Here is a 48,709-nt window from a genome sequence, read left to right as displayed (position 1 = left end):
ATCAGCCCATTGCGCGTCGCTCAGCATCGTCCCTCCTCCATCAGAGAGACGAAAACGCAAGCCCAGCCAATCTGTTCAGGCGACGACAGGCCCTAGAGATCCTACACTTTTATAGGATTTGATGGTCCAACTCATATTATCAATCCATAGTATAATATAGCAAAATTTGGCCTTTATATTTTGAGTTTAATTCGAGATATAGATCTAAAAATTAATAGGAGCCATATCGTTACGCAATGCATTCCAATAAAAATTCCTTCTAAACATAACCAATGATTTCTGATTAGAATCATCGTCATGAAATCCAGTTAAAACAAATCCTAGCTTAAATAGTATGAGGAATCCATTTCTTTCATATATTTGCCCATTGCAATTTTGCAAAAATCTAAGAAGTAAATCAGGCTCTTGCGAAAAAATGCATTCTCCGTGATACGTTGCTCCACCATCAATCTGCGGAAGTAGCGATATCTCTACAATGTTCTCTTTCTCAAACACAATGGCTGGCTTTCGCTCTGAGAACTGCAGTCGACGTCGACCAGTTGGTGTTGTTTTATCACGGACAGGTTTACCTAATATTTGAATTATATCATCTATTGAGCATTCAAATTTGATTTCATTTAGTCCAACGTAAGAATTTATTTCCCAGCTCATCTTTCAACGCCCTTTTTTTCTAGGTATTAGTCCATGCTTTTCAAGACATCTACGATATGCAGCCGACTCAAGCATAGCTCTGTTATACTTTCTAGGATCCCCTTCATTTCTTGCTATGTTCCTGACGTCACGAAGATCTTTTGCCACCGCATCTCGATAATGACCAGACTCCATTAAATCACGCTGTTGCTGACGATATATATCTCCATCTGCACCTTGCCATCCATGGCTTGATGTTTCACGATGATCATCCCTGTCCATTTGTATGGAGGGCATTCGGTTTATGCCGCCGACTTTATCAGCCAACTCGTCTGGATACGCGCTCTTGGCTGGAGTATGATGAGACTCTATTTCATTCTCCAGTGATCCAGGCGCACCGCGATAAGATCCGCCTCGATAAGAACCTTCACCTTCCCGATCTCCCTTCGCCAGATGCGCGCAGGGATTGCGGGTCTGCTTTTTCCGCGTACTGCGTGCGCCGCCCTCGCCAGACTCGCTCGCCTCCTTCCTGAGCTGCTCGGCCTCCTTGCGCAGCTTGGCCGCCTTCTCGTAATCCCCCGCCGCCTCCAGAGCCTTTGCCCCGCGCTCCAGCATTTTGAGCTTCTTGAGCGGGTTGGCGATCTCCAGACCGACGCCCGCTACGGCCCCCGCCGCGCCCAGCACTCCGTGATCGGCGTAGCCCCGCTCCACGCCCCGACCGCCTGGTCCTTGGCCCAGCCGCCCGCCGTCTGCGTGCTGCCCACCGGATCGCGCACCACCTCCCCCGCGACGTGCGCCACGCCTCCGGCGATGTTCTTCGTACCCTCCCAGATCTCGGAGCCTGTTGGGATGCTCTCGTAGGCCGAACGCGCGTCCCGCCCGTTCTGCGAGGGGTCGCTCCAATACTGCGACGCCTTGTCGAGAAGGCCCTCGCCCGTCGCCACCGTGCCCGATGTCGCCTTGGCGCCCGCCAGAAAGTCGCCGGCTCCGCCCTTCACCCCGTCCCACGCCTTCTTGTACCAGGGCATCTGGTCCCGGCCGTCGGGCGCGTCGTGCGTCGCGGTGGATTTGACGTGCACGTACTCGCCCGGGCCGTTGCCGTGGTTGAGCGTGCACCGGTCGCCGTGGCGCTGGACCGGGATGCCGTTGGCCCGCACGACCTTCGAGGACGTGACGGGCGAAAATACTTAAAAACAACTCCTTAGCAGCAATTTTACTATACAATTATTCTGAGTTTTGCACACACACGAATGCACCGAATTGGATAAGGTCCGCATATGCAAATATGTAAATCTCATTACCAACAAAGATCTTGTAGTTGTCAGTATTCCTATCTGAAACTCCTGTGGAACTGAAATAATCGATCTGCCGTTGAGGCGAGGATGTAGGATGGCGTTCAAATAGATAATTCTCTGAAATCTGGAAAACAAACGTAGGCAGCCGTGTTGAAGGTGGCGGTGTCTCGTCGCCAAGCAACCAAACAGGCGATCTATTTAACCGCCCAAATCGGTCGCCGGGTTCAGATTTTTCTACAAGACTCATGTTTTTTCTAACCAGCGGAGATACAATCTGTGGATCTACAATTAGATCTTGCGCCGAGAAAATAAAAATAGAATGATACCGTTGTTGTTTTTCTAAAACTCCACGATCTACGATTTTTGGGTAATTATCTGGTGTGGACATATCCGGAATAACGTGATGTTCATCAATATTGTTTGGATCAAAAAAGAATAGCAAGCAATTTCCTGAAAGGTCATGCCATTCAGGAAAAAACAACTGAAACATAAACCTTTGTTCAATGCCATTAATACCACTTCGTGGCGGAGAAAAACCTTTTGGAACAAGGGGGTGGCCACCAAGGAAGCCGACAGATGCGCTGCCATCTTGTATAGACAGGACAATATCAGACATTGTGCGCCCTAAGGATTCGGGAAATTCTTGGAAATCGTTCGGCCACCCACTGTTACGTCATAATTTAACGAAGATGGCCGTGTCGAGGCTCCTTCGTAAGTGGGTGTGAGGCTTATAGTGGCCGGCTGGCCAGTAGATTGGACTTGATGTGCGATATTACCCTCGAAGACACGGAACTGTCCACGGTTCACGCTGGGGGCTTGAGGAAAAATGTTGTCCTCGTTGGTGCCACTTCCACCCAGCTTAGCTCCTCTAGCATGTCCGGCGTCGTCAGTCGAATTACCCAAGGATCTTGCATAATTACGCGTTGATGGACTGGTGGGGGTGCCCGTGCCAATATCCTCGGGATTGATAGTGTCCTCCCAGCGAGTAATGCGACCGTACATATCTCGCGTGACCTTTGGCACCTTTGCCATCACACGCGTGCTTCGCGCGCCTTCCACACCGCTTTCGACGGCTTTGACTTCGGCCGTAGCCGCCTTCCCGGCCCGCGAGGCGGCCGCCACCGCACTGCCCGCACCGCCCGCGGCACCCTGCACCGCACCCGCCACGGTCTCCACCGTCTGCGCCGTCTCCGGCGAGGCCCCCAGCGCCTGTGCCACCCCGCCCGCCGCGCGCTGCACCGCCGTCGTCTGGCCCTCGCCCGTCCAGAGCTGGCGCAGACCCGTGGCGACGTTGTCGTAGCCGCTGCCGATCAGCAATCCGCCGCCGACCATCGCCGGAACGCCGGGCACCGCACCGATGCCCGTGGTCGACGCCGCCCCGCCGACCCCGGCAAGGCTGGCGCCACCCACCACCTCGCCCGCCCCGCCGGCCGCCTGCAACGCACCCAAACCGCGCGTCACCACCCGCCCGTGCCCGTCGTCGAACGCGCCGATCGCCCGGCCCGCCTGCCCGAGCTTCTCCCCCGTCCAGTTCAACGCCTTCCTGTACCAGGGCATCTGGTCCCGGCCGTCGGGCGCGTCGTGCGTCGCGGTGGATTTGACGTGCACGTATTCGCCTGGACAGTTGCCGTGGTTGAGCGTGCACCGGTCGCCGTGGCGCTGGACCGGGATGCCGTTGGCCCGCACGACCTTCGAGGACGTCACCGGCTCGACCGTGCTGCCGACCGTGTTCGACCTCACCCCCTTGCCCACCCCCGGCTCGTCGCCGTAGGTCGTGGTGAAGCGCGAGTCGCGGCGCTTGATCACGCACCCGTTCGAGCGCACGTCCGGCGAATAGTTCTGCTTGTCGTCCGCCTTGCCCCACACCGCGTACGGCACCGGGGCCGACGGCGACCGGCACACGTCCGGCGACGTCGACACCGCGATCGCCTCGTGCGTGTCGGGGATCAGCTCGGGCGGAGGAGGCTTGGGCGCGCTCGGCGATGGCGGGGCCCAATTCTCGTCCTTCCTGGCGTCCTTGTCGAAGTAGGCGCGGCGGTAATCCTGGCTCGCGAGGTCGTCCCCGGGCAGCTTGTAGTCCGCATAGCCCTGGCCGCGCTCAGGCGACTGGAACAGCGCGTTCGACGGCAGCCCCAACTCTTGGGCGAGGGCCGGGTCGGCGGCCGGCGCCGCGCCGTAGACCGAGAGCGGCTCCAGCGTGACCGAGGACGATCCGCCGCTCATCGCCCGGCCTCACGCTGCCCGGTGACCATCTCGAGGATCGGTCGGGAAAGCCGCTCCGCCCAGGGAAAGCCCGCCCGCCACGTCAGGAACACTCGGCCGACGCCAGGGCGGAGGTCGAAATGCACCCCGTCGAGCACGAGCGGCACGGCCATCCAGCCGTCGGGCTGCTCCACGCGTGCGCTCAGCCGCAGGCCCGGCAGACGCCCGACGAGTTCGGGATATCCCCGCACCAGGTTGTCGAGCCTGAAGGTCTCGTCGCCCGACAGCCACGGCTCGGCGATCAGGTCCGAATGGGCGCATTGCCAGAAGCGGAAGTCGAAGTCCCATGGGAGCAGGGGATGGCGTGTGTCGAGCCAGTCGTCGTCGTAGGTGCCAGCCCGGCTCTGCCGTTGTCGCCAGAACGGTGCGATGGGGCCAAAGCCCTCCGCCGTCCAGTCGCCGTCCGGGGTAGCGATTGCTGCGCCGTCGGCCTCGATCTGCGGCGCCGGCCATTGCGTCACCTCGGGGAAGCGGGCGGCATCGACGATCCCGCAACCGACCGGATTTGCGGAGTGCACGCCGTCCGGCGCGTNCGATCTGCGGCGCCGGCCATTGCGTCACCTCGGGGAAGCGGGCGGCATCGACGATCCCGCAACCGACCGGATTTGCGGAGTGCACGCCGTCCGGCGCGAACGACGCGCCGACGAAGGTCACGTCCGTGCCGGGCTTGAACAGGACGAGGTCGTTGACGGGAAGGAGTGGCGTGCGATGCGGATCGCCTACCCAAAATGTTATTAAGGCATGAATCCCCCGCGCGGGACGATCCGCCAGCCCCAAGTGCGACCTCGGTAGTCGTATCGCTCTGCGCCTGCGACTATCATGGAGCAGACAGTCGGGATGAATTGAGCCGATGACGCCCAGTATGACGGTGACAGAGGGAGACGATCCCGAGCTTCGCTCGATCCTGATGCAGGGGCTTTCTCCTATGCTTCATCCGCAGCACTCCTCCCGGCCCGCAAGTTGGCTCTGCGTCGCCCTACAGGACGAGCAAAAATCCTCAGTCGGCGGGATGATCGGACTTATGGTTGGAGCATGGCTGTCGGTCGATCTTCTTTGGCTGCCGACGTACCTGCGAAAGCGCGGCCACGGCACGGCTTTGCTCAGAGAGGCTGAGCGACGCGCGTTAAAAGAAGGATGCATCGATGCCTACGTCGGAACATCCAGCAGCGATGCGTGCGGATTTTATGAGAAGAATGGTTACGTCGCTCGTCTATTATTATACAATCCGTACGCTGGTTTGACACAGACAACACTGCAGAAGCATTTTTAAGCGAATTTTATTTCATATCAATGCTTAGGGTATTCATTTTATATTAATAAGCCTGCTTAATATTGAGATTATCGACGAAAATAGCTTTAAATTACAACGATACCTCTTTTATAGCCCTTAGGTAAACCTGCCCATCAGAGATAGCACTTTCAACGCGCACGCGGGTCCCGGGCCGGAACTCCCACTCTTCGTATACTGGGACCTTTTGATTCGATAATATTTCATAAATATCTTCCTGTATCTTCATAGCTAGAACCGGCCTCCAGACAGGCACTATTTCGTCGGTTAGGAGAACATATACTTCTACAAAATTTCCCATTTCTAGCTCTATAATTCTAGCTTATATTAATAATAAGGCTATTCGTAAGAAGATTTTATTATTCTTGACAAATTTAATAGAAATTTTTTACGCCTTTAGTTTCAGAATATGGCGACCCGCTACCTGTAAAGAAGATTGCCTAACCCGCAGATGAGTTTCAGTGCTCGCGATGAAATTACGCATTGCAATTTTATATTATATTGTTATAATATAAATATAATACTATAGCTCGAATATATTAGATATCATGGATTCTATAGCCGTGCAATTCCTCTGGCCATGGCTCACCATCGTAGCTAAATCCCTCAAGCCACTCTATTCTTCCGTGCTTTATCATGATGACAAATCCGAAAGGATTTGATTTGCCATCCAACGTTGCTTCACACGGCGATATATCTTCGTTGCATAAATTTGGCAGAATATGAAGTATTGGCTCGTCACGAAATACCGTCATAAATCCAGATCCACCAATATGTCTTGATAAGACAAGCGCGCTGTACGACTCGATTAAACTAATTCCTGACAATATCCCTCGATTGACGAAAAATTTAGTTATTATTTCGAATTCCATCTTTTCCTGTACAGTCATCCATTCCCTCCCCTGAAATTCAAGGCACGACACAAGTTTTTGATCAAAACCATAATAAAAACATTCAACGTATGAACGCCGTGCCAATTTTAGCTTGACCGTTCACCAACGCACCTCTGATTGTCACATTGTAACCGTTGATGTTAGCTACGCCTGAAAATCGCCCACTGCTTTCTTGTCCGATTTTATCTGCGGCGCCCTGCAAAGCATCTAACAGGGTGTTGAAGAAGTCCGTGGCGTGCCAGGGGTTGGCATGATTCACTGCTGCCTGGCTGTAAGCGGGGAAGGCAGATGCGGGGCTCGGATCGGCGTTCCGGGGCGTTGTCCTCGTATGTGGACCTGGAGACTCGGGTTCGGTCCGATCATCCTCTGCGGGCCATCCGACAACTGACGGTCGAGGCGCTGGCGGCCCTGAGCGGGTCTTTCTCGGCGCTCTATGCGACCCGGATGGGTCGTCCGTCGATCCCGCCCGAGATGCTGCTGCGGGCCATGCTCCTGCAGGCGTTCGACTCGATCCGCTCGGAGCGGCAGCTGATGGAGCGGCTGGAGTTCGACCTGTTGTTCCGCTGGTTCGTAGGCCTGGGCATCGACGATCAGGCCTGGGATCATTCGAGCTTCACCCGGAACCGGGACCGGCACCTGGCCGGTGAGATCGCGGCCCAGTTCCTCGCCGCCATGCTGGCCCGGCCCCGGGTCAGGCGCTTCTGTCCAGCAATCACTTCGCTTCGCGGTCCTTCGGTTCAGCGTCGACGGTACGCTGATCGAGGCCTGGGCGTCGATCAAAAGCTTCAAGCCCAAGGATCAGGGCGGCAACGATCAAGGGAAAGATCCGCCGCCGTCCGCCGGTAGGCGCAACGTCGAGGTCGACTTCAGGGGGCAGACGCGCTCGAACGAGACCCACGAAAGCACCACGGACCGAGAAGCCCGCCTCTACCGCAAGGGTCCGGGGATGGAGGCCAAGCTCTGCTTCATCGGCCATACCCTGATGGAGAACCGCTCGGGCCTGATCGTGGACACCCGCCTGACCTCGGCGAACGGTCACGCCGAGCGGATCGCAGCGTTGTCGATGATCGAGTCGAGTGCGGATCGACCCGGGGCGATCTCGGTGGGTGCCGACAAGGCTTATGACGCCGAGGACTTCGTCAACGAGCTCAGGTCGATGAACGTGCGCGCGCACGTGGCTCGGAACATCAACGGCCGCCGCTCCTCCATCGACGGACGAACCACCCGCCACGCCGGCTACGGCAGGAGCCAGAAGATCCGCAAGCGCATCGAGGAGGGCTTTGGCTGGATCAAGACCGTCGGCGGACTGCGCAAGACCCGCTTCATAGGCCGGGACAAGGTCGGATGGGCCTTCACTCTGACGGATGCGGCCTACAACCTCGTCCGCCTGCCAAAGCTGATCGGAGCTCTGGCGTGAGCGTCCTGGGCAAGTGGCGGATCGTTGAGCTGCCCGGCTACGAGGAAGCCTACGCCGACATGGTCGAGCCGGCCTACATCCTCTTCGAGGACGGCCGCGGTGAGTTCGCCTCAGGGTGTGTCACCGGAGCTTCCGCTGGCGAAGCCGCCCGCGGGAGCGATCGCGCCGCCATCGTGTTCGACGGGATTGGCAATGACGAGATGGATGCGGTCTGCGGCTCCGGATCGGCCGAGGTCCAGGCCGACGGCTCGCTTCGCGGCAAAATCCGCGTCCACCGCGGCGACGAAATCCGCTTCATTGCCCGCCGTTGGCTGACTTCTTCAACACCCTGTTAGGCCGTCATCGAGCCGCGAGCCAACGGAGCCGAACGGCGGTGACGGCCACGTCCCTCCGACCGCTCGACCCTTCTATGAAGTCGATCGCGACGACTCCACCCCGGCGGCCTCGCAGACGATCTGGAGGCAGCGTGAGCGGTCCTGCGGGTCCTGGATCCGGCGAAAGGCGTCGACCAAGGCCGCGCATTGCTCGATCAGGACGGCCTGTTCGGTCCTTACGGCCGCGTTTGGCCGCGCGCCGTCCATCGCGGGTTGGCCTGCCCCTGGGAGGGCGGGGGTCTCCCCCAGCTGCGCCGTGGTGATCCCGAGCGTGTCCGCGATCCGCGCCAGGTAGTGCTGCCGGATCTGGAGAGGGCCCTGTCGTCGCTCGGCGTCGGGATCCGCGAGGTTGGCCTGGAGTTCTTCGAGGGCATTCAATCTACGGCCCATCGTAGGTCTCCCGGTTGAACGAGCATCCGTCCTGGATGTGCAGCGGCGCATATGATTTTATTGCCATATCTTATCATGGATTAATATGCGAGAATTTACATTTGTTATTCGGACCTCTGTTTGGTATCTCTAGCATCGGCTATGTTGCTTAACGACAACTATCTGAGAGAGCTGCGGGGCGCAGTGGAACAACGCACATCATACGAAGACGCAGCGATGCAGATTTTATTGCAGGATGCCCTCGATGCCTCCGATGTGATCGGCCGTTGGGAGTACGACGTTCCGAACGACCGGGCGTACGCGGACGCGCTCGTGGCCCGGGTGTTCAACCTCGACCCCATCGCGGCCAAGAGCGGTGCTCCCCTGAAGGCCTTCCTGGCCGGCATTCATCCCCATGATCGCGAACGCGCGGCCCAGACCATTGCTCGCAGCGCCGAGGACGGCCTCGTATGTACCTTGGAGTATCGCGTTCGCTCCGCCGATGGGGTGACGCGCCGGGTCCTCGATCGCGGCCGCTTCGCCCATGATCGTGCAGGACGCCCGACCCGGGGCAGCGGTATCCTCGTCGACATCACCCAGACGAAGCCGGATACGGTCTTGGGCCTCTCCGCATCCGATCTGAGAACCTCCGATCTGAGAACCTCCAACCTCAGAGGATCCCTGGAACGCGCGGCCGAGCATGGCCTCGTCGTTCGCGCGGCGATCCATGAACTTCCGCCCTCCGTGCTGCACCAGATGAGCGACATGCTCCTGCTGGAGATCGGACGGCGGCTGGCGCAGATCACGGACGTCCGGCATCAGGGCGGATGAGCTGACCCTGGACGCGGCATTCCCGTTCCGAACAGCAAATTCGGTTCGAGGACAGCCCGCCCGCCGATAGGCTCGTGACCAACCGTGAACCGAATCGTTCATCCGGCCGCCGGGCCGACCCGCAATCCGCAGGGGACGGCCCCCGCCGCCACACGCCTCGTCCCGGGCCCCGCCTTGCGGCCCGGCCACCGCCCGCGTATGCGGCTGGATTGGGGTGCCGCAGGCCCCCGCCCCCTTGAATCAATAGGGATGGGACGACGATGGCGGGAGCCGCTCCGGTCGCGATCATCATGGGCAGCCAGTCCGACTGGGCGACCATGCGGCATGCAGCCGAAACCCTCGATGCCCTCGGGGTCGCCCACAGCGATCGCATCGTCTCGGCCCACCGCACCCCGGACCGCCTCGTCGCCTTCGCCAAGGGCGCCAAGGCCGAAGGCTTCCAGGTGGTGATCGCCGGGGCCGGCGGCGCCGCCCACCTCCCCGGCATGACCGCCGCCATGACCCCCCTCCCCGTGCTCGGCGTTCCGGTGGAATCGAAGGCCCTGTCGGGCCAGGACAGCCTGCTGTCCATCGTCCAGATGCCCGCCGGCATCCCCGTGGGCACCCTCGCCATCGGCCGTGCCGGCGCCGTCAACGCGGCGCTCCTCGCCGCCGCCATCCTGGCCCTGACCGACCCGGACCTCGCCGCCCGCCTCGAAGCCTGGCGCGCCGCGCAGACCGCGAGCGTCGCCGACCATCCGCAAAGCGATCTCCCTTGAGCGTGCCGTCTGTCGTGAACACCTTGCCCGAAGTCCAGCCCGGCTTGCCCGAAGTCCAGCCCGGCTCGCCCGAAGTCCAGCCTGGCTCCACCCTCGGCATCGTCGGGGGCGGCCAGCTCGGCCGCATGATCGCGCTCGCCGCCGCGAATTACGGCCTCAAGGTCCACGTCTTCGCCCCCGATGCCGACAGCCCGGCCTTCGACGTCTGCGCGCACCAGACCGTGGCGGCCTACGACGACGTGGAAGCCCTCGCGCGGTTCGCCGCCAGCGTCGACGTCGTGACCTACGAGTTCGAGAACATCCCGGCCGCCGCCGCCGAGGCGCTGGCCGCCAAGGCCCCCCTGCACCCCAATGCCGGCGCCCTCGCCACGACGCAGGACCGGCTGACGGAAAAGAGCTTCATCAACGGCCTCGGCATCGAGACCGCCCCGTATCGGGCCGTCGACACCGCCGAGGACCTCGTGCGGGCGCTCGAAGAGATCGGCCGCCCGGCGATCCTGAAGACCCGGCGCTTCGGCTACGACGGCAAGGGGCAGCGCATGATCCGCGCCGAGGGCGCGATCGACGCCGCCGCGATCCTGGGCGAATTCGACGGCGCGCCCTGCATCCTCGAAGGCTTCGTGCCCTTCGAGACCGAGGTGTCCGTGGTGGCCGCACGCGGCCCCGACGGGGCGTTCGCCGCCTACGAGCCCTGCGCCAACGAGCACCGCGACCACATCCTCGCGGTCACCCGCGTGCCAGCCCCCGGCATCGCGCCCCAGACCGAGGCCGCCGCCATCGCCATGGCCCGCCGCATCGCCGAGGCGCTGGACTATGTCGGCATCCTCGCCGTCGAGATGTTCCTGGTGCCCCAGGCCGACGGCCCCGCCCGGGTGGTGGTCAACGAGATCGCCCCGCGGGTCCACAATTCCGGCCACTGGACCATCGAGGGCGCGACCACCTCGCAATTCGCCCAGCATGTGCGGGCCGTCTGCGGCTGGCCTCTCGGAGACCCCGCCCGCGTCGGCGGCATGGCCGTCGAGATGCACAACCTCATCGGCGACGAGGTCTCGGACTGGACCGCGCTTCTGGACCAGTCGAGCGCGCACCTGCACCTCTACGGCAAGGGCGAGGCCCGGCCCGGCCGCAAGATGGGCCACGTCACCCGGCTCCTCCCCAAACCCTGATCGTCCCGCGAGCGCCCCATGTCCGAACTCAGTCTTGCCGCCGCCCAGACCCTCGTCGCCAAGGCCCTCGAGGCCGGCCGCGCCCATGGGCTGAAGCCCCTCGTGGTGGCGGTGTTCGACGCCCGCGGCGCCCTGAAGGCCCTGGCCGCCGAAGACGGCACGTCCCTGCGCCGGGCCGAGATCGCCATGGGCAAGGCCAACGGCGCCCTCGCGCTCGGGCTGGGGTCCCGCGCCATCGCCAAGCGGGCCGAGGCCGACCCGACCTTCATCGCCGCCATGAGCCACCTCGTCGGCCCCGCCGCCCTGGTGCCGGTGCCGGGCGGCGTCCTCATCCGCCACGGCGACACGCTGCTGGGCGCCGTCGGCATCTCGGGCGACACCTCGGACAACGACGAACTCTGCGCCGTCGCCGGCATCGAGGCGGCGGGGTTTTCGGCGCAGACCGGCGCCTGAGATCGTACGACGATACGCCCTGTGCCTCGCCGTACGATCCTCATCGAGCGGCCTGGAATTCGCATTCCTAACCTGTCGCGGCGAGCGCCGGGCTTCTTTCCTGTCAGGGAGGGCGATCGTCGATGCGGGTGGCGGTCTGTCTTCGTCAGAGGTGCAGTGTCGAAGACGCGAAGCGCCCGTTGCGCATCCCCGCCCCGCCTGCGGGGAGAGGGGGATGCGCCCAAGCGCTCCGCGCGACGGGCCGAGGGCTGATGCAGGCGCGATCCTCCGTCTGTACCGGCATTGCCTGGAAGGATTGGAGGCCCGGCGCGCTCCACGCCATCGGTTCGGCGAAGGCGGCATGAGACCCGCCCCGCACCGCCGCCAGTGCCTCGCGGGACTCGCCGCCGCCGCCCTCGCGCGCCCGGCCGAGGCCGCGCCGGCCGGTCTCTACCGGCGCGGGAACGACGCCGATCCCGGCACCCTCGATCCGCACAAATCCTCGACGGTGGCCGAGGCACACATCCTGCGCGACCTCTACGAGGGCCTGCTCACCTACGACAACCACGGCCGCATCATCCCCGGATGCGCCGAGGCCTGCACCGTGTCGGGCGATGGCCTCACCTACACCTTCACCCTGCGGGAGCGCGCGCGCTGGTCGAACGGCGATCCGGTGGTGGCGAACGATTTCGTGTTCAGCCTGCGCCGCATCCTCGATCCGGCCCTGGCGGCGAAATACGCCGAGGTGCTGTTTCCCATCCGGGGCGCGGCGGCCGTCAATCGCGGTGCGGCAGCGCCCGAGTCGATCGGGGTCGATGCGCCGTCGGCCCGGACCCTCGTCCTTACCCTCGAGCGGCCGACGCCGTACGTCCTCGAACTCCTCACCCATTCCACCGCCCTGCCGGTCCATCCGGCCACGGTGACGCGCTTCGGCGCGGCGTTCACCCGGCCGGAGAACCTCGTCTCCAACGGGGCCTACGCGTTGCGCGAGGCGGCACCGAACGACCGGGTCATCCTCGTCCGCAACCCGCATTTCCACGCGGCGGCCGATGTCGCGATCCCCAGCGTGGCGTTCCTGCCGACGCCGGACCTCGCCAGCGCCGTGCGGCGCTACGCCGGCGGCGAGATCGATTCCCTGGCCGACCTCCCCGCCGATCAGATGGCCTCCCTCCGGGCGCGGTTCGGCGGGCAGGTGGTGCTCGGACCATCGCTCGGGCTCTACGCCCTCGCCCTCGACACCCGCCGGGCGCCCTTCGACGACGTCCGGGTGCGCCGCGCCCTGTCCCTCGTCATCGACCGCGAGTTCCTGGCCCAGCGCCTGTGGGGCGAGACCATGGACCCGGCTTATTCCCTGTGTCCGCCCGGCCTCGACCATTACCGGGCGCCGCCGGAACTCGCCGGCCGCGACGCCCTGCCCATCGACCGCGAGGACGAGGCCCGGGCCCTCCTCGCGGCCGCCGGCTTCGGACCGGGCCGCCCCCTCGCCCTCGAGTATCGCTTCAACGCGAGCGACAACAACCGCAACACCGCGGTGGCCCTGGCGGAGATGTGGCGCGGCATCGGCGTCGCCACGCGCTTCACCTACACGGACGCCAAGACCCACTTCGCCTATCTGCGCGAGGGCCGGCCCTTCGACGTGGCGCGGGTCTCGTGGATCGCGGATTATTCCGACCCGCAGAACTTCCTCTTCCTGCTCCAGAGCGGCAACGACACCCTCAACCCCGGCCATTACGCCGACGCCGCCTACGACGGCCTGATGCGGGACGCCGCCGGGGAGACCGACCTCGCCCGCCGGGCCGACCTGCTGTTCCGGGCTGAGACCATCGTGGTGACGGATCTGCCCTGGATCCCCGTGATGCACACCCGTTCGAAGGCCCTGATCAGCCCACGCCTCTCGGGCTACCATCCGAACCTCCGCAACGCCGCGCCGACCCGCTTCCTGAGGCTCGAGGCGTGATCGGCTTCGTCCTGCGCCGCCTGCTCCAGGCGGTGCCGACCCTGCTCGCCGTGGTGACCGTGAGCTTCTTCCTCATCCGCCTCGCCCCCGGCGGGCCGTTCGACCTCGAACGCCCCCTGGCGCCGGCCTCCATGGCGGCGCTACAGGAGACCTACGGTCTCGATCAGCCCCTCGCCGTGCAGTACCTGCGCTACCTCGGCGCCCTGGCGCGCGGCGATTTCGGGCCGTCCTTCTCGTTTCGCGACCGCGGCGTCGCCGAACTCTTAGGCCACGGCCTGCCCGTCTCCATGACCATCGGCGGCCTCGCCCTGGGGCTGGCCCTCGCGCTCGGCATCGGCCTCGGCGCCGGGGCGGCCTTCCGTCCGGGCCGCCTCCTCGATCGCGTCGTCGGCCTCGGCGCCGGCCTCGGGGTCGCGGTGCCGACCTTCGTCGTCGCCCCCCTCCTGCAGATCGTGTTCGGCCTCGGCCTCGGCTGGCTCCCCGTCGGAAGCTGGGAGGGCGGTACCCCCGCCCACCTCGTCCTGCCGGTGCTGACCCTGGCCCTGCCCCAGGCCGGCCTCCTGGCCCGCCTCACCCGGGCGTCGCTGCGCGAGACCCTCGCCCTGCCGCACATCCGCACCCAGCGCGCCATGGGCCTGCCGCGCCGGCGCATCGCCCGCCACGCCCTGCGCGGCGCCCTCTTGCCCATCGTGGCGATCCTCGGCTCCACCGCCGCCGCGCTCCTCACCGGGTCCGTGGTGGTCGAGACCCTGTTCGGCCTGCCCGGCCTCGGCCGCACCTTCGTGGATGGCGCGCTCAACCGCGACTATACGTTGGTGATGGGCACCGTGGTGCTGGTCGGCGTGTTCGTCATCGGCCTCAACCTCGTCGCCGATATCCTCTGCGCCCTCCTCGACCCGCGCCTGCGGATCGCGCGATGAGGGGCTTCGTCCGGCGCCTGTTCCGCCACCGCTCGGCCACCGTCGCGCTCGGGTTCCTCGCGGCCGTGGCGCTGGCCTGTCTCGTGGGTCCCGAACTCACGGGCCACGACCCGGGGCGAATCTATCCCGACCTCGTCGGGACGCCGCCGGGCCTCGCGGCGCATCCCCGGCCCGGAACGGTGCGCCCGGCCCTGGAACGGCTCGCGTTCCGCATGCGCGTGACGGTGCGCGCCGTTACAATCCGGGATGGAACGGCGCACGTGACCGTGGATGCGCCGCGCTCGATCGACCCGCGCGTGCTGACCTACCTGCCCCGCTCCGACCTGTTCGGGCCTGCGACGATCCTCAAGCGGGCGGAGGACGGGCGCCGCCTCGTGGTCTCCGTCCCGGTGCTGGAACAGCGCTTTCTCCTCGGCACCGACGTCCTGGGGCGCGATCTCCTCACCCGCACCCTCGTCGCCGGCCGCGTCTCCCTCGTCATCGGCCTCGTCGCCACCGGCGTCGCCCTCCTCATCGGGCTCACCTACGGGGCGGTGGCGGGCTACGCCGGCGGGCGCGTTGATGCCGTGATGATGCGCCTCGTCGACGTGCTCTACGCCCTGCCGTTCGTGTTCTTCGTGATCATGCTGCTGGTGTTCTTCCGCGCCGGTCTCGGGCTCATCCTGGTCGCCATCGGCGCCGTCGAATGGCTCGACATGGCCCGGATGGTCCGGGCCCAGACCCTGTCGCTCCGCCAGCGAGACTTCGTCCGCGCCGCCGAGGCCCTGGGCCTGTCCTCGGCGCGGATCCTCGTCCGTCACATCGTGCCGAACACCCTCGGGCCCGTCACCGTCGCCGCTACGGTGTTGGTTCCAAAGGTCATTCTCTTGGAGAGCTTCCTGTCGTTCCTCGGCCTCGGGGTGCAGGAACCGCAGACGAGCTGGGGCGCCCTCATCGCGGAGGGCGCGCGGGCCATCGAATCCGCCCCGTGGATGCTCGCCGCCCCCGCCGCCTTCCTTGTGACGACGCTGCTGGCCCTGAACGTGCTGGGGGATGCCCTCGGCGAAGCCCTCGACCCGCGCCGCGACGCCCTCACCGCCCCGCGGTGAGCCCCGGATAGACCACCCGGACGGAGCGTCGCTCCTGCGACGGTTCGGCGACGGCAGGCTTGGCGTTGGGAGGCTTAGCATTGGCAGGCTTGGCGTTGCGCCGCTCGGGCTCCGCCGCGCCCGTCGACCCGGTCGTGATCACATCGGTCGGCCGCAGGTGCCACCACGCGAAGCCGGATCGTGCAGGATCCTCCGTAGCGACGGATCGAGAACATACGATGATCAGGAGGGCCGCGAGGCCGGCGCGGGACAGCATGGGAACGGTGCATCCGGAACGAGGATGCTATTCCACCCGACGAACGATGAAAGCTTGGCGGAACCGTTGCCGAGTCCGGCGGATTGCCCACACTTCAGTCCCAATACGCTTAACGAGGTATCGATGGCGACCAAGGCAGAGACCGCGTCCGGCCCTACGCCGGAGCGGGTGCCCATGGGCACCGTCATCGACACCGACATCGCCGCCCGCCTCGACCGCCTGCCCTGGGGACGATTCCACGTCCTCGTCATCGTGGCGCTGGGGATCACGTGGGTTCTGGACGGGCTCGAAGTGACCCTGGCCGGCTCCCTCGTCGGCGCACTCCGCGCCGCGCCCATGAGTTTTACGGAGTTCGACATCGGCTTGGCGGCGAGTTCCTACCTCGTGGGTGCCGTCGTCGGCGCCCTCGGGTTCGGCTGGCTCACGGACCGCATCGGGCGCAAGAAACTCTTCTTCATCACCCTAGCCCTCTACCTCGCGGCCACCGCCGCCACGGGCCTCTCCTGGAACATCTGGAGTTTCTGCATCTTCCGCTTCCTCACCGGGGCGGGCATCGGTGGCGAGTACACGGCCATCAACTCGACGATCCAGGAACTCGTCCCCGCCCGCGTGCGCGGCTGGACCGACCTCGTCATCAACGGGTCGTTCTGGATCGGCGCCGCCCTTGGCTCTTTCCTGTCCATCGCCGTCCTGCGCCCGGGCATGATCGACCCGGCCTGGGGCTGGCGCATCGCCTTCTTCGTCGGCGGCGGCATCGGCCTCGTGATCCTGCTCCTGCGGACCTGGATTCCCGAAAGCCCGCGCTGGCTCGCCACCCACGGCTACGTGGCCGAGGCCGACCGGGTCGTCACCGGTATCGAGAAGCGCTTCATCGACGAGGGTCTGACCCTGCCGCCCGTCGATCCGGCCAAGCGCATGAAGTTGAGGACCCGCAGCCACACCCCCTTGGGTGAAGTGTTCGGCACCATGCTGGGCGGCCACCGCAAGCAGACCCTCGTCGGCCTCGCCCTGATGGTGGCGCAGGCGTTCTTCTACAACGCTCTGTTCTTCACCTACGCCCTCGTGCTCCAGCGCTTTTACGGCGTTCCGGGCGATCATGTCGGTTGGTACCTGCTCCCCTTCGCGCTGGGCTCCTTCCTCGGCCCGCTGCTGCTGGGACGCCTGTTCGACACCTGGGGCCGCCGCCAGATGATCGCCTTCACCTACGGCATCTCGGCGGTGTTGCTGACCATCACCGGCTACCTGTTCAAGATCGAAGTGTTCGGCCCCGTCGGCCAGACGGCGGCCTGGATGGTGGTGTTCTTCTTCGCCTCCGCCGCCGCGAGCGCGGCCTACCTCACCGTGGCAGAGACCTTCCCCCTGGAGATCCGGGCGCTGGCCATCGCGGTGTTCTACGCGCTCGGCACCGGGATCGGTGGCGTTTCGGGGCCGCTCCTGTTCGGCGCCCTCGTGGAGACGGGGTCGCGGGACAATGTCCTCATCGGCTACGCCATCGGTGCAACGCTCATGGCGATCGCAGCCATCGTCGGTGGCATCTGGGGCACGGCCGCCGAAGGCAAGTCGCTGGAAGACGTCTCGAAGCCGCTTGCCGCGGCGTGAGGTTTCGTGATGCCGGGCGAGCTGCAACCGGAGCTCTCACACGGTGTTGGTGGAGTACGGATTTTCGGAACTCTGAGCAGGACCCCCATCGATGCGCAGCTTTCTCCTGACGTCCACTGCCCTCGTCTTCGCAACCTCGGCTCTCGCACAGGGTACCGGCCCCGCCGAGATCCGTCAGCCGGGGCCGCCCAGGATCACGACGCCCGGGACATCCGATACGCCGGTGGTGAAACCGGGTGGGATCGACAATGGCGGCCCGGGCTCGATCGGCTCGGTGGCCCCGGGTGCCACGGGCGCGGAGACCCGCTCGAACAATTCCGGCGCCAGCGGCAACGCCGAGCAGAACACGAAACCGATCGGCAACACCGGCGGCGGTGGCGGCGGCGGAAGCTGAGGCTACCCTTCTCCGTCGCGGCGCGCCTGGAAGAACCCCCGCAGGAGTGCGGCGGCTTCGGCCTCGCGAAACCCGCCGTACACCTCCGGTGCGTGGTGGCAGGTCGGCTGGTTGAAGACCCTCGGGCCATGCTCGACACCGCCGCCTTTCGGGTCGTAAGCCCCAAAGTACAGGCGGCGAATCCGGGCGAACGATATCGCGCCCGCACACATCGGGCAGGGCTCGAGGGTCACGTAGAGATCGCAATCCGTCAGACGTTCCGTGCCGAGCGCCGTGCAGGCGGCGCGGATCGCAAGAATCTCCGCATGCGCCGTCGGGTCCTTGAGGGCACGGGGACGATTGTGCGCCTTGGCGACCACCCGACCGTCCAGGACCACCACCGCGCCCACTGGCACCTCCCCTTCCAGCGCCGCATGACGGGCAGCGTCGAAGGCGTGTCCCAAAGGATCATCGGTGTCGAAAGGAAAGCGCACAGACATCCATCCCGTACAGTCGGGTCGACGCGACCCGAACCAATGCATCCCGTCCAGTCGGGTCGCCGCGACCCGAACAAATGTTGGCTTTTATCGCGCCCGGTGTGGTTCTGCCGAGCGTGAGATGGGAACAACAGTCGAGCTGGTACCGTTTGATGTGCAACGCGGCCGAGCCGCCCGTTTCGAAAGAGGGTCTCACGATGAGCAGCACCACCGACAAGATCAAGGGCGTCGCCAACGAGGCCATCGGCAACATCAAGCAAGGTATCGGCAACGCGACCGATAATGACAAGCTCAAGGCCGAGGGAAAAGCCCAGGAACTGAAGGGTGAGACCCAGAAGACTGTGGGCGATGCCAAGGACGGCATCAAGAATGCCGCCGACACGGTGAAGAGCAAGATCTGAACCTTGTTTTGGCGTGAGCGTCCCAGCAGAGGTTGGTGACGCAGAAATCCGGAAGGGCGGCCTTTGGGCCGCCTTTTCGCGTTCGTGCGCCTGCACGGTCGGGAAGCGGCTGTCGATCGGGATATCTCGCAACGGCGCCCCTGCTCTGTTATGGGGGCACGATGAGCGACAACATCGACGACAAGACGGGCGGGTCCGACGACACGCCCGCCACACCTTCCGTATCGACGCAGGCCGAAGCAGCCCCCTGGTCACCCGCAACCGATGCCGGCGTACCGGGCCCCTCGGCCGAGGAACAGCCGAAGGTGCGCAAGGCCGCGATGCCTTCGCGCGGCGGCGACGCGCCCCTCCGGCGCAAGCCCACGGCGCCTGCCGCGGCAAAGCCCGCCGGTAAGCCGGCTGCGGGAGAAGCCGACGAGCCGGAAGGTACGGCATCGACCCATGAGGGTGAGCGCATCGCCAAGGCCATCGCCAGGGCCGGCATCGCGTCGCGCCGGGACGTCGAGTTGATGATCGAGCAGGGCCGGGTGACCCTGAACGGCAAGATCCTGACCTCGCCAGCCATCAACGTGACCGCCGCCGACGAGATCACCGTCGATGGCGATCCGCTGCCCGAGCGCGAACGCACCCGCCTGTGGATCTACCATAAGCCGCGCGGTCTGGTGACGACGGCTCGCGATCCGGAGGGGCGCCAGACGGTGTTCGAGGCGCTGCCGGAGGATCTGCCTCGGGTCGTGGCCATCGGCCGTCTCGACATCAACACCGAGGGCCTGCTGCTCCTCACCAACGACGGTGGTCTCGCGAAGGTCATCGCTCACCCTGATACGGGTTGGCTGCGCCGCTACCGCGTCCGGGCCCACGGCGACACGACCCAGGCCGAACTCGACAAGCTGCGGAAGGGGGTGACCATCGACGGGATGGATTACGGCCCCATCGACGCGGTGCTCGACCGGGCATCCGGGGACAATCTGTGGCTGACGCTGGGCCTTCGCGAGGGAAAGAATCGCGAAGTCAAACGGATCCTCGAGCACCTCGGGCTCGCCGTGAACCGGCTGATTCGCCTCTCCTTCGGGCCGTTTCAGCTCGGAGACCTCGAAGCCGGCCTGACCGAGGAAATTCGCACCAAGGTCCTGAAGGAACAGCTTGGCCCCGGCCTGTCCGAGCAGGCGGGTGTCGATTTCGAAAGCCCGGTTCGCGAGCCCATCGCGCCGTTCGGGTCGCCAAAACAGCAATCGAAGCAGCCCGCGCGTAGCGCTTCGGCCGCCCAGCAGCGTGAACGCCGCGACTTCGACGACGGCGAGGCTCGGCCTCAGCGCGGCGCCGATCGTGGCGCATCGCGGGGGGGCGACCGCCCCATGTACAAGCCGACCGCACCCGCGCGTGTGCCCACCGGCGGCAACAGCGCAGGCCCGCGCCGCTCCGTCTGGCGCGCCGAGGATGAGGCTCCGCAGGACGATGGCCCGCGCCGGGTGAAGATTCCCCGCCGGGGCGCCGATCCGAAGGCCGAGCGGGAGGTTGCTGCCGCGCGGGGCCGCGAGCGGGTCGGCTCCATTGGCACGGGTGATCGCCGCGTGCTGGTCGAACGCCTGAAGGCCAGTCCGCAGGAGCCGGCGCCCGAGCCGCATCGCCGCGATCGCGGTGCCCGTCGCGACGATGCTGCGGCCGGTGAACGTCCGGTGCGTACGGTTCGTCAGGCCGATGCCCGTGCCGCGCGCCAGAACGAAGCCGCCGAGCGCCCACAGCGCCGCTTCGACGCCGATGCCCGGCCCCAGCGCCGGGACGACGCTCCCCGCGGCCAGGGTGCGCCCCGTCCCTTCGCCCGACCGGACAATGCCGAGCGGCGTGGTCCTCCCCGGGGTAGCGACGAACGTCCGCGCACCTTCAAGCCACGCGATGGCGGAGGATTCGCCGAGAGAGGCGAGCGCCCGGCGTTCAACCGAGGCGCGCCGCGGGGCGACAAGCCATCCGGTTTCCAAGGCGACAAGCCCGCCGGATTCCGGGGTGGCGACGATCGTCCCGGCGGGTTCCGCGCGGGTGGGGGCAAGCCTGACGGCTTCAAGCCCGGCGGCTTCAAGGCGGGTGGCTTCAAGGGGGGCGAACGCTCCGGCGGCGGGGATCGCGACATCGGTGCTGAGCGCTCCGGGGCCGATCGCGGCGGCTTCCGTCCCGGGGACAAGCCGGGTGGATTCAAGGCCGGCGGAAAACCCGGCGGTTTCGGCAAGCCTGGCGGTTTCGGCAAGCCCGGTGGCGGCAAGCCCGGCGGCAGCGGTGGCAAGCCGGGTGGGTTCAAGGCCGGCGGCGCGGGTCGCGTCGGCGGAGCCAAACCTGGTGGCTTTGGCGGTCGCGGTGGCTCGGCCGGCAAGCCCGGCGGCGGCGCGGGTCGCCCGCCGCGCGGCGGTAGCCGGTGAGGATCGTCGGCGGTGACCAGCGCGGTCGCCGCCTCGCCACCCCGAAAACCGAGGCCATCCGTCCGACATCGGACCGCCTACGGGAAGCGGTCTTCAACGTGCTGACGCACGCCTACGACGACGCGGTCGTGGGCGCGCGAGTTCTCGATCTCTTCGCCGGGACGGGGGCGCTCAGTTTCGAAGCCCTGTCACGGGGGGCCGCCTATGCGCTCCTCGTCGACGAGGGGGCGGAGGCACGCGGCTTGATCCGAGAGAATATCGAAGCGTTCGGCGCTGAGGGGCGGACCCGGCTGTTTCGCCGGGACGCGACCCGCCTCGGGCCCGTCGGCACCAGCGGCACTTTCGGGCTCGTCTTCTGCGATCCGCCGTACGGGCGTGATCTCGCTCCCGCGGCCTTGGCCTCGGCGGCCTCCGGGGGGTGGCTCGTCCCCAACGCCCTGGTGGTGGTCGAGGAGACCGCGACCGTCACCATCACTCTGCCGCCGGATTTTCGCGAGCTGGAACGCCGGGTCTATGGCGACACCGCCGTGGCTTTCGTCCGCTTCACCGGCTGACGCTTTTTCGCGGGCCTCGGCTTGTTCGAGGGTCGGCATCCCCAAGCGGTAAGCTCAACGCCGGCCGAACAACCGCTCGATGTCGGCGAGCTTCAGAGCAACGTAAGTCGGGCGACCGTGGTTGCACGTGCTCGACAGGGGCGTCGCCTCCATCTCCCGCAGGAGCGCGTTCATCTCCTCCGGACGCAGGCGCCGGCCCGCGCGGATCGAGCCGTGGCAACTCATTCGGGACAGGATGGCATCGAGGCGTCGGCTGAGGGGACCACCGCCCCCGTCGCGTCCGTCGAGGCCGCCGTCCTCCAGTCCGCTGCCCGCCAGGGCGTCGAGGATATCGATGACGAGGGTTCGGGTCGAGGCGCCGGCGAGGACCGCCGGCACTTCGCGGACGAGCACGGCTCCGGTGCCGAAGGCCTCGAGTGTGAGCCCGAGGCGCTCGAGGTCCGGCGCGGCGTCGAGGAGGCGGGCGGCATCGTCGGGCGCCATCTCGACCACATCGGGAATCAGCAGGCCTTGGCGGGCGACACCGCCACCCGCGCGCTCGCGCTTCAGCCGCTCGTAGACGAGGCGCTCATGCGCGGCGTGCTGATCGACCAGCACGAGGCCGTCCCGGGTTTGGGCGACGATGTAGGTTTCGTGAAGCTGAGCCCGCGCTGCGCCGAGCGGATGGTCGGCGGCGGCCTCCGCCTCTTCGAGATGTGCCGCGCCCTCACGGCGCAGATCGGCGCTCGGCGGGGCGAAATCGTGGGTGAAGGCAGCCTGGGGTGCCTCGTCGAAACCGGCCCGGAACGGCGTCCCGTCCCGGGCCGCCGGGAAGCGCCCCGGGGCACCGAACGACGGCAGGCCACGCGGCAGGGGCGGCGATGCGGACGGCCGCGCACCCCACCCCGTATGCGCCTGCAGCGAGCGCCCTTCGTTCGGCTCGCCGTGGGCTGCCTCGGAACCCGTCGGCAGTGGCTCCGATCGGAGGGCGTCGAGGGTGCGCGCCGTCGTCGTCGTCGCCGTACGGGCGCCGGCACGGCGCAGCGCCTCGTGGATCGCGCTGACGATGAGACCGCGCACGAGGGCCGCATCGCGAAACCGCACCTCGGTCTTGGCCGGATGGACGTTCACATCGACGAAGGCCGGGTCGCACGTGATCGACAGGGCGAGCACGGGATGGCGATCGGAACTCATGGTGTCGGCGTAGGCGCCCCGCACGGCACCGAGCAGCAGGCGGTCGCGCACGGGCCGGCCGTTCACGGTGAAATGGATCTGGTTCGCGTTGCCCCGGTGGAAGCTCGGCAGACCGACATGGCCGGAGAGCGCGAAACCCTCCCGCGCCATGTCGAGGGGGATCGCGTTAGCGCCGAACTCCGGACCGAGCACCGCCGTCAGGCGTCGCAGCACGGCGGCGGGTCCGCCTTCGCTCTCGGCTGGGAAGACGATGGGGCTGCCACCCTCCGCGCGGAGAACAAGGCGAATGCCGGGCTCGGCCACTGCGAGGCGACGCAAGCCCTCGCTGATGGCCGCCGTCTCGGCACGGTCGGATTTGAGAAACTTGAGGCGGGCCGGCGTCGCCGAGAAGAGGTCCGCGACTTCGATACGGGTCCCGCGCGGACTCGGCGCCGGTCGCACCTCACCGCGCACGCCCGCATCCACCGTGAGGCTGTGCCCAGTCTCGCCTTCCGCCGTGCGGCTCGTGAGGGTCAGCCGGGCCACGGCGCCGATGGACGGCAGCGCTTCGCCGCGAAAGCCGAGGGTGTCGATCCGGGTGAGGTCGCCGTCGGGCAGCTTCGAGGTGGCGTGGCGCTCCACCGCCAGGGCGAGATCCTGGGCATCCATGCCGGCGCCGTCGTCGACCACCCGGATGAGGCGCCGACCCCCGCCCTCGATGGTGACTTCGATGCTCCTCGCGCCCGCATCGATGGCGTTCTCCACGAGTTCCTTCACGGCGGAGGCCGGACGCTCCACCACCTCGCCCGCCGCGATGCGATCAACGAGGATGGGATCGAGGCGGCGGACCGGTGCGAGGGGGCGGGATGGCGCGAGGGGCATGGCGGGACTATACGACCGCCTGCCGACGGCCGGAAGGTGAACGGCCGACTCCCGGCGCGCTCTCCCGCATGGACCGAGAGAATGTCCTGACGGCGACGAGGCATGGGGTGACGGATACGCTGGAGCGCTGCCGTGTGGTTTGGGGGCGGACCGACCGCATCGCCGCCCCGCCGGCCCTACGCGTCGTGACCGATGCGATCTACCGTCCGGACATCGGGACAGCGCCCTGGAACCTGACCGGTCCGGATGGCGCCCTCCTCGAGGGCGCCGGCGGTTCGCAAGCGAAGGCTGAGGCTTGCGCCGACGCGGTTCCGCACCTCTATCTCGGCGCCCTCGCCGCGCATTACGGGCACTTCCTCGTCGGCACGCTCGGCCGACTCTGGCCTCTCCTCGACTGGCGCGGCCCGCCCCCGCGCTTGCTCTGCCACGCCACCGGCGATCCGGCCGCCCTACCCTTCCTGGCCCCGATCCTGGCAGCCTTCGGCCTGACCCCAGACGCTGTGATCCGTTTCGATCGGCCGACCCGCATCCCGCACCTCGTCCTGCCGGCACCGAGCCTGAAGGAACAGGCCTTCGCACACGCGGTCCATGCCGGCCTCGTCCAAGCCATCGGCCGCCCGTTCTGGCAAAATACCGTGGTGGATGGTACGGCGCGTCCCGCCTACCTGTCGAAGGCCAGGTTGGTCGTCGGTATCTCGCGCCTGCGCAACGAGGCGGCGCTGGAAGCGGCGCTCGTCCGGCGCGGTGTCGATATCGTCTATCCGGAGAGGCTCGGACTGCCCGACCTCGTGCGGCTGTTCTCGGAGCGTCGGGTGGTGATGGGCACGACGGGCTCGGCCTTCCATACGGCGGCCTTCGCCGCGCCAGGCCGGCGCATCCTCGGCCTCAACTGGGCCCCGCACCTCAATGCGAACTTTCCCCTGCTCGACGCCCTGAACCACACGCGGGGGCGGTATTACCATCCCGTCGGCACCGAATCCGGTCCGGACGAGGGGTTCCATTTCGGATGGTGGGTGCCTGACCCGGACGCGGTCGCCGAGGATCTCGTGCACCGTGCCGCCCACTTCGACGATCTCGACGCCATCGATGCGGACCAGGACGCCGCCCGCCGCCGGATCGCACAGGGCCCGCTCGCTGAACGGGTCGCGCGCTGGCTCAGACGCCGCTAGGGCATCGTCCTGCTTACCGTCTCCGCGACGACGCCCGAACCCGTCGTCGTTGTACCGGTTCCCCGGGTAGCCCGTTTCCACCCTGCGGGCCGATGCTCTCGCCGTCAGGCGACGCCGGCGCGCAGAAGGTCGTGGTAGTGGACGAGGCCCACGGGGCGACCGTCCTCGATCACCACCAGGGTGGTGATCTTCATCGATTCCTGGATCTCGAGGGCCTTCGCCAGAAGGGTTTCCGGCACCACCGTGCGCGGCGTCCCGCTCATCAGGGCTTCTACGGCGAGGCTGTCGAGGTCGCTGCGGAAGACATTGCGGCGCAGGTCGCCGTCGGTGACGATGCCGGCGAGTCGCCCTTCGTGATCGACCACGAGGACCGAGCCGAAGCCCTTGGAGTCGATTTCGCGGATGGCCGCGCGCATGGGCGTGCCGCGCGGAACCACGGGCAGGCGCTCTCCCGTGTGCATCACCTCCCGGACCTGACGCAGGGATGCGCCAAGGCGGCCGCCCGGATGGTAGATGCCGAATTCACGGGCCGAGAAGCCGCGGGCTTCGAGCAACGCGACGGCCAGCGCGTCGCCCAGTGCCAACTGCATGGCCGTCGACGTGGTGGGGGCGAGCCCATTGGGGCAGGCCTCGCGGGCTTTCGGCAGGGTCAGGCAGACATCGGCCTCCCGTCCGAGGGTTGAGCCCGGATTGGCCGTGATGGCGATGAGGCCGACACGGTAGCGACGGGCGTAGCCGATGATGTCGGCGAGTTCCGTGGTCTCGCCCGACCACGACAGCGCCACCACGACGTCCTCGGGCTGGATCATCCCGAGGTCCCCATGGCTCGCCTCCGCCGGATGAACGTAGAGGGCCGGCGTTCCGGTGGATGCGAAAGTCGCGGCGATCTTGCGTCCGATATGACCGGACTTGCCCATTCCCGTAAGGATCGCCCGGCCCTTGGCACGGCTGAGGCGAGCCACTGCCGCCGTGAACGGATCGCCGAGACCGTTGCCGATGGCCTCCATCAGGCACGCGAGCCCATCGCGCTCGGTTCCGATGGTGCGCAGGGCGGAAGCCATGGCCGGCGTCACACCGTCGATCGCACCATCAATCGCCGACGCCCCGTCCAGGGCCGTGTTCGCTGGCGGCATTCCACCCCGTCTCCTTGAACCCGAGGCCGTCCGGCGGTCCTCCATGCCGCGCCTATGGCGCGCGAATGTGGTCGCACGGCGGCCCGGGCGCCGAGGACGGCGCCCTGTCGGGAAGCGCCGTTGACGCCGCATTAACCCAGTCGGTTGTAGCGGTTTTAACCATGATCCACCCGTTTCCAACGGGGCGATCCCCCCGAGGCCGGGGCGCTCCCGGATGTGGGGACGTCCGGCTTCGCCTCGAAGGACGATGGTCCGTGATGCGTGTGCGGCCGACGGGTGAGTGGCGAAAGCGGAGCCTGCCCGGCCTCGCCCTGACGGCGGTGGCCGTCCTCGCCGGCACCGGCACCGTCGCGGCGCAGGTCTCGCGCGGCAACACGGCTCCGAGCTTCGGCACCACGGCCCAGACCGACCCCCTCGCCGACGCAACGGCAACCGACGCTGCCTCGCCACGCATCCCGCCGGCTTCCGATAGCGGTGCGGGTGTAGCGGGAAGCGGCGATGCAGCGGGGGGAGAGTCCGGAGCCGGACTGCGGATCCCGAACCGCGCGGCCGGCGGTACGCGGGTGTCCGGTGCGTCGAGCGGACCGAACAACCGTGACCTCGGCGCCGTGCTCCGTCGTCGAGCGGCGCCGGCCCGCCGTTTTGGATCGGCCACGACCCGGATCACGCGCCAGATCACTCAGATATCGCCCACCGATCTCCGGCTCACCCCGGTCATCCGGACGCCCGTGGTCGGCGTCCCCCTCCCGACCTCCCTTCCCACGCTTCTGCCGCTCGCCGGAATCCAGACCCCGGGCTTCCTTTTCGGCGGCAGCCTGCGCCAGCCGCTGGCCGTCGACCCGGCCTATGCCCCACTCGGGATCAAGCTCGGCACCTTCACGTTCCTGCCGGGCTTCGAGCAGAGCTTCGGCTACGACACCAACCCCGATCAAACCACGCGTCAGGCCGTCAGGCCGTCGGTGGCGCTGCGAACGGAAGCGGACCTCGCCTTCCGCAGCGACTGGTCGTCGAGCCAGTTGACCGGCGAGTTGCGCGGCTCGTACCTCGAGTTTCCGGACAACGACGCGGCGAGCCGGCCCAACGGCCTCGGCGTGACCCGATTGCGGATCGACGCCAACCGCGACACCCGCATCGACGTCGAAGGCCGCTTTCTCATCGAGACGCAACGCACCGGCACGCCCGACCTCAACATCGGCGCGGCGACGCGCCCCCTCGTCATGAGCTACGGAACCACGGTCGGCGTGACGGAGGTGTTCAATCGCGTCCAGGTCTCGCTGCGCGGCCTCCTCGATCGTTCGCAGTTCGAGGATGCCCGACTGACCGATGGCACGATCATCACCCAGAGCGACCGCAACCTGAACCAGTACGGCCTGCAGCTCCGGGCCGGCTACGAGATCTCGCCCAGTCTCACTCCGTTCGTCGACGTTCTCGCCGACACCCGCGTCTACGACCTGCGGGTCGATTCCACCGGCACGCGGCGCGATTCCGATGGGCTGACCCTCTCGGCGGGCAGCAGCATCGCACTGACGCGCTTCCTCGCGGGCGAGGTCTCGGCCGGGTTGCAGCACCGCACCTACAACGACCCGAACCTGCGCGACCTCACCGCTCCGGTCCTCAACGCATCCCTGCTGTGGACGGTCAGTCCCCTCACGGCGGTTCGTCTCAACGCGACGGCCGGGATCGTCGAGACGTCCGTCGCGGGCTCCAGCGGCGTGCGTACCCAGGCCGTCACACTGGAAGTCCAGCACGATCTCTTGCGCAACCTCTCGCTCATCGGCGGGCTCACCTTCGTGGCCAGCGACTACGACCGGGTGAACATCTCCGACCGTGGATTCTCCGGTACGGCGCGGATCGACTACCGCTTCAACCGGTGGCTGACCATGCGCGGCACCTACGTCTACCAGCAGGTCGACAGTTCGATCGCCACGTCGAGCTTCCACTCCAACACGTGGCTGCTCGGTCTGCGGGTGAACCCCTGACGCGCCGGCTTCAGCGCACCATCGCCAGGGACGCGCCGGACTTCGAAAGCGCCCCATCGAGGGCGCCGCCGCCCTGACGCAGGCGGGCCGTCACGGTGCCGCCGGGCTGATAGAGGTAGACCTCACCGTCGCGGTAATCCCAGGCGGTCACCTTGGACAGATCCTTGTTCGGACAGGCGGCGGCGCTGGCCTTGTAGAGATCGAGGGCCGGGGCGCTCGACAGGGACACCCTGCAGCTCGCGCCCGTCGCGTCCTTGGCGGTCCAGTTGCCAACCACGGAGGATCGCCCCGAAGCCACCACCACGGGCGGCGGAGCCGGCGGGGCGACGGACGCCACGCTCGGCTCGGGCGCGATGACGGGGGTCGCGGGTACCACGGCGACGTCCGCACCGACGGGCGGAGGGGCGTCCACGGCGGCGGCTGCCCCCGGCGGGGGTGCCAGAGGCGCGGACGTGATGGGGGCGGAGGGCATGGCCGGCACCGACATATCCAGGGCGGCCTGAGGCCCGAGCCCACGGTTGCGGGGCTGACCTTCCAGGCGCGACGAAGCGCAGGCGCCGAGGCCGGCAGTGAGCGCCAGGACGGCGACGGTCGACAGGAGCGGACGCGGCATCTTGTGGCAAATCCCGAACATCTCGGGGTCGTGGACACGGCCCCTGTGCTGGGTGCCTCACCGTCAAATGCGATGGCCGCAAGGCACGCCTATCTCGGTCGTGGGGATTCCCGTGCGGGGCGGCGAGTTTGCGCCCCGGTGTGGCCGGGACGCCTCAAGACTGTCGCCTCAGGACGGGGCGATGCCATCGATGGCGAGCCTGAGGTGTTTCGGCCCGCGCAAGGCCGAGCCGGGCCGGTATGGAGGCGGATCGGCCGGGAGGCGTGGGTTGCGGAGGCGGCGAGCCAGGGCTGTCAGAGCGGCCTCCGCCTCGAAGCGGGCGAGCGGTGCCCCGACGCAATAGTGCAGTCCCCCGCCGAAGCCGAGATGACGGACTCCGCTCCGATCGGGATCGAAGCGATCGGGCTCCGTGAACACCGCCGGATCGCGGTTGCCCGATGCGAGGAGAAGAACGATGTCAGCGCCCTCCGGGATCGTCACGCCGCCGATGGCGATATCCGTGAGGGCCCGTCGGGTTCGGAATTGCACGGGCGGATCGTAGCGCTGGACTTCCTCGATGAGGCGCGGCGCACGGGCGGGGTCGTCGCGCAGGCGCACCAACTCATCGGGGTTCCGCAGGAGCGCCAGCATGGCGTTGGTGATCAGGTTCACGGTGGTCTCGTGACCCGCCACGAGCATCAGGATCGACGTCGCGATGAGATCGTAATCCCCCATCTGCGGCACGCCCGGAACGCCCGCGACGGCAAGCCCCGACAGCATGTCGTCCTTGGGATGCCGGCGCTTCTCCTTGATCAGGCCCGTCATGTAGTCGGAGATGGTCTCGAAGGTCCGGCTGTTCTCAGAGCGGGCCTCCTTGTCCGCCATGGTGTCGGGTTCGAGCGCCGTGGCGAGTTGCGTCGCCCAGCCGTGAAACTGCGGTTCGTCCTCCGTCGGGATCCCGAGCAATTCGCAGATGATGGTCACCGGCAGCGGATAGGCGAGATCGTCGACGATATCGAAGCTCCGCGACCCGGCATGCTTGTCCAGGATCTCATCGACGAGACCGTGCGAACGGTCGCGCAGCGCCTGGACGCGCGCCTGCGTGAACTCGTGCATCACCGCCCGGCGCAGGGTGTCGTGGTCGGGCGGATCGCGGAAGATGAACGGCCGGTGCGTATCGGTGATCCGATCGCGGATCGGCTTGACGATCCAGTCGGAGATCGGATTGCCGGTCTTCGGCCGGTCGGCCGGCGGCAGGGTCTCGGAGCTGACGCGCGGATCGTGCAGCAACCGGGTGATCGCCGCATGTGTCGCGGCGACGTAGGTGCCGTCGGATTGACGCGATACGGGGGTCTCGCGCAGGCGGGCGAACAGCGGATAGGGATCGACGCGGTTGGCCTCGTCCTTGATCTGTTCGAACAGGGTCGCGTCGCTCATCGATCGTCCTCTCCGGGAAACCCCGGCGTCAGCATGGTCAGGCGACTCTGGTCCACCGCGCCCCCAGGGGGCGGAAACGGCGCCCGGGACGCCACCATCTCGGCATAGGCCGGAAGCCAGCGTACGGAATCGAAGGAGACGGCCGCGATGCAGCGACCTGCGCGGCCGTATAGGGCGAGAAACCGGCCGGTCTTCGGGTCGCCCTGGGCGATGACGAGGCCGTCCGCCCCCTCCGTCAGTCCGACGGACTTGATCGTCAGTCCGCCCTGAGAGGACCAGAAGGCCGGTACCTCGGCGTAGGCTTCGCCGGTCCCGCGTCCCACGAGCAGACGTGCGGCGTGGGCGCCTTGCGCCGCGGCATGCCCCCAATGCTCGAGGGCGACAAAGCGCCCGTCGTAGAGGGGGTGGGGAAAGCGCGCCACGTCGCCAGCGGCCGCGATCGCCCGGTCGGGGCGACCTTCCGCGTCGAGGACGTATCCGTCCGCGTCGCAATCGACTCCCCCCTCGTCGAAGGCGAGGCCCGAACCGGCGAGCCATTCGGTGTTGCGGATGGCCCCCAAGGCCACCACCACGCACCCTGTCTCCAGCGTCCGTCCGTCCGCGAAGCGCGCACGCACCACATGGCCGGTGCCGTCGTCCTCGAACGCCTCGACCTCGCTGCCGAAGCGCAGATCGACACCGCGCGCCTCGTGTAGGGCCGCGACGACGGAGCCGAGGTGGACGCCGAGGATTGCCGCCAGGACCGTCGGGCCGGTCTCCACCAGGGTGACCGGCAGATCGAGGTCACGGCAGGCGGCGGCGACCTCACAGCCGATGAATCCGCCGCCGACGACCAGGACACGCTCGGGCCGTGCCGCGAGCGCGGAGCGCAGGGCCGCCGCGTCGTCCCGCCCACGCAGGGTATGAATCCCCGCGAGGTCGCGTTGCGCTGCGTCCGGCCAGGGTCGTGGCCGGGCACCCGTGGCGATGAGAAGGCGATCGTAGGCGATGCGCTCACCGCCTTCGAGATCGATGGTCCGCCCAATCCTATCGAGGTTGGTGACGGCCGATCCGAGACGCCACTCGGCATCGAGCGGTTCGAGGATCGGAAGGGTCGTGGCACCGGGCGCCACCGAACCGCCGAGGACCTGTTTCGACAGGGGTGGACGGTCGTACGGCCGGTGGGGCTCCGCGCCGACGATGGTGAGGCGGCCGGCAAAGCCTGCCTTGCGGGCGGCTTCCGCCCCGCGCAATCCGGCCAGCGACGCACCCACGACGACGAGGTGATCCTGGTTCACGAGCGGCCGCTTCCGGCATCCTCGACGAGGATCGCCTGGACCGGGCACGCGACGCGGGCGCGCTCGATCGATTGGCGCGCCGCCGCCGACGGCGCCGGATCGTAGTGAAGCGCCTCGGCCCCGTGCAGCACGAAATGCTCAGGCGCCGCGTAGCAGCACTGAGCGTAGGCTTGGCACAGATTCAGATCGACGCTGACCCGCAGCCCGCCGGCTGCGCGCGAGGGATCGGGGCTCGGCGAGGTGCCGATGCGGTCGTGGTTCGAGTCGGGCATGCAGGCGCAATGCCCACGGTGGTTCACCGGTTCCGCACTGCACGCGCGTCACAGCGTCCGACGCATGATTCCGGCTACCGGCGCTCGTGCGGAAAGGGCCGAATCTACGATCTCGAGCCGGCATGCGGTGTCGAAAAGGACCCTGCCGCGTCGGCAGCTGATGCATCGGTGCAACAGATGGGCGACGCTCGCCGAGGGTGACCACGTTTCTCTTGTAACGTTATTCCGTTCGCGCAATGAAACAACATAACATTTATCGTGCGAGGCGTGATGCGGTCCGGTTTCTCGAAGAGCATGCTCGCAGGAACGGTCATCGCCGGTGCTGGCCTCGCGTCCTCCGGTGCCATGGCCCAGCAGGCCGAGACGACGCTGTCCGAACTCAGCGTCACATCCCCGAGCCCCATCGTCCCCCTTCGCGGCAACGGCTTGGCTACCGCGCCGCCAATCGGGATCCTGCCGGTAGCGACCAACACCTTCTCGCCCGTCACCGTGGTGACCGCCGACCAGATCGCCCGCGATCAGCCTCGGACCCTGGGCGACGCCCTCGCCGACCGGCCCGGGATCTCGGCCTCGACCTACGCGCCCGGCGCCGCGAGCCGTCCGATCATCCGCGGCCTCGACAACAACCGGGTCCGGATTCAGGAAAACGGCGTCGGCATCCAGGACGTCTCGGAACTCGGCGAGGATCACGGCGTCCCCATCAATCCGCTGGTGGCCAATCGGATCGAGGTGATCCGGGGGCCGGCGTCCCTCCGGTTCGGCTCCCAGGCCATCGGCGGGGTGGTCAGCGTCGAGAACAACCGCGTCCCGACCTTCGTCCCCGAGCGCGGCATCTCCGGGTCGGCAACCACGGGGTATTCCACCGTCGACAACGGTCGTCTCGGCGCCGTCACGGTGGATGCCGGAGCGGGCAACGTCGCGGTTCACGCCGACGGGTTCAGGACGGCGGCGGACAGCTACGCCACGCCGCTCGGCATCCAGCGCAACTCCGCCAACGAGTCCCAGGGCGGCTCCGTCGGAATGTCGTTCATCGGCGACCGTGGCTTCGTCGGCCTGTCCTACAGTCACTACGATGCGCTCTATCAGATCCCCGGCGGTTCGGCGGCGGAGAACCGCACGCGCCTCGATCCGCGGCAGGACCGCCTGCTGGCCCGCGGCGAGTTCCGCCCCCTCGACGGTCCCATCGCGGCGATCCGCTTCTGGGTCGGCGGGTCCGTCTATCGCCACGACGAAACCGGGATCGGCGAGGACGGCCGCGACGGCATCCAGGCCACCTTCAAGAACCGGGAAGCGGAGGCCCGGGTCGAGTTCCAGCACGTGCCGGTCTTCACCGCCCTCGGGACCCTGACGGGGGCGCTCGGTCTGCAAGCCGGACGCCGCACCCTCGGCACCGCCGGCGAGGCGGGTGGCCTGCTGGCGCCGACGGATTCACGCAGCAACGCCGTGTACCTCTTCGAGGAATTGGCCGTGGGCAACGGCCTGCGCTTCCAGGCCGCCGGCCGAATCGAGGGAGATCGCTCCGCGGGCACCGCCACCCAGTTTCCCGGCGACTATCGACCGATCGAGGGCGAGGACCCGCTGTCCTACGGGCGACGCCGCCGATTCGCACCGAAAAGCATCAGCTTCGGTGCGCTGCAGGATCTGCCGTACGGGTTCGTCGCCAGCCTGAATGGGAGCTTCGTCGAGCGTGCGCCGACGGCCTTCGAACTCTATTCCCGCGGGGCCCACGATGCGACGGAGACCTTCGAGATCGGCAACGCCGCCCTGAAGAAGGAACGTGCCCGAACCGTGGAAGCCAGCCTTCGCCGGGCCGAGGGGCCGCTGCGTCTCGACGCCACCGGCTACTACACCCGCTACACCGGCTTCATCTACAAGCGCGACACGGGACGCCGCTGCGGCGACGATTTCGCCTCATGCGGCAGCGACGACGAGTTGCAACAGATCGTCTATTCCCAGCGCAACGCGACCTTCTACGGCGCCGAGATCGGCGCGCAGCTCGACCTCCTGCCCGTGGGCAACGGCTGGGCCGGCCTTGACGCCCAGTACGATTTCGTCCGCGCCCGGTTCGACGACGGCACCTTCGTGCCGCGCATCCCGCCCCACCGTGTCGGCGGCGGCGTGTTCGTGCGCGCCGACGGTTGGTTCGCCCGGGTGAACCTGCTCCACGCCTTCGCTCACACGGAGGTCGCCCCCATCGAGACGATGACGCCGGGCTTCGACGACCTGCGCGCCGAGGTGAGCTACACCAAGCCCCTCGATCCCGTCCTCTACGGTGCCACCGAGGTGACCCTCGGCCTCCAGGGGCGCAACCTCCTCGACGATCGGATTCGCAACTCGGCCTCGTTCAAGAAAGACGAGATCCTGTTGCCGGGCCGCAACCTGCGGATCTTCCTGACGGCGCGCTTCTAATCGATCAGAGGAGTTGTCCCTGACCCTGGTCGGGCATCGTCGGCACCGGCGTCGGGGCTTGATGCGCCGGATCGTGTTCGGCCGGCGGGTCGGACGCATCGTCGTCCGAGGTGTATCCGCAGCGATAGACGATCTCGTCGGGCGGACCGAGGCCGGTGTGGAGCGGGATCGCCACCGTGTCGTCGGAGAAGCGCCAGTGGCGGGTGCCGCGATCCCAATAGAGCCAGATCGTCGTCGGGTGCCCTTGTACCCCGAACACCGCCGCCTTCTTCGACAGGGCCTGGACCGTGCGCGGCGCGTACATCCCCTTCTGACGATAGGCCTCCCGCAGGGCGGGGCCCTGACGGTCCATGAAGGTGTTGCGCACGACCTGAATGGTCGCGCCGGGCTCGGCGAGGAAGCGCTTGAAATCGCCGAGGGAGTGCAGGACGAGTGCCATGGCGGTCACCCTCGATGGAGCCGTGAAAGTTTCGCTCCGACACCGTGTCCGAACTCATCCGCGATGCTGCAGGGCAAGTGTTCCGTTCCTGTGACGCGACATGTCCCGCTGCATGGGGCCAGGTCCGGGTTACCCACAGAAATCGCTGGTTCTACCCATACTTCTCGGCCGGCTGTGGATGCCGCGCGCCGCCGACAATTCGTTCGACCGGAACCGAGCCTTGACCCGAACCGAGCCTTGACCCGAACCAAGCCTTGACCCGAACCAAGCCTTGCCGCGTTGTCGCGGCATGCTGCTCCAGTTCTTCACCGCCCTGCGCGAGGCCAAGGTTCCTGTCACCTTACGGGAATTCCTCACCCTCCTGGAGGCCCTCGACCGCGATCTCGCGGAGAAGCGGGTGGACGCGTTCTACCTGCTGGCCCGGACGGCCCTTGTGAAAGACGAACGCCATCTCGATCGGTTCGACCGGGTGTTCGGCACGGTCTTCCAAGGGCTGGAGACCGTAGGCGCCGCGACGGAGCCCTCCACGATTCCGGAGGAATGGCTGCGCAAGCTCGCGGAGAAATACCTCACCGACGACGAGAAAGCCGAGTTGAAGGCACTCGGCTGGGACAAGCTGTTCGAAACCCTGAAGCAGCGCCTCGCCGAGCAGAAGGAGCGTCACCAGGGCGGTTCGAAATGGATCGGCACCGGCGGGACCTCGCCGTTCGGCGCCTATGGCTACAATCCGGAAGGCATCCGCATCGGCCAGGACGGCAACCGCAACTTTCGCGCGGTCAAGGTCTGGGACAAGCGCGAATTCCGCGACCTCGACGACGGCGTCGAACTCGGCACCCGCAACATGCGGGTGGCCCTACGGCGTCTCCGGCGCTTCGCCCGCACCGGGGCGGCGGAGGAACTCGATCTCGACGGCACGATCCGGGAGACGGCCGCCAAGGGCTATCTCGATGTGAAGTTGCGGCCCGAGCGGCGCAACGCCGTGAAGGTGCTGCTCTTCCTCGACGTCGGCGGGTCGATGGATTGGCATATCGGTCTGGCCGAAGAACTGTTCTCGGCGGCCCGGTCCGAGTTCAAGCACGTGGAGCACTACTACTTCCACAATTGTCCCTACGAGCGGGTGTGGAAGGACAACCGCCGCCGCCACGACGAGACCCTGCCGCTGCTCGAAGTGCTGCGGACCTATCCGGCGGATTACCGTGTTGTGATCGTCGGCGACGCTTCCATGAGCCCCTATGAGATCGCGACGCCGGGTGGCTCCGTGGAGCACTGGAACGACGAATCCGGAGAGGTCTGGCTCGGGCGACTGCTGGACCGGTTTCCGAAGGCGGTGTGGCTGAATCCGGTGCCCGCGGAACATTGGGGCCACACTCAGTCCATCACCATGATCCGCCGGATCCTCGCCGGACGCATGTACCCGCTGAACCTTGAGGGGATCGACGCCGCCATGCGCGAACTGGTGCGTTGACCCGCGATCGCCTTCCCCACGGCGGGTTCGCCGCACTGGTCCCGGAACTCGACGTTTTCGACCTCGGGCGGAGCCTCGCATTCTGGTGCGATGCCCTCGACTTTTCCGTTGTCTATTCGAGGCCGGAGGATGGGTTCGCCTACCTGGAACGGGAGGGTGCCCAGGTCATGCTCAACCGGGTCAACGGCAACTGGTCGGTCGGCGACCTGAAGCGACCGCTCGGCCGAGGCCTCAACCTACAGATCACCGTCGCGGCCCTCGTCCCCGTGCTCGAACGGCTGGCGGCTCAGGACTGGCCGCTGTTCCGGGACGTCCATGACGCCTGGTACCGGGTCGGCGACGTCGAGGCGGGCCTCCGCCAGGTCTTGGTTCAGGACCCCGACGGTTATCTCGTGCGTCTGTGCGAAACCCTCGGGGTCCGGCCGATCGGCCCCTCGTTCAGCCCTGACGCGCCGGCGTCGTCACCGTGAGGCCGTCGAGTTCCGGCTTGATCCGGATCTGGCAGCACAGGCGCGAGGTCGTACGCACGTCCGAGGCGAAATCGAGCATGTCCTGCTCCATGTCCTCTGCCGGCCCGACGATGGCGGCCCATTCGCCGTCGACGTAGACGTGGCAGGTGGCGCACGCGCAGGCGCCGCCGCATTCCGCGTCGATCCCCGGCACGTTGTTTCGGATCGCCGCTTCCATCACGGTCGATCCCACGTCGGCTTCCACGGTCCGGGCCGTGCCGGCATGGTCGACGTAGGTGATCTTGGGCATCGATTGGGGCTCCGGGCTCGTACAACGCGTGTGTGGTCGGTTGTGCGGCGCGAGGTCTGCCTTGAAGGGGCAGGCCTCGGAATGCAAGCGTTCGCCGACACCCGGCGATCATTCCCTCGCTGGCGCCGGCGACCTTTCGCTTACGCGGGACACGCCGCGCCGTTCCATGCCGGACACTGCGGCGGGTTCGCTCGGCTCACACCTCGGCGATCGCCCGCAGGGCCGCGGCGACGGCTCCGGCCAGGGGCGCCAGTGCCGGATCGCCGTCGCTCCGCAACGCATCCTCGACCATCGCGCTCGCCGCCGCCACGGACACGGCGCCGATGCCGAGGGCCGAACCCTTCAGGGTGTGGGCGAGGTCCGCGCGCTCGGCCCGTGTGCGGGCCGGATCGCCGATCTCCGACAGGAGGCGGTGACACTGACCGGCGAACAGCATCAGGAGTTCACGGGCGAGTTCCGCGTCGCCGGACGTCTGCCGGGTGAGGTGATCGTGATCGATGGGCGGCACGGGCACCTTTCGATTCGTCTGCGGCGGCGATGGCCGGGCTTCCCTATCCACAGGCGCGGACGCGGGTTTGGTTTGCGTTTAAGCATTGCGGGCCCATGGATAAAGCCGACGGCGGGAAGCCGGCCCCGGGGCTTGGTAACCATTCCGTTAAGGTTTTTGCGGCGGACGCAGGCGGTCGGGTATCGGCCCCCGGCGCCGGTGTCTAAAGTTCGTTTGATAAATTGGTAAAAGTGTCTCCTTCGCCGGGTGCGGCCGACGCGGGAGAATACGGGTAACGAGGCGTTGCATGGCCACGGAAAAGAAGCTCAAGGATCCGGCGGAGGCAGCCCTGTCCGCGATCGAGCAGGCCCTCAACCTGGACATGCTCACGCCCGACGCGTCCGAGAACCGCGTCGAACCGCGCCTGCCCGACGTCGGTGACGGCGATCCGCTTCTCGATCCGAGTGGTCGTAACCGCCCGCCCCGCCTCGACGAGCCCCTGGCGTCCGACCTTCCGCCGCCGGACCGCGCCCGCCCGCGCCGCGAAGGTGGGCTGCTGCCCCCGGACCGCTCGCTGGTCGCCAACGACGATCGCCAGAACATCGGCATCCTGCAGCAGACCCTGCGGGTTCGGCCTTCTCCGATGCCCTACGTCGTCGCGGCCGTCGCATCGGCCGTGTGGTTCGCGAGCCTTCTCGCCCTGGCCTGGATCCAGTCCGGCGGTGATCTGAAGACCTACGCGCAGGGCCTCACGGCGCTCCAGTCGGCGGTGGCGGCCACCGCCCTCGTCGGACCCGTGGTCCTGTTCTCGATCATGGCGATGCTGGCCGTGCGGGCGCAGGAAATGCGTCTCGTCGCTCGCGCCGTGGGTGAAGTCGCCATTCGCCTGGCCGAGCCGGAGAACTTCTCGACCGACGCCGTGCTGACCATGTCGCAGACCGTTCGCCGCGAAGTGGCGGCCGTGGGCGACGGTGTCGAGCGGGCGCTTGCCCGCGCCGGCGAACTCGAGACCCTGGTGCGTGGCGAGATCGCCACCCTGGAGCGTGCGTACTCGGAGAACGAGATCCGCATACGGTCCCTGGTCGACGAGCTCGTCGCCCAGCGCGAATCCATCGTCGCCAACGCAGAGCGCGTCCGCGGAGCGATCACGGGCTCGCACCAGAACCTGACGCAGGAACTCGACGGGGCCGCAGAGCGGATCGTCGCCGCCGTCACCGGCGCCGGCGAGCGCGTCACCGGCGCCCTCGATGCGCGCGGGCACGCCATCACCACGGCACTCGGCGACCGCGGCGACGCCATCACGTCGGCGCTCGCCCTGGCCGGCGACCGCGTCGTCGGTCTCGTGACCGATCGGGGCGACGACCTCGTCCAACGCCTCGCCGCCACCAGCGAAGGCGTGCGCGGCAGCCTGACGGATGTCGGCAACACGCTGACCCAATCCCTGGAGAGCCGGGCCGAGGAAGTCACCCGCGCCTTCGAGCGCACCGGCGGGCTCCTCACCACGACGCTGGCCACCAACGCCGGCGATGTCGCACGCACCCTCGCCCAGACCGGTGCCGAGGTAATCGAAACCCTGAACCGCGAGGGCAGCGAGGTCCGCAGGACCTTCGAGGAATCCGCCCGCGGGCTCGAGAGCGCCTTCCTGGCGCGCGGCGGTGAGCTGACCGCTCAGTTCTCCACCACCGGCGGTGAGATCACCGCCCGCTTCGCCGAGACCGGCGACGCCTTGCGCGCACACTTCGCCGCCACGGGCTCGACCCTGACCCGGGACATCGCGACCATCGGCGATGGCGTGTCCGATGCCATCCTGGCGCGCGGCCGTGAGGCCGAGGAGCGTCTGGCCCAGGCGACCGGCGGCGTCATCGAGACGTTCGGAGCGCGGGCCGACGCCCTGCGCGACGGCCTGGTTCGTTCCATCGAGGAGGCGACCGCCCTCGTCGACCGCAACGGCGGCGCTCTGGCGGAGCGCATCGATACGGTCACGGGTCGGCTGCGAGAGACCCTGGCGGTCCAGGGCACCGGCATCGCGGACCTCATCGAGGCCCGCGGCCGCGATGCCCAGGCCGGGTTCGCCCTGACGGCCAGCGGCCTCATCGAAACCCTCGATTCCCGCGCCGGATCCGTGCGCGACAGCCTGGCCCGCGCGGTCGAAGGGATCACCGGCGACATCGACGCGCGCGGCGGCGCCCTCGCCGAGCGCATCGAGACGGTGACGGGACGACTGCACGAAACCCTGGCGGTCCAGGGCGTCGGCGTCGCCGAACTCATCGAGACGCGTGGTCGTGAGGCCGAAGCGAGCCTCAACCGGAGCACAGATGGCCTGATCGAGGTCTTCGATGCCCGCAGCGAGACCCTGCGCCAGCGTTTCGTCAGTTCCGTCGACGGCCTCGCGGCCGGCATCGACGCGAGCGGCGGCGCCCTGGCCTCCCGGATCGAGGCCGTGGCTGGCCGCCTGCACGACACCGTCACCGTTCAGGGTGGCAGCCTCGAGAGCGCCCTTGCCCTCGCCGGTGATCGGGCCGGCGGTCTCATCACCGAGCGGACCCACGCGGCGACGGCCGAAGTCGAGCGCCTCTTGGCCGAGCTCGGGCACGCCCTGGAGGCCCGCACCGGTCAGACGGTTTCGGCACTCCAAGCCACCGCCGCGACACTCGATGGTCAGTTCGGGGCCCAGACCCTGGAGGCGACCGAGACCCTGCGCCGCAGCGCCGAAGAGATCACCGTCGCGCTCGGCGCCTGCGCGGCCGAGGCCGCACGATCCCTGCGCCGCTCCGCCGCCGGCGCCACGGGCGAACTCGAAGCCCGCACCGTGGAGGCCGTCGAGATCTTCGAGCGCCGCCTCGCCGCCAATGCCAATGCGCTGTCGAGCCGGACCGAACAGGCCGCCGCCCTGCTCGGCCAGCTCGCCGAGGGCACCGGTGACACCGTCGCCGGCCGCACCGAAGCCTCCGTGGCGGCCCTGCGCCGGACCCTCGAGGAAATCAACGCCGAGTTGGCTGCGCGCGCCGACGAGGCCGCCGGCGTCATCGATCGCGCCGCTCAGGGAATCGGTGGCAGCCTGGAAGCCCGCGTTCGCGACGTCGAAGTCGCCTTCGGCAACCACGGCCGAACCCTCGGCGAGCTCATCGCCGCCCACACGCACGACGCCCATTCGCAGCTCACCCTGGCCGGCCGCGACATCACCCTCGCCATCACCGCCCAGAGCGCACGGGTCAGCGAGGCCCTCGGCGCATCGGGCGAGCGCTTCGACGAGACCACGAAGGCTCGGGCCGATGCCATCGAAACGGTCTTCACCGATCGCCTCGCCGCGCTTCAGGACACCATCGCGCGGGGTGACATCATTGCTGAGCGCATCGCCCGCGATACGACGTCCCTGTCGCAGAGCGTCGGCGGCCAGCTCGAGGAGATGGACCGGATCATCTCCGTGCGCGGCCAAGCCGTGGCCGAGACCATCGCCGAGCGCACCCGGGAGGCCCGCGAGGCAGTGGAGACCCAGCTCGGTGCCCTCGAGGAGCGCGGCATCAAGCGCACCGCCGAGATCGGCGAGACCTTCTCGCACCTCATCACCCATATCGACGGCCAGCTCGGCTCGCGTGCCACCGCCCTCAACGAAGCCTTGATCCTGCGCACGGCCGAGATGGCGCGGATCATGACCGAGGGTGGACGCGACCTCGTCGAGACCCTCGACGCCCGCGCCGATACCATGGCGCAGGACATCGCCGCCCGCAGCCTCAGCCTCGGTGATACCCTCGGCGCGCGCGCGACCGAGATCACCAGCCACCTCGACGTCCAGACCCGGGAACTGGTCCAGCGCCTCGATGACGGCGCGACGCGCTTCGATTCGGGCATTCTGACCCGCCTCGAAGTGATCAGCGCCACCCTGGAAGAGCGCGGCCGCCTCATCGACGAAGCCTTCGGCACCCAGGCCCTGGAGGCGATCCGCCTCATCGAGAGCCGCACCCGCGCGGTGGACGAAGACCTCGCCGCCCGCACCCGCGAACTCGTCGACATGATCGTCGAGCGCACGGGTGGAGCCAATGCGGCCCTGTCCCAGCAGGCCCAGAGCCTCCGCGACGCCTTCTCCGAGCGGACCGATCACCTCGTCAGCCTTATCGACGAGCGCACCGCCGCCATGGGCAGCGAGCTCGACGAGAAGGGCCGTGCCGTGTTCGGAGCCCTCGGGGGTCGCATCACCGAGCTCGCCCGCCTGCTCGATTCCGGCACCAACGCCCTCGGCACCCTCCTGGAGACCCGCGGCGAGACCATCCTCGCTCGCCTGCGCGAAGTCGTGGCGGAAGCAGACCGGCTTCTCGGCGAAGGCGAAAACCGTCTCGGGCGCACCCTCGACGGGCGCACCCTCGACATCAGCTCGCTCCTCGACGAGGGCGTGCGTACGGTCCACCAGCTCCTCGACGATCGCACGGGCGAGATCCGCGCGCTTCTCGACAGCCATGCCCAGGTCCTCGGCACGAGCTTCGAGGATCGCCTGGCGCCCTTGCAGGACAACCTCGACCAGCGCGGCCGCCGCCTCGTCGAGACCATCGAGGCGAGCCTCGGCAGCGCCGCGGGCGCCGTGGATGCCCGGACCCAGGCCATCGCGGCCCTTTTCGACGAGCGTATCGGCCATCTGGACGAGGTCGTGGAGCAGCGCGGCGCAGGCCTCGCCGATGCCGTCGAGGCCCGCACCCAGGCCCTCGCGACGACGTTCGACGCCCGTCTCGGCCAGCTCAACGCCATCGCGAACCAGGACGACTCGAGCCTGATCGCGGCCGTCGAGCAGCGCATCGCCGCCCTCGGCAGCCTGTTCGACAGCCGCATCGGTGAGCTCGACAGCCTGGTCGAGCGCCGCACCGGCGGCTTTGCCGAGTCGGTGGACGGCCGTGCCCGCGATCTCGCCGCGCTGTTCGATCACCGCATCGGTCTCCTCGGACAGATCGTCGAAGGACGTGGCGCCCAGGTCGCCGACGCCATCGACGCCCGTACGAAGACCATGGCCACGCTCCTGGACGAGCGTCTCAGCGGCCTTGATGCCCTGGTGGACGGACGCGGCGCGCAGGTGTCCCAGGCTCTCGACGAGCGCACCCGCGCCCTTGCGAGCCTGTTCGACGAGCACCTCGGCGGTCTCTCGGATCTCGTGGACGGTCGCGGCCGCCAGATCGGTCAGGCCCTCGATACCCGCACGGAGGCGCTCGCTGCTCTGTTCGACGGCCGGATCGAGCAGATCAACGCCCTGGTCGCACAGGATGCCGGCGGCTTCGCCACGGCACTCGAGGGGCGTGTTCAGTCCATCTCCGCCTTGTTCGACGCCCGGATCGGCGAGCTCGACACCCTCGTGGAGCGCCGCAGCGGCGGCCTCGCGGAGAGCGTGGACGGCCGGACCCGCAGCTTGGCGGCCATGTTCGATCACCGGATCGACCTCCTCGCCCAGATCGTGGACGGGCGCGGCGCACAGGTCACCGACGCGATCGACGCGCGCACCCAGACGCTGACGACGCTGTTCGACACCCGCCTCGGACATCTCGACGACCTGGTCGAGGGACGCGGCACGCGCTTGGCCGAGGCCGTCGACATCCGGACCCAGGGCCTGCGCGCCCTGTTCGACGAGATGCTCACGGCCCTCGACGGTCTCGTCGACAGCCGCGCCGAGACGCTGACCGATCGGATCGATGCCCGCACCCAGGCTCTCGTCGGACTGTTCGACGAGCGCATGAAGGCCCTCGACGGGCTGGTCGGTGAGAGTGCCGGTTCGCTCACCGATCGGGTCGAGGAGCGCACCCGCACCCTCGCGGCCCTGTTCGACGAGGGCCTCGCCCGCCTCGATGGAGTTGTGGAGAGCCGTTCCGGCGCCCTCACCCTCCAGGTGGATACCCGGACCCAGGCCCTCGCGACGGTGTTCGACGAGCGCCTCGGCGCCCTGGATTCGCTGATTTCCGGTCGTGCCGCCGGCCTGGCCCGGACCATCGAAACGCAGGGCGCGGCCCTCACCCAGGCCGTCGATGCCCGCAGCGAAGCCTTCACCAGCCGTATCGACAGCCGCATGAAGGTGTTCGCCTCCCTGGTCGCGTCGCGTGGCGACGCCCTGGCCGCTGCCTTTGACGATCGTCAGGACGCCTATGCGACCCTGGTCGACGAGCGAAGTGCCGCCATGCTGTCCGCCTTCGACGAGCGGGTCGGTCGTCATGCCGCCGCCGCCGAAGCCCATGCCGCCGCCCTTGCCTCAGCACTGGATCAGCGCAACGAGGCCGTCGCGGCCCTCATCGACGGTCGCAATGCGACGATGACGGAAGCGTTCGACCGCCGTTCCACGGCGCTCGCCGCCCTCGTCGAGGCACGGGGCCAGTCCTTGGCCCAGCGCCTCGCTGCGAGCGCCGAGACCATCACCCGCGCCATCGAGGAGCGCGGCGGCAGCCTCGTCGAGACCCTCGACGGACGCGGTTCGCACGTGATCGAGGCTCTCGCGGCACAGTCCGATCGCCTCCGCGCCGTCGTCGATGGCCCGGCCGCATCGTTGGTCGAAGCTCTGTCCGAGCGAGGCCAAGCCCTCGAGCGGGCCCTCGCCGAGACCGGCACACCCCTCGTGGAGGCGATCCGCCAGCGTACGGACGAACTCGAAGCCCGTTCGCAGGCCTCGGCCGAAGCTCTGCTGGCGACCATCGACGGGGGCGCCTCGCGCGCCATCGCCACCCTCACGCAGGCCAACGACGCCCTGCGTCACGACGTCGGCAGCGTCCTGCAGCGTGTCGAGGGCGCCAATGCGGCCCTGGCCGAACTCCTGGCGGGGGCGGGCGAAAACCTCGGCGCCATCGAGACGGGTCTCGCGGCCCGCATCGAGCAGGTCCAGGAAGCCCTGGGCGCCATCGCCAGCGAGACCGAACGGGCGAGCCGCGGCGTCGCCGAGCAGGTCGACGAGCTCAAGTCCGTCGCGCAGGGTGCCCTGCGTGATGCGGCCGAACTCGCCGCGTCGCTCGACGCCAGCGGCCGGTCCCTGGGAGATCTCGGACGGACCCATGCAGCGGCCCTCACGGGCGCGGCCGGATCCCTTGAGACGGCCGAAGGTCGCCTCTCCGAGGTTCTGGCGGCGCGCGGCGGCGCCATCGAGGGCGTGCTCGCCCGGATCGACGAACGCTCGGGTTCCCTGGAAGCCGAGACCGCCCGTTTCGATGCACTGATCGAGCAGACCCTGCGGACCGCGGAGGAGCGAGCCCGCGCCATCGGCACCGGTCTGGCCGAGACTGCGAAGGGCGCCGGCGCCCGTGTCGTCGAGGCGTTCGAGGGCCTGCGGTCTGGCGCCGACAGCGAGGGCGAGCGGACGGCGCAGGGCGTGCGTGCCGCCATCGACGCGGCGTCCCGCGAGATGACGGCGGTGTTCGAGACGGCCTCGGGGCGCTTTGGTGATTCCGTGGCCGGCCTGCGCGAGATGGCGAGCGAAATCCGCCGCGAGCTCGACGCCACCCGCGCCGAGATCCAGCGCGGTGTCCTCGACCTGCCGCGCGAGACGCAGGACGCCACCGGCGAGATGCGCCGGGTCGTCTCGGATCAGATCAAGGCCCTGGGCGAGCTGACCACCCTCGTCGCCCGCACCGATCGCGGTGTCGATGTCGCCCGGCCGTCCGCGGCTCCGCCCGCTCCGGCGCCGGTTGCCCCAGCCAAGGCACCGGTCTCTCCCGCACCGGTCGCCCCCGCTCGGACACCCGCTGCGGCCGCGCCGAAGCCGGGGCAGACCATGACCATCGTGCCGGCACCCGCCGGTCGGCCCGCCAACGTTGCCGCCCGCACGGGCGAGGCACAGCGTGCGCAGGCCAACGGTGCCAAGGCGGGAGACCGTGGTTGGCTCTCGGACCTCCTGACCCGAGCATCCCTCGATGATGATGGCGACGAGTCCGAATCCGAATCTCAGGCCACCGCCGGAACCAAACCTTCACCGGAGAAGGGGTCCCCCGAGGCCAAGGCGGCGGCCGAGCGTGGGCGCACGGCTCTGGAGACCATCTCGGCCGACATCGCCAAGATGATCGACCACCGCACGGCCGTGGATCTGTGGGAGCGCTATCGCCGGGGTGAGGCGAACCTGTTCGACCGCCGCATCTACACCGCGCAGGGGCGCCAGACCTTCGAGGAGGTCCGCCGCCGCTACGCCGGGGATGCCGATTTCCGACGCACCGTGGACCGCTACGTCGCGGAGTTCGAACGCCTGATGGCGGACGTTTCCAAGAACGACCGCGATTCGAAGCGCGCCGACGCCTACCTCACCTCGGAGACCGGCAAGGTCTACACGATGCTGGCCCATGCCAGCGGACGCTTCGACGGAGCGTAGGGCACCGGACCCCCTTCCCCCATTCTGGGGCGGAGGGGGCTCGGTATCCCGACGGCGTCAGATGAGACCGAGGCTGGCCAGTTCGCGGCGGAGTGCATCCGGCATTTCCGCCAGACCGTCGGCCGTCGCTGCGTCGAGATCGGCCGGAGCGTCGTTGGCCTTGAGATAGCGCCAGCCCTGGAATGGGCGGCACGGGCGCGGCGAGACCGGAACAACCACGGGATCGAGGACGAGGCGGCAGCGGCCGATACCGTCGGCACCGGTGAACGGTGCGATCGCCGCGATGGTCTGCCGACAGGCGAGTGTGCCCTTGATCACCCAATAGATCGAACCGCCGCCGAGGATCTCGGACATGCGGGTCGGAACCATGCGGGTGACATGGGCGGGTGCCGGGTCGCGCGCCTGTGCCAGGGCGTCGGCGCGGGTCTGGGCGATCCGGGCTTCGAGCTCCGCGATGGAGGCGGGACCGACGCACAGCTTCAGGAGGTGGAGAGCCATGCCCGCTCTCCTAATCGGATCCGACGGTTCGTGAACCCTGGTTGGGACGAGAAAAGCCGTGGTCGCGACGCCGCACCCTCACGAGAACAGTGCGCGCTTCTCCTCGTCCGAAAGGCTGTCGATATCGGCGAACGCGGCGGCGATGTCCTTCTTCGGGGCCCCGTCTACGACGCGCTCCTCCTCGGGGATCTCGTCTTCGGGGATCTCGTCTTCGGCGGTCTCCTCCACGAGGATTTCGTCCGACGGATCAGCCATTGCGTCGCCTTGCGTCGCGTCGGCGGCCGTCTCCGAAGAGGGCGTGGCGGCAGCGCTTTCGGCCATTGCCGTCGGTTCAGCGGGGACCTCGGAAACGGATTCCGCGACCGCTGCGGGGGCAGGCTGCGCGGCGACCGGCTCATCGATGAAACGGTCGACGTCGCTCTGCGACAGATCGAGGGGCTCGGCAGGATTGGACTCACCGGGGGCGGGCGGCACCGCCTCGAGACTATCGCCCCAGATCGCCATCATCGCGGCGACCCGCTCTTCGAGGTAGCGCAGGGTGTGGATGATGCGTGCCGTGCGCTGCGCCGTGAGATCCTGGAACGAGCAGGCCGTGTAGATCTCGGTGGCGCGCTGGTCCAGCGCATCGCAGAGCGCCGCGTCGGAGCCCGATTCCCGCAATGTCCAGGCGGCCTCCTGAACGTCCTCGGCGGCGCTCAGGATGTCGGAGGTCGCCCGCTCCGTGGAGCGCACGATGGCGTCGAGGGCCACGGAGGCGATGCCGAGGCGGCTGTTCTCGTGGTCCGGCGTGCCGAGGGCGACGATCTCCGCCTTGGTGCGGGCGATGGCGTTGGCCATGTCGAGGAGGTCGCCGCGCATGCGCCCGACCTGGGACCCGTCGCGCTCCTGGGTGACGACGGCTTCGAGGCGTGCGATGGCGCCCAGGACGGACTGAGTGTCTTCGCCCCGCGTGCGCCGGGCGTATTCGTCGAGGAACCAGCGCCCCCGTGCGCTCTCGGACATCGCCGTCTCGATGCGATCGTATTCCGAAACGTCGATGGACGTCAGCGAGCGGGAACGCGACATGTAGATCCGGGTCCTCGGGTTGCTGCACCCCCGGTGTTCGATCGGGGCCACAGACATTCCGAACGATTGACACGATGGTTTTAACGCGGGCTTTACGGGTCCGATCTGTCCCCAAATCTTCTCGCGGCCCCGAGCCAACGTGCCCCACGCCACCGCCACGCCACCGGAGCCGAACCCGTTCCGGCTCGCGAGCCTCTACGCCGTGGTCTTCGTCGAGATCGGCATCGCCATGCCGTTCATGCCCGTCTGGCTCAACGCCCTCGGCCTCGAGGCCGGGATCATCGGCGTGCTCCTCGCCCTGCCCATCGCGGTCAAGATCGTCGCCACCGCCCCCCTCGTCGGACTCATCGACCGGGGCGTCGGTGCGCGCGCCCTCCTGGTGGCGGGAAGTCTCGCCTTGGCGGCCACCTACGCCCTGATGCCGGCCGGCGCGGCGCTCGGCTGGCCGGTGCTCGCGCTCCTCATCGCGCTGAACGCGGCGGCCGGCGCCCCCCTGGTGCCGAGCATCGACTACCTGACGCTCGCCGCCGTTCGCCGCAGCGCCCGCCTCGACTACGCCCGGATCCGCATGGCCGGTTCCATCGCCTTTCTCGCCGCCAACCTCGCCGGTGGTGCGGCCTTGGGGGTTCTCGGCGAGCGGCTCGCCGTGCCGCTCCTCACCACCGCCCTCGCCCTGCTGGCGGCGGCGGTGTGCGCGGGTGTCCGCCTCGAACTTCCCACGGCGGCCGTCCCGCGTACGAAGGCGACGCGTGTTCCCCTGCCCCGCCTTCTCTGGCTCACCATCGCGGCCGGAGCGGCGATCCAGGCGAGCCATGCCGCGCTCTACGCTTTTGCCAGCATCCACTGGAGTCTCAGTGGGTTTCCCGTGGCCTGGATCGGAGCCCTGTGGGCCATCGGCGTGCTGGCCGAGATCGTTCTGTTCGCCGGCATCGGTTTGTGTCCGGCGGGGTGGCGAACGCCGTTCCGCCTGCTCGGCCTCGGGGCCGCCGCGGGTGCCGTGCGCGCGATCGGCATGGCGTTCTATGGCGATACCCTCGGGGCGGTCGTCGTCCTGCAGACCCTGCACGGCTTCAGCTTCGGTGCGACCCAGCTCGGCGCCATGGCGGCGGTGTCGCGCTTCGCCCCAGAGGGCGCGCGCGGACGGGCGCAGGGGACGCTCAGCGCCACCAACGCCCTGGCGTCGGCCTGCGCCACCCTCGCAAGCGGGCTCGCCTACGGGCATGGCGGTGGACCCCTCGCCTTCGGCCTCATGGCGCCGCTGGCAGTGATCGGCCTGTGCCTGACGGCACGCGCCGCGCGCCTCGCGCAGCGGCAGCGTCTTCACAGCGCCGCCTTTGTGGGCCAGCACCCGGATACGATTGCGTAACCCTAACCTGTGAGGAACGGGGAACGCGAGTAACGGAGTGGCGTGTCGTGCCGACCGCTGAGACCCTGCCGAACCCGGACGTCGCCGACGCCTCCGCCCTCACGGGTGGACGCATCGCCCTGCGCGGGCGCTGGACCGTCGACCAGGGCAACGCCGTGGAGGCCGCCGCCGCGGGAATTTTTCGCGATGCCGAGAGGGGCTCCGTCGTCGTCGACCTGACGGGGGTGACCCGCCTCGATACCCTCGGGG

42 protein-coding genes and 1 pseudogene (1 of these 43 running past the window's edge) are annotated in these 48,709 nt (G+C 67.8%); 23 read left to right on the top strand and 20 right to left on the bottom strand.

Going from position 1 to position 48,709, the window contains the following annotated elements:
• Positions 1 to 204: 204 nt before the first annotated feature.
• From ASG60_RS22485 to ASG60_RS04960, 5 genes are all read right to left on the bottom strand, one after another.
• The gene (locus tag ASG60_RS22485; RefSeq protein ID WP_156398790.1) at positions 205 to 651 is read right to left on the bottom strand and encodes a hypothetical protein; all 447 of its coding nucleotides are present in this window, start codon (positions 649 to 651) and stop codon (positions 205 to 207) included.
• A gap of 3 nt (positions 652 to 654) precedes the next feature.
• Positions 655 to 1,341 (bottom strand): hypothetical protein, encoded by a 687-nt coding sequence (locus tag ASG60_RS22480; RefSeq protein WP_156398789.1) that lies wholly within the window; start codon positions 1,339 to 1,341, stop codon positions 655 to 657.
• The gene (locus ASG60_RS04965) at positions 1,290 to 1,787 is read right to left on the bottom strand and encodes a hypothetical protein (protein WP_056384402.1); all 498 of its coding nucleotides are present in this window, start codon (positions 1,785 to 1,787) and stop codon (positions 1,290 to 1,292) included. Before ASG60_RS04965 ends, ASG60_RS22480 begins: the two co-directional genes overlap by 52 nt.
• Positions 1,788 to 1,854: 67 nt before the next feature.
• Positions 1,855 to 2,541, bottom strand: a complete 687-nt coding sequence (locus ASG60_RS22475; RefSeq protein WP_156398788.1) for a hypothetical protein — start codon at positions 2,539 to 2,541, stop codon at positions 1,855 to 1,857.
• A gap of 8 nt (positions 2,542 to 2,549) precedes the next feature.
• Complete coding sequence (locus tag ASG60_RS04960; protein ID WP_056384401.1) at positions 2,550 to 4,148, bottom strand: PAAR-like domain-containing protein; 1,599 nt, start codon at positions 4,146 to 4,148, stop codon at positions 2,550 to 2,552.
• A 901-nt stretch (positions 4,149 to 5,049) separates the two neighbouring features.
• On the opposite strand from ASG60_RS04960, the gene ASG60_RS21795 reads away from it, so the two are divergent.
• The gene (locus ASG60_RS21795; protein ID WP_162244774.1) at positions 5,050 to 5,457 is read left to right on the top strand and encodes a GNAT family N-acetyltransferase; all 408 of its coding nucleotides are present in this window, start codon (positions 5,050 to 5,052) and stop codon (positions 5,455 to 5,457) included.
• Between the two features lie 557 nt (positions 5,458 to 6,014).
• Here ASG60_RS21795 and ASG60_RS22470 read toward each other — a convergent pair.
• Positions 6,015 to 6,365 (bottom strand): hypothetical protein, encoded by a 351-nt coding sequence (locus tag ASG60_RS22470; protein ID WP_156398787.1) that lies wholly within the window; start codon positions 6,363 to 6,365, stop codon positions 6,015 to 6,017.
• A 291-nt stretch (positions 6,366 to 6,656) separates the two neighbouring features.
• On the opposite strand from ASG60_RS22470, the pseudogene ASG60_RS04950 reads away from it, so the two are divergent.
• Both ASG60_RS04950 and ASG60_RS04945 read left to right on the top strand, forming a co-directional pair.
• Positions 6,657 to 7,785, top strand: a pseudogene (locus ASG60_RS04950) (IS5 family transposase).
• Positions 7,782 to 8,120, top strand: a complete 339-nt coding sequence (locus tag ASG60_RS04945) for a hypothetical protein (RefSeq protein WP_056384399.1) — start codon at positions 7,782 to 7,784, stop codon at positions 8,118 to 8,120. The pseudogene ASG60_RS04950 and the gene ASG60_RS04945 overlap by 4 nt, the downstream one beginning before the upstream one ends.
• 72 nt (positions 8,121 to 8,192) lie before the next feature.
• Here ASG60_RS04945 and ASG60_RS04940 read toward each other — a convergent pair whose 3' ends face one another.
• On the bottom strand, positions 8,193 to 8,549 hold the full coding sequence (locus ASG60_RS04940) for a hypothetical protein (protein ID WP_056303913.1): 357 nt from the start codon (positions 8,547 to 8,549) through the stop codon (positions 8,193 to 8,195).
• A 120-nt stretch (positions 8,550 to 8,669) separates the two neighbouring features.
• On the opposite strand from ASG60_RS04940, the gene ASG60_RS04935 reads away from it, so the two are divergent.
• From ASG60_RS04935 to ASG60_RS04905, 7 genes are all read left to right on the top strand, one after another.
• Positions 8,670 to 9,359, top strand: a complete 690-nt coding sequence (locus ASG60_RS04935) for a PAS domain-containing protein (RefSeq protein ID WP_156398786.1) — start codon at positions 8,670 to 8,672, stop codon at positions 9,357 to 9,359.
• 260 nt (positions 9,360 to 9,619) lie between these two features.
• The gene (purE, locus tag ASG60_RS04930; RefSeq protein ID WP_056167572.1) at positions 9,620 to 10,117 is read left to right on the top strand and encodes a 5-(carboxyamino)imidazole ribonucleotide mutase; all 498 of its coding nucleotides are present in this window, start codon (positions 9,620 to 9,622) and stop codon (positions 10,115 to 10,117) included.
• A gap of 44 nt (positions 10,118 to 10,161) precedes the next feature.
• Positions 10,162 to 11,283 (top strand): 5-(carboxyamino)imidazole ribonucleotide synthase, encoded by a 1,122-nt coding sequence (locus tag ASG60_RS04925; RefSeq protein ID WP_056384407.1) that lies wholly within the window; start codon positions 10,162 to 10,164, stop codon positions 11,281 to 11,283.
• A gap of 18 nt (positions 11,284 to 11,301) precedes the next feature.
• Positions 11,302 to 11,736: a heme-binding protein gene (locus ASG60_RS04920; protein WP_056167568.1), complete on the top strand. Its 435-nt coding sequence runs from the start codon at positions 11,302 to 11,304 to the stop codon at positions 11,734 to 11,736.
• 340 nt (positions 11,737 to 12,076) lie between these two features.
• Positions 12,077 to 13,672: a peptide ABC transporter substrate-binding protein gene (locus tag ASG60_RS04915; RefSeq protein WP_056384397.1), complete on the top strand. Its 1,596-nt coding sequence runs from the start codon at positions 12,077 to 12,079 to the stop codon at positions 13,670 to 13,672.
• Positions 13,669 to 14,592: an ABC transporter permease subunit gene (locus ASG60_RS04910; RefSeq protein ID WP_056384396.1), complete on the top strand. Its 924-nt coding sequence runs from the start codon at positions 13,669 to 13,671 to the stop codon at positions 14,590 to 14,592. The genes ASG60_RS04915 and ASG60_RS04910 overlap by 4 nt, the downstream gene beginning before the upstream one ends.
• Positions 14,589 to 15,680, top strand: coding sequence for an ABC transporter permease (locus ASG60_RS04905; RefSeq protein ID WP_056384395.1), 1,092 nt, complete (start codon positions 14,589 to 14,591; stop codon positions 15,678 to 15,680). The genes ASG60_RS04910 and ASG60_RS04905 overlap by 4 nt, the downstream gene beginning before the upstream one ends.
• Here ASG60_RS04905 and ASG60_RS04900 read toward each other — a convergent pair.
• Positions 15,664 to 15,936, bottom strand: coding sequence for a hypothetical protein (locus ASG60_RS04900; protein WP_056384394.1), 273 nt, complete (start codon positions 15,934 to 15,936; stop codon positions 15,664 to 15,666). The two genes, ASG60_RS04905 and ASG60_RS04900, sit on opposite strands and share 17 nt — an antisense overlap.
• A gap of 123 nt (positions 15,937 to 16,059) precedes the next feature.
• Between ASG60_RS04900 and ASG60_RS04895 the strand changes: the two genes are divergently transcribed.
• On the top strand, positions 16,060 to 17,535 hold the full coding sequence (locus ASG60_RS04895; protein ID WP_056167557.1) for an MFS transporter: 1,476 nt from the start codon (positions 16,060 to 16,062) through the stop codon (positions 17,533 to 17,535).
• Positions 17,536 to 17,626: 91 nt separating this feature from the next.
• Positions 17,627 to 17,929 carry a hypothetical protein gene (locus ASG60_RS04890; protein ID WP_056261073.1) on the top strand — a complete coding sequence of 101 codons (303 nt, stop codon included), beginning with the start codon at positions 17,627 to 17,629 and terminating at the stop codon, positions 17,927 to 17,929.
• Between the two features lie 2 nt (positions 17,930 to 17,931).
• Here the strand turns inward: ASG60_RS04890 and ASG60_RS04885 are convergent, their stop codons facing one another.
• Positions 17,932 to 18,408 (bottom strand): nucleoside deaminase, encoded by a 477-nt coding sequence (locus ASG60_RS04885; RefSeq protein WP_056261076.1) that lies wholly within the window; start codon positions 18,406 to 18,408, stop codon positions 17,932 to 17,934.
• A gap of 194 nt (positions 18,409 to 18,602) precedes the next feature.
• Between ASG60_RS04885 and ASG60_RS04880 the strand changes: the two genes are divergently transcribed.
• The 3 genes from ASG60_RS04880 to rsmD all read left to right on the top strand — a co-directional run bounded on the left by ASG60_RS04880 (position 18,603) and on the right by rsmD (position 21,768).
• Complete coding sequence (locus ASG60_RS04880) at positions 18,603 to 18,806, top strand: CsbD family protein (RefSeq protein WP_056167761.1); 204 nt, start codon at positions 18,603 to 18,605, stop codon at positions 18,804 to 18,806.
• Positions 18,807 to 18,967: 161 nt separating this feature from the next.
• Positions 18,968 to 21,214 (top strand): pseudouridine synthase, encoded by a 2,247-nt coding sequence (locus ASG60_RS04875; protein ID WP_056384393.1) that lies wholly within the window; start codon positions 18,968 to 18,970, stop codon positions 21,212 to 21,214.
• Positions 21,211 to 21,768 carry a 16S rRNA (guanine(966)-N(2))-methyltransferase RsmD gene (gene rsmD / locus ASG60_RS04870; protein WP_056384392.1) on the top strand — a complete coding sequence of 186 codons (558 nt, stop codon included), beginning with the start codon at positions 21,211 to 21,213 and terminating at the stop codon, positions 21,766 to 21,768. Before ASG60_RS04875 ends, rsmD begins: the two co-directional genes overlap by 4 nt.
• Before the next feature lie 54 nt (positions 21,769 to 21,822).
• Here the strand turns inward: rsmD and mutL are convergent, their stop codons facing one another.
• Positions 21,823 to 23,802: a DNA mismatch repair endonuclease MutL gene (gene mutL / locus ASG60_RS04865; RefSeq protein ID WP_056384391.1), complete on the bottom strand. Its 1,980-nt coding sequence runs from the start codon at positions 23,800 to 23,802 to the stop codon at positions 21,823 to 21,825.
• 107 nt (positions 23,803 to 23,909) lie between these two features.
• On the opposite strand from mutL, the gene ASG60_RS04860 reads away from it, so the two are divergent.
• Positions 23,910 to 24,971 (top strand): glycosyltransferase family 61 protein, encoded by a 1,062-nt coding sequence (locus ASG60_RS04860; RefSeq protein ID WP_162244773.1) that lies wholly within the window; start codon positions 23,910 to 23,912, stop codon positions 24,969 to 24,971.
• A gap of 104 nt (positions 24,972 to 25,075) precedes the next feature.
• On the opposite strand, the gene ASG60_RS04855 is transcribed toward ASG60_RS04860, so the two are convergent.
• Positions 25,076 to 26,032, bottom strand: a complete 957-nt coding sequence (locus ASG60_RS04855) for a KpsF/GutQ family sugar-phosphate isomerase (RefSeq protein WP_244476576.1) — start codon at positions 26,030 to 26,032, stop codon at positions 25,076 to 25,078.
• 329 nt (positions 26,033 to 26,361) lie between these two features.
• On the opposite strand from ASG60_RS04855, the gene ASG60_RS04850 reads away from it, so the two are divergent.
• Complete coding sequence (locus tag ASG60_RS04850; protein ID WP_056384388.1) at positions 26,362 to 28,083, top strand: outer membrane beta-barrel protein; 1,722 nt, start codon at positions 26,362 to 26,364, stop codon at positions 28,081 to 28,083.
• Positions 28,084 to 28,093: 10 nt separating this feature from the next.
• Here ASG60_RS04850 and ASG60_RS04845 read toward each other — a convergent pair whose 3' ends face one another.
• From ASG60_RS04845 to ASG60_RS04830, 4 genes are all read right to left on the bottom strand, one after another.
• On the bottom strand, positions 28,094 to 28,696 hold the full coding sequence (locus ASG60_RS04845; RefSeq protein ID WP_056167758.1) for an AprI/Inh family metalloprotease inhibitor: 603 nt from the start codon (positions 28,694 to 28,696) through the stop codon (positions 28,094 to 28,096).
• Between the two features lie 168 nt (positions 28,697 to 28,864).
• Positions 28,865 to 30,112 (bottom strand): cytochrome P450, encoded by a 1,248-nt coding sequence (locus tag ASG60_RS04840; protein ID WP_056384387.1) that lies wholly within the window; start codon positions 30,110 to 30,112, stop codon positions 28,865 to 28,867.
• Positions 30,109 to 31,389: an FAD/NAD(P)-binding oxidoreductase gene (locus tag ASG60_RS04835; protein ID WP_056384386.1), complete on the bottom strand. Its 1,281-nt coding sequence runs from the start codon at positions 31,387 to 31,389 to the stop codon at positions 30,109 to 30,111. The genes ASG60_RS04840 and ASG60_RS04835 overlap by 4 nt, the downstream gene beginning before the upstream one ends.
• Positions 31,386 to 31,592, bottom strand: a complete 207-nt coding sequence (locus ASG60_RS04830; RefSeq protein ID WP_244472917.1) for a ferredoxin — start codon at positions 31,590 to 31,592, stop codon at positions 31,386 to 31,388. Before ASG60_RS04830 ends, ASG60_RS04835 begins: the two co-directional genes overlap by 4 nt.
• A 363-nt stretch (positions 31,593 to 31,955) precedes the next feature.
• On the opposite strand from ASG60_RS04830, the gene ASG60_RS04825 reads away from it, so the two are divergent.
• Complete coding sequence (locus ASG60_RS04825; protein ID WP_056384406.1) at positions 31,956 to 34,070, top strand: TonB-dependent receptor; 2,115 nt, start codon at positions 31,956 to 31,958, stop codon at positions 34,068 to 34,070.
• A gap of 4 nt (positions 34,071 to 34,074) precedes the next feature.
• On the opposite strand, the gene ASG60_RS04820 is transcribed toward ASG60_RS04825, so the two are convergent.
• Positions 34,075 to 34,509: a hypothetical protein gene (locus ASG60_RS04820; RefSeq protein ID WP_056167519.1), complete on the bottom strand. Its 435-nt coding sequence runs from the start codon at positions 34,507 to 34,509 to the stop codon at positions 34,075 to 34,077.
• A gap of 289 nt (positions 34,510 to 34,798) precedes the next feature.
• Here ASG60_RS04820 and ASG60_RS04815 point away from each other — a divergent pair, with 289 nt between their 5' ends.
• Complete coding sequence (locus ASG60_RS04815) at positions 34,799 to 35,974, top strand: VWA domain-containing protein (protein WP_056384385.1); 1,176 nt, start codon at positions 34,799 to 34,801, stop codon at positions 35,972 to 35,974.
• Complete coding sequence (locus ASG60_RS04810; protein ID WP_082531610.1) at positions 35,971 to 36,444, top strand: VOC family protein; 474 nt, start codon at positions 35,971 to 35,973, stop codon at positions 36,442 to 36,444. Before ASG60_RS04815 ends, ASG60_RS04810 begins: the two co-directional genes overlap by 4 nt.
• Here the strand turns inward: ASG60_RS04810 and ASG60_RS04805 are convergent.
• Both ASG60_RS04805 and ASG60_RS04800 read right to left on the bottom strand, forming a co-directional pair.
• Complete coding sequence (locus tag ASG60_RS04805; protein WP_056384384.1) at positions 36,413 to 36,733, bottom strand: 2Fe-2S iron-sulfur cluster-binding protein; 321 nt, start codon at positions 36,731 to 36,733, stop codon at positions 36,413 to 36,415. The two genes, ASG60_RS04810 and ASG60_RS04805, sit on opposite strands and share 32 nt — an antisense overlap.
• Positions 36,734 to 36,929: 196 nt before the next feature.
• On the bottom strand, positions 36,930 to 37,241 hold the full coding sequence (locus tag ASG60_RS04800) for an Hpt domain-containing protein (protein WP_056384383.1): 312 nt from the start codon (positions 37,239 to 37,241) through the stop codon (positions 36,930 to 36,932).
• Positions 37,242 to 37,527: 286 nt separating this feature from the next.
• Here ASG60_RS04800 and ASG60_RS04795 point away from each other — a divergent pair, with 286 nt between their 5' ends.
• Positions 37,528 to 45,531, top strand: a complete 8,004-nt coding sequence (locus ASG60_RS04795) for a hypothetical protein (RefSeq protein WP_056384382.1) — start codon at positions 37,528 to 37,530, stop codon at positions 45,529 to 45,531.
• 57 nt (positions 45,532 to 45,588) lie between these two features.
• Here ASG60_RS04795 and ASG60_RS04790 read toward each other — a convergent pair whose 3' ends face one another.
• Positions 45,589 to 46,029, bottom strand: a complete 441-nt coding sequence (locus tag ASG60_RS04790; protein WP_056261113.1) for a DUF1489 domain-containing protein — start codon at positions 46,027 to 46,029, stop codon at positions 45,589 to 45,591.
• Positions 46,030 to 46,107: 78 nt separating this feature from the next.
• A complete protein-coding gene (locus ASG60_RS04785; protein WP_056384381.1) occupies positions 46,108 to 47,094 on the bottom strand; it encodes a hypothetical protein in 987 nt (328 codons plus the stop codon).
• A gap of 139 nt (positions 47,095 to 47,233) precedes the next feature.
• On the opposite strand from ASG60_RS04785, the gene ASG60_RS04780 reads away from it, so the two are divergent.
• Together ASG60_RS04780 and ASG60_RS04775 are read left to right on the top strand one after the other, a co-directional pair.
• Entirely contained in the window at positions 47,234 to 48,460 is a 1,227-nt protein-coding gene (locus ASG60_RS04780; protein WP_056384380.1) for an MFS transporter, read from the top strand.
• Between the two features lie 65 nt (positions 48,461 to 48,525).
• Positions 48,526 to 48,709, top strand: the 5' portion of a protein-coding gene (locus ASG60_RS04775; RefSeq protein ID WP_244472916.1) for an MlaE family lipid ABC transporter permease subunit. 941 nt of this gene lie beyond the right edge of the window; the window shows 184 of its 1,125 coding nt (coding positions 1-184); the start codon lies at positions 48,526 to 48,528; its stop codon lies off the right edge, out of view.

It is taken from the genome of Methylobacterium sp. Leaf469, from assembly GCF_001424745.1.
In the GTDB taxonomy this organism is placed as follows: domain Bacteria; phylum Pseudomonadota; class Alphaproteobacteria; order Rhizobiales; family Beijerinckiaceae; genus Methylobacterium.
Note: the sequence above shows the minus strand (reverse complement) of the source record. Positions and strands in the feature narration are given on the sequence as shown.

Bases quoted from the DNA above. Each gene is read 5' to 3' on its own strand.
- ASG60_RS22485 (WP_156398790.1), bottom strand. From the start codon at position 651: ATGAGCTGGGAAATAAATTCTTACGTTGGACTAAATGAAATCAAATTT.
- ASG60_RS22475 (WP_156398788.1), bottom strand. From the start codon at position 2,541: ATGTCTGATATTGTCCTGTCTATACAAGATGGCAGCGCATCTGTCGGC.
- ASG60_RS04960 (WP_056384401.1), bottom strand. From the start codon at position 4,148: ATGAGCGGCGGATCGTCCTCGGTCACGCTGGAGCCGCTCTCGGTCTAC.
- ASG60_RS21795 (WP_162244774.1), top strand. From the start codon at position 5,050: ATGACGGTGACAGAGGGAGACGATCCCGAGCTTCGCTCGATCCTGATG.
- ASG60_RS22470 (WP_156398787.1), bottom strand. From the start codon at position 6,365: ATGACTGTACAGGAAAAGATGGAATTCGAAATAATAACTAAATTTTTC.
- ASG60_RS04940 (WP_056303913.1), bottom strand. From the start codon at position 8,549: ATGGGCCGTAGATTGAATGCCCTCGAAGAACTCCAGGCCAACCTCGCG.
- purE (WP_056167572.1), top strand. From the start codon at position 9,620: ATGGCGGGAGCCGCTCCGGTCGCGATCATCATGGGCAGCCAGTCCGAC.
- ASG60_RS04920 (WP_056167568.1), top strand. From the start codon at position 11,302: ATGTCCGAACTCAGTCTTGCCGCCGCCCAGACCCTCGTCGCCAAGGCC.
- ASG60_RS04915 (WP_056384397.1), top strand. From the start codon at position 12,077: ATGAGACCCGCCCCGCACCGCCGCCAGTGCCTCGCGGGACTCGCCGCC.
- ASG60_RS04905 (WP_056384395.1), top strand. From the start codon at position 14,589: ATGAGGGGCTTCGTCCGGCGCCTGTTCCGCCACCGCTCGGCCACCGTC.
- ASG60_RS04900 (WP_056384394.1), bottom strand. From the start codon at position 15,936: ATGCTGTCCCGCGCCGGCCTCGCGGCCCTCCTGATCATCGTATGTTCT.
- ASG60_RS04895 (WP_056167557.1), top strand. From the start codon at position 16,060: ATGGCGACCAAGGCAGAGACCGCGTCCGGCCCTACGCCGGAGCGGGTG.
- ASG60_RS04890 (WP_056261073.1), top strand. From the start codon at position 17,627: ATGCGCAGCTTTCTCCTGACGTCCACTGCCCTCGTCTTCGCAACCTCG.
- ASG60_RS04885 (WP_056261076.1), bottom strand. From the start codon at position 18,408: ATGTCTGTGCGCTTTCCTTTCGACACCGATGATCCTTTGGGACACGCC.
- ASG60_RS04880 (WP_056167761.1), top strand. From the start codon at position 18,603: ATGAGCAGCACCACCGACAAGATCAAGGGCGTCGCCAACGAGGCCATC.
- ASG60_RS04875 (WP_056384393.1), top strand. From the start codon at position 18,968: ATGAGCGACAACATCGACGACAAGACGGGCGGGTCCGACGACACGCCC.
- mutL (WP_056384391.1), bottom strand. From the start codon at position 23,802: ATGCCCCTCGCGCCATCCCGCCCCCTCGCACCGGTCCGCCGCCTCGAT.
- ASG60_RS04855 (WP_244476576.1), bottom strand. From the start codon at position 26,032: ATGGCTTCCGCCCTGCGCACCATCGGAACCGAGCGCGATGGGCTCGCG.
- ASG60_RS04850 (WP_056384388.1), top strand. From the start codon at position 26,362: ATGCGTGTGCGGCCGACGGGTGAGTGGCGAAAGCGGAGCCTGCCCGGC.
- ASG60_RS04845 (WP_056167758.1), bottom strand. From the start codon at position 28,696: ATGCCGCGTCCGCTCCTGTCGACCGTCGCCGTCCTGGCGCTCACTGCC.
- ASG60_RS04840 (WP_056384387.1), bottom strand. From the start codon at position 30,112: ATGAGCGACGCGACCCTGTTCGAACAGATCAAGGACGAGGCCAACCGC.
- ASG60_RS04825 (WP_056384406.1), top strand. From the start codon at position 31,956: ATGCTCGCAGGAACGGTCATCGCCGGTGCTGGCCTCGCGTCCTCCGGT.
- ASG60_RS04820 (WP_056167519.1), bottom strand. From the start codon at position 34,509: ATGGCACTCGTCCTGCACTCCCTCGGCGATTTCAAGCGCTTCCTCGCC.
- ASG60_RS04815 (WP_056384385.1), top strand. From the start codon at position 34,799: ATGCTGCTCCAGTTCTTCACCGCCCTGCGCGAGGCCAAGGTTCCTGTC.
- ASG60_RS04805 (WP_056384384.1), bottom strand. From the start codon at position 36,733: ATGCCCAAGATCACCTACGTCGACCATGCCGGCACGGCCCGGACCGTG.
- ASG60_RS04795 (WP_056384382.1), top strand. From the start codon at position 37,528: ATGGCCACGGAAAAGAAGCTCAAGGATCCGGCGGAGGCAGCCCTGTCC.
- ASG60_RS04790 (WP_056261113.1), bottom strand. From the start codon at position 46,029: ATGGCTCTCCACCTCCTGAAGCTGTGCGTCGGTCCCGCCTCCATCGCG.
- ASG60_RS04785 (WP_056384381.1), bottom strand. From the start codon at position 47,094: ATGTCGCGTTCCCGCTCGCTGACGTCCATCGACGTTTCGGAATACGAT.